The sequence below is a fragment of the Bartonella sp. AP88XZML genome (genome assembly GCF_042195565.1).
In the GTDB taxonomy this organism is placed as follows: Bacteria; Pseudomonadota; Alphaproteobacteria; order Rhizobiales; family Rhizobiaceae; genus Bartonella.
The window spans coordinates 57,672-115,342 of record NZ_JBHIOQ010000104.1 but is presented as its reverse complement, the minus strand read 5'-3'; the positions used below and the strand labels follow the sequence as shown (position 1 = coordinate 115,342).

Genomic DNA, 57,671 nt, shown 5'->3' with positions numbered 1-57,671 from the left:
TGGCAGTAACTGGTGGAAAGAAACATGGAACATGTTCACAAATACTTACAATCCCCATACTTGCCTTGGAGATGCGAGCCAAGCATGTCGGTATGTTTATGGCTCATCCAATCGAGTACAAAATAAGAAAAAAATCTTGGTATTGGTTTTCAGGAAGATATTGTTGATTGTGATGACAACGATGCTGTTAAGCAGCGTATAGGATTGATCAATGGTTATTTGAAGTCAGTAGTGAAGGAAGGTTGGGTGGATATTACTGAAGGGAAGAGCCTTTTTGATGATTGTATAATAGAAAAATCTAATAGTGGTTTTGTAGATTATTGTTTACAAATTAAAGCAAATAACCTCTTTTTTTATTTACATGAGAGAAGTAAAGGGTTTAGTTGTTTTTTTTGTTTTAAAGTCCTTACAGAAGTTCGCAGGCATAGAAGCAAAAATGGAATAATTTTTTTATTGGATGAGCCAGCAAATAATTTACATATTCACCCACAGAGAAAAATATTAAGCTCTTTACAAACTTTATCGAGCATAAAGGGCAATAAAGTAATTTATTCGACGCATTCCCCTTATCTTATTAACGACGATAATTTGGATAATTTGTTTACCGTACGTAATGAAGCAAATGATTTTGAAGCGCCTCGAATTGTTTGTGAAAGATTTCTGGAATTAACTACATCTACTGAAGAAACTGTGAGGGCTGTTGAGCCTATTGTTCAAAAAACATGGATTACACACCTTGGAACAGGAGATGATTGGATTATAAAAAAATTTAATGGAGTTGCTGCTAATGCAAAGAAAGTAAATCACATTGCTGATTGCGTGAAACATATTATTGGTGGATAATTTTCTCAGTTTATGCCGTAAAGCTTATACTCTTACGAGTTTTATTTAAATGCTAACACCCTTTTGTAAAACTTTACGCAAACTTCGTATTGATCACTCCGAACGTCTCTTAGATATGGCTAAGAAATTAGACATATCTGTATCATTTTTATCTTCTGTAGAGATTAGCAAAAAATCTCTACCTATTGGCATGGAAGAAAAGATCATTGAACTCTATGATTTAGATCAAGAGGTAGCAGAAATTTTGAAAAGAGAATCGGATTCTTGTTGTAAAAGTTTCACTATAAAGTCTTCTGATACATTTAGATGTGAAGCTGTTGATATGTTTGCTAGACTGATAAACATTATTTCACAAGAAGATTTAGAACTATTAAAAAATTGTTAGAGAAAGCTGGCAAAAAGAATGCGCTTTGTAAAGGAAAGAGTAAAAACCATATTCCCCTAACTTTATTTAGGCATCCCTTAATCTTTAAAAAATATATGAAGAATCAATAACTGAATAGGAATATAAAGCTATATGGTGGGCGATGAGAGACTCGAACTCCCGACATCCTCGGTGTAAACGAGGCGCTCTACCAGCTGAGCTAATCGCCCAATGCAATGATCAGCAATTGAATGGAAACTCTTTAAGGAAAAATTTTTCTAAACGCAAGAATAAAGATAGGATTTGATAATTTTTTTTAAAAATGCATAATCCTTCTTGACATAAACGCATGAACCCCTTACACGACCGCTTGTACCCAATTAAATTGGTTCGAAAAAAAATGCGCGGGTGTAGCTCAGTTGGTTAGAGTGCTGGCCTGTCACGCCGGAGGTCGCGGGTTCGAGCCCCGTCACTCGCGCCATTTCGTGATTCCTTATAAAATTTCCTTTTTAAAATATCCATATGCTATGAGTAATGTGGTGGAGTGTTTGATTGGGGAATAAATATTTTCTTTCTTTTTATATGGTTTATAAGAATAGGGCTTGCGTCTTTCTTTGCTCTGCGTTACCTATGCCGATAAGAAAAGTATCGCTCTGTATGCCTTTGAAGCAGTATGAATAGAGTTAATAGAGCGATTGTTAAATTTGTCTGTTTGGTCACGCAATATTGAATCATTGTGTTAAACTCAGGCATTTCGTTACGATGGAAGAGGGTTATGGCTTATTTATTGAGCTCTTATTTGCCAGTCTTAATTTTCATTATTGTGTCAGCGGTTATTGCTGGAGTTTTGTTGATTACACCTTATATTGTAGCATATCGTTCCCCCGATCCTGAAAAATTATCGGCTTATGAATGTGGGTTTAATTCATTTAGTGATGCACGCATGAAGTTTGATATTCGTTTCTATTTGGTATCAATTTTATTTATTATTTTTGATCTTGAAGTTGCATTTCTTTTTCCTTGGGCTGTTTCATTCGAATCAATAGGTATGTTTGGCTTTTGGTCGATGATTGTGTTTTTAGCGATTTTGACTATTGGATTTATATATGAATGGAAAAAAGGAGCCCTTGAATGGAATTAAGATCTAATAATTCAACGATTGAGGCTCCAAAACCAAAAGGAATCATTGATCCAAATACTGGTGGGCTGATAGGATCTGACGATGAGTTTTTTCGTGATATCAATGCTGAATTGTCAGATAAGGGTTTTTTAGTTACCTCGGCAGATGCTTTGATTACTTGGGCACGTACCGGTTCTTTAATGTGGATGAGTTTTGGTTTGGCTTGTTGTGCTATCGAAATGATGCAATGTTCAATGCCTCATTATGATAATGAGCGTTTTGGATATGCACCACGAGCTTCACCCCGCCAGTCAGATGTGATGGTGGTGGCAGGTACTCTAACAAATAAGATGGCTCCTGCTTTAAGAAAAGTGTACGATCAGATGCCAGAGCCACGTTATGTGATTTCTATGGGATCATGTGCAAACGGTGGGGGATATTATCATTATTCCTATTCAGTAGTGCGGGGATGTGATCGTATCGTGCCTGTCGATATATATGTCCCAGGGTGTCCACCTACAGCAGAGGCATTATTATACGGCATATTGTTGCTACAGAAAAAAATCCGTCGTACCGGATCCATAGAGCGATAGAGAGTTTTCTTGTCATGGTGGATGAAACATTGGTTGAGCTTGCTGCTTATTTGGAAAACAAATTAAAAAATAAGCTTGAAGAGACTGTTCTTGCTTTTGGTGAATTGACCATTGTGGCACGTCTTGATGCAATTATCGATGTTTTAATGTTTGTTCGTGATGATTCTTGCTGTCAATTTATTAATCTTACAGACATTAGTGGTGTGGATTATCCTTCTCGCGATAAGCGCTTTGATGTTTCTTACCAATTGTTATCTCCTCGTGAGAATTTACGCTTACGTGTAAAAGTTCGTACAGATGAAAATACTCCTGTTGCTTCAGCTTGCACGGTTTATCCTGGCGCAGAGTGGTATGAACGTGAAACGTATGATATGTATGGGATTTTATTTTCAGGACATCCGGATTTGAGGCGGATTTTAACAGATTATGGGTTTGAAGGATATCCTTTACGCAAAGACTTTCCTGTGACAGGATTTGTTGAATGCCGTTATGATAATGAAGCAAAGAGGGTGATTTATGAGCCTGTTGTTTTTCGCCAAGAGATGCGTAATTTTGATTTTCTTTCTCCTTGGGAAGGAGGAGGACAGTATACTTTGCCATGTGATGGGAAAGCAGATGAAAAAAAATAATATTGGTTTTGATAAGGCATTATATTAGAGTACTGTATTTCTTAAATAATTAAATATTTTTTAGCGTGATAGATTTTTTGATATTTGATATGAAGTTTTTTAAAAAGCAAGGGGTTGATTGTGGCTGAGGTCAATGTTCGAAACTTTAATATCAATTTTGGTCCGCAGCACCCTGCCGCGCATGGGGTTTTGCGCATGGTTCTGGAGCTGGACGGTGAAGTTGTTGAGCGTGTAGATCCACATATTGGGTTGTTGCATCGCGGTACTGAAAAATTAATGGAAACAAAGACTTATATCCAAGCTGGTCCTTATTTAGATCGTTTGGATTATGTTGCTCCTATGAATCAGGAACATGCTTTTGTTCTTGCTATTGAAAAGTTATTAGATATAAAAGTTCCTAAAAGAGGGCAATTAATACGTGTTTTGTTTTCTGAAATTGGGCGTATTCTTAATCATTTGCTTAATGTAACGACACAGGCAATGGATGTTGGTGCTTTAACACCACCGCTTTGGGGATTTGAGCAACGTGAAAGATTGATGATTTTTTATGAGCGTGCCTGTGGTGCTCGTCTTCATGCAAATTATTTTCGTCCTGGTGGCGTGCATCAAGATTTACCAGAATCTTTAGTTGAGGATATTGGTGATTTTATTGATCCATTTCTTGTTTCTCTCGGAAAACTTGATGCGCTTGTGACCCCAAATCGGATTTTTAAGCAGCGTAATGTGGATATTGGCGTTGTAAGTATTGATGAAGCTTGGGCACGCGGTTTTTCTGGGGTTATGATTCGTGGAGCTGGTGTTCCATGGGATTTGCGTAAAAGTCAGCCTTATGAATGTTACGATGAAATGGAATTCGATATTCCTATAGGTAAAAATAGCGATTGTTATGATCGCTATCTTATTCGTATGGAAGAAATGCGTCAATCAGCGAAAATTATGCACCAATGTGTGGAGCGTTTACTGAGTACTGAAAAAAATGGACCGGTTTCGAGCTTGGATCGCAAAATTGTACCACCGACGCGGAGTGAAATGAAAAGCTCGATGGAAGCACTGATTCATCACTTTAAACTCTATACGGAAGGTTTTCATACACCTCCTGGAGAAGTATATGTTGCTGTGGAAGCTCCGAAGGGTGAGTTTGGTGTTTATCTTGTTTCTGATGGAACCAATAAGCCTTATCGTGTCAAGTTGCGTGCTCCTGGGTTTGCTCATCTCCAAGCTATGGATTTTTTAACCAGAGGTCATATGTTAGCAGATGCTACAGCTATTTTGGGTTCGATTGATATTGTTTTTGGGGAGGTTGATCGCTAATGTCCGTACGCCGTCTTGCAGATGATGTTTATCAGCCTGCGGAGTTTTCTTTTACAAAAGAAAATCAGATATGGGTAAAAAATACCATAAAAAAATATCCTGCAGGGCGTCAGCAGTCTGCTGTAATTCCATTATTAATGCGTGCTCAAGAGCAAGATGGTTGGGTGACACGTGCTGCAATTGAGCATATTGCTCAGATTCTTTCCATGGCTTATATCCGTGTCTTAGAAGTTGCGACTTTTTATACTCAGTTTCAGCTTAAGCCTGTTGGAACAAAAGCGCATATTCAAGTTTGTGGTACAACGCCTTGTATGTTACGTGGTTCTGATGAATTGATTAAAGTTTGTCAGAAAAAAATTCATCATGAACCTTTTGCGACCAATCAGGATGGAACCTTATCATGGGAAGAGGTAGAGTGTCTTGGTGCTTGTGTGAATGCTCCGATGGTTATGATTTTTAAAGATACTTATGAAGATCTTACAGCTGAACGCCTTGAAGAAATTATTGATGCATTTGAAGCAGGGAAGGGTTCTGAGATAGCGGTTGGTCCGCAAAATAGTCGTAAATCGTCGGAACCGATTAGTGGTTTAACTTCTCTTATTGATGATGAGAAAGAAAAAAAGATCTCTCAAGTCTTCACCAAAAAAGGATAAGGAAAGAATGGGGAACATAATTAAGTATTTTTCTTGAGAAAATATTTTATTATTCTACCCATGATGGCAACATTTAACGAAAAGTAAGAAGTCTTGAAAAGATATTTAAAAATTGCATTTGAGGAAAAGCGGAAAATGCTATGGGTAATAGAAAAAAAGGTGGGGTATGCTAGCTGATAAAGATCGTATCTTCACCAATATTTATGGTTTAAAAGACAAATCATTAAAGGCTGCGATGTTGCGTGGGCATTGGAATGGTCTGAAAGAAATGATTGACAAAGGTCGTGATTGGATCATTGATGAAGTGAAGGCATCGGGTTTACGCGGTCGTGGTGGTGCTGGTTTTCCTACTGGAATGAAGTGGTCCTTTATGCCAAAGCAGAGTGATGGGCGTCCTCATTATTTGGTTGTCAATGCCGATGAATCTGAACCTGGAACTTGTAAAGACCGTGATATTTTACGTCATGACCCCCATACTTTGATTGAAGGATGTGCAATCGCTACTTTTGCTATGGGAGCCAATGTTGCTTTTATTTATATTCGTGGTGAATATATTCGTGAACGTGAAGCGCTTCAAGCTGCCGTTGATGAATGCTATGATGCGGGTTTACTTGGTAAAAAAACGAAATATGGGCATGCTTGTGATATTGTTATTCATCATGGAGCTGGTGCTTATATTTGTGGTGAAGAAACGGCTCTTCTTGAAAGTCTTGAGGGGAAAAAGGGACAACCTCGGCTTAAACCGCCATTTCCTGCCAATATGGGGATTTATGGCTGTCCAACAACAGTAAATAATGTAGAGTCTATTGCCGTTGTTCCAACGATTTTGCGGCGGGGGGCTTCGTGGTTTTCATCAATCGGACGAGCAAATAATGTTGGAACGAAATTATTTATGGTTTCAGGGCATGTTAATGCACCTTGTACATTTGAAGACGCTCTTGGTGTTTCATTCCGTGAATTAATTGAAAAACATACGAGTGGTGTTCGTGGTGGATGGAATAATCTTTTAGCAGTTATTCCAGGGGGGGCTTCTTGTCCAGTCGTTCGTGGTGAGGATATGATCGATGCGATCATGGATTTTGATGGGATGCGAGATGTCGGGTCTTCTTTTGGCACAGGGGGAATGATTGTTATGGATAAATCAACCGATATTATCAAGGCAATTTGGCGTATAGCTGCTTTTTTCAAGCACGAGAGTTGTGGTCAGTGTACACCGTGTCGTGAGGGGACGGGATGGATGATGCGTCTTTTAGGGCGTATGGTTGAGGGAAGAGCGCAAAAACGCGAGATTGATCTTTTGTTTGAAGTGTCTAAACAGGTTGAAGGACACACTATTTGTGCGCTTGGTGATGCTGCCGCATGGCCTGTACAGGGGTTGATACGTAATTTTCGTCCGGAAATCGAGCGTAGAATTGATGAATACACGCGAAATGTAGTCCAAAGCAAAAATATTGCTTTAGAAGCGGTTTAATAAAGGATTTTGTTTTAAGAGCAACCGAATGCAAATTTTAAGTGGGTTATCTGCAGGTTGGATGGGTGATGATAAATATCAAAGTTGATGGCAAAGAGATTGAAGTTCCTGATTACTACACGTTGCTTCAGGCTGCTGAGGCGGCTGGGGTAGAAATTCCACGTTTTTGTTTTCATGAATCTTTGTCAATTGCTGGAAATTGTCGTATGTGTTTAGTTGAGGTTAAAGGTGGTCCTCCAAAACCTCAGGCTTCTTGTGCTATGGGGGTTCGTGATTTACGATTAGGGACTAACGGTGAGGTACCTGAGATTTTTACCAATACGGAGATGGTAAAAAAAGCACGTGAAGGTGTTATGGAATTTCTTCTCATTAATCATCCTTTGGATTGTCCAGTGTGTGATCAAGGGGGAGAGTGTGATCTTCAAGATCAAGCAATGCTTTATGGACGAGATTGTTCTCGTTATACAGAAAATAAACGTGCTGTAGAAGATAAATATATTGGACCTCTTGTCAAAACTGTTATGACACGATGTATTCATTGTACACGGTGTGTTCGTTTTACAACGGAAGTTGCAGGTATTTCTGAGCTTGGTTTGATCGGTCGTGGTGAAGATGCTGAAATTACGACGTATCTTGAAAAAGCTATGACATCTGAATTACAGGGAAATGTTATTGATCTTTGTCCAGTGGGAGCTTTAACTTCAAAACCTTATGCGTTTCATGCCCGTCCATGGGAATTGGTAAAAACGGAATCGATTGATGTGATGGATGCGCTTGGTAGTGCTATCCGTATTGATAGCCGCGGCCGTGAAGTTATGCGGATTATGCCGCGTACAAATGAAGATGTAAATGAGGAATGGATCTCTGATAAAACGCGTTTTATTTGGGATGGATTACGGAATCAGCGGCTTGATAAGCCATATGTACGCAAAGATGGAAAGCTTCAACCTGTCAGTTGGACAGAAGCTTTTGCAAAAATCAAAATGGTAATCTCTAAAATTTTTCCAGAAAAAATTGGAGCCATTGCGGGGGATCTTGCTTCTGTTGAAGAAATGTATGCCCTTAAAGCATTATTGAGCTCTTTGGGCTCAACGCTTTTTGATTGTCGTCAAAGAGGGGGGGCTTTATCGCCAGAGTTTGGGCGCTCGAGTTATATTTTTAATCCTACAATTGTAGGTATTGAACAGGCTGATGCACTGCTTATTGTGGGATCTAATCCACGTCATGAAGCAGCTGTTTTAAATGCGCGTATTTTAAAGCGCCAACGGATGGGCAATTTTCCTATTGCATTAATTGGAGAGAAAGTCGATTTACGTTATCCTTATTCTTACCTTGGATCTGGGAGTGATACATTAACGACACTTATTCGTGGAGAGGATGTTTTTTTTAATGTCTTAAAAGAAGCGAAGAGGCCCCTTATTCTTATCGGAGAGGGAGCGGTTTCAGGAAATGAAGGTTTATCTGTTTTAAAAAGTCTTGCTAAATTAGCTGATAATATTGGTGCTCTTAGTGAGACATGGAATGGGTTTGGGGTTCTTCATAATGCAGCATCAATTGTTGGAGGGTTGGACATAGGCTTTACTTCTAAGCTTGGGGTTGCAAATATACTTAAAACCTGTGAAGTTCTATTTTTGCTTGGTGCTGATGAACTAGAATTAGCCAATACAAAAGCTTTTACAGTTTATATTGGGAGCCATGGTGATAATGGTGCACATGCTGCTGACGTTATTTTGCCTGCATCTGCTTACACTGAAAAATCAGGGCTTTATGTGAATACAGAAGGACGTGTTCAAATGACAAATCGGGCTGGTTTTGCTCCAGGTGAAGCAAAAGAAGATTGGGCTATTTTGCGTGCTTTATCGGATATTTTAGGACAAAAGCTCCCTTTTGATTCTCTCTCTCAATTAAGGCAATGCTTGTTTAACGATTATCCACACCTTTGTGCTGTTGATGATATAGTGCCTTCTGATATAAGTGGTCTTAAGGCGCTTGGTTCAAAAATGGTTTCTCTCGAGAGTCAAGCATTTACTTCTATGGTTAAAGATTTTTATTTAACAAATCCGATAGCACGTGCTTCTGCTGTTATGGCTGAATGTTCATCTCTTGCAAAAAACCATGCTACACAAACAGTAAAGTAAGGGCAAAGGAAAAGGAATAATGATGTATGATTTCTTTATGACTTGGCTGTTGCCATTACTCATTATAATCGGAAAAACACTTCTTCTTTTGGTCGTTCTTTTGGTCTTAGTTGCTTATCTTCTTTATGCAGATAGAAAAATTTGGGCAGCGGTACAATTGCGTCGTGGACCAAACGTTGTTGGACCATGGGGTTTGTTACAGTCTTTTGCAGATTTAATTAAATTTGTTGTTAAGGAGCCTATTATCCCTGCAGGTGCAAATAAGGGTGTTTTTCTTTTAGCTCCTTTTGTTTCAGCGACACTTGCTTTATCAACTTGGGCTGTTATTCCTGTCAATGAGGGTTGGGAGGTTGCAAAGATTAATGTTGGCTTGCTTTATATTTTAGCCATTTCATCTCTTGAAGTTTATGGTGTTATTATGGGGGGATGGGCATCAAATTCAAAATATCCTTTCTTAGGAGCTCTTCGTTCGGCGGCACAAATGGTTTCTTATGAAGTTTCCATTGGTTTTGTGCTTGTGACTGTCATTTTAATAAGTGGTTCGTTGGATCTCACAACAATTGTTCATAAACAAAGTTCTGGAATTGGTACAACTCTTGGTCTTCCTTTTAACAGCTTTCTCGATTGGAATTGGTTGGTCCTTTTTCCAATGTTTATTATATTTTTTATTTCTGCGCTCGCAGAGACAAACCGTCCTCCATTCGATTTGGTGGAAGCAGAATCTGAACTTGTTGCTGGTCATATGGTTGAATATTCTTCAACGCCTTACATGCTCTTTTTTCTTGGTGAATATGTTGCGATTGTTTTAATGTGCGCATTAACAACTATTCTATTTTTAGGCGGTTGGCTGCCTCCTTTAGATGTTTGGTGGCTTAATTGGGTTCCTGGTATCATTTGGTTTGTTTTAAAAGTCTGTTTTGTATTTTTTTGGTTTGCTATGGTCAAAGCATTTGTTCCACGTTATCGCTATGATCAGCTTATGCGGCTTGGTTGGAAGGTTTTTCTTCCTCTCTCACTAGCAATGGTTGTGATAACTGCTGCTTTTTTAAAGTTTACGGATTTCGTTTAAGAGGAGATGTTACGATGTCAGGTTTTATTCAGGCGGCAAAGTCACTTCTTCTATTGGAATTTGTGAGTGCTTTTTTCTTAGCTATGCGTCAATTTTTTTCACCAAAACCCACGATTAATTATCCTTATGAAAAAGGTTTTGTATCTCAGCGTTTTCGCGGTGAGCATGCATTGCGTCGCTATCCAAATGGTGAAGAACGGTGTATTGCTTGTAAATTATGTGAAGCGATTTGTCCTGCTCAAGCGATTACAATTGAAGCTGGGCCACGGCGCAATGATGGTACACGTAGAACTATCCGTTATGATATAGACATGGTTAAATGTATTTACTGTGGTTTTTGTCAAGAAGCCTGTCCGGTTGAGGCTATTGTCGAAGGTCCAAATTTTGAGTTTGCGACGGAAACACGTGAAGAACTTTATTATGATAAAGAAAAACTTTTATTGAATGGAGATCGATGGGAGCGAGAAATTGCTCGAAATATATTGATGGATGCGCCTTATCGTTAAGTGTATCGTTAAATGAGGTGTCGGATATTTTTCCGATAAATTGTAATCTGGTATGAAGTTTATACCAATTGTTTGAATAATTAAGGAGAAGCCTATGCTAACAGATCTAGCGGCGGCATTTTTCTATTTGTTTGCTTTTATTATGCTAACAAGTGCAGTTATTGTTATTACAGCACGCAATCCAGTGCATTCTGTTTTGTTTTTAATCCTCGCATTTTTTAATGCAGCAGCTTTGTTTTTACTTGCAGGAGCAGAGTTTTTAGGGCTTATTCTGCTTGTTGTGTATGTTGGAGCTGTCGCTGTTTTATTTTTATTTGTCGTTATGATGCTTGACGTTGATTTTGCTGAGTTAAAGAGTGGAACTCTTCGGTATGCTCCTATTGGAGCTCTTATTGGTGTTATTATCGCTGTAGAATTGATTGTTGTTTTTATGAGTAGCTATTTTTCTCCAGTCTTGAGAACGCATGTTACGCAACCAATGCCAGATTTAGCGCAGCGAACAAATACACAAGCATTAGGTGATATTCTCTATACGGATTATGTTTTCTATTTTCAAATTGCTGGAATGATTTTATTGGTTGCAATGATTGGAGCTATTGTTTTAACACTTCGTCATAAATTAGGAGTAAAGCGGCAATCTATTGCGGAGCAAGTTTCTAGAACGGTAGAAAGTGCCATTGAAATCAAACAAGTTGAATCAGGCAAAGGTATGTAAGGGGGGCTATGCAGATGTATATTGATATTACACATTATCTCACTGTTTCTGCTTTAATGTTTACAATTGGTATTGCTGGAATTTTTCTCAACAGAAAAAATGTGATTATTATCTTGATGTCCATTGAGCTTATATTGCTTTCAGTTAATCTCAATTTTGTTGCATTTTCAGCATTTCTTCATGATCTCGTTGGTCAGGTATTCGCTTTATTTGTCTTAACCGTAGCAGCTGCTGAAGCTGCCATTGGTTTAGCAATTCTGGTCGTTTTTTTCCGTAATCGTGGTTCCATTGCGGTTGAAGATGTTAATGTAATGAAAGGCTAACCAGTGATGTATTATACGATTGTCTTTCTTCCGCTTTTGGGTTTTTTAATTGCTGCACTAGGTGGAAAAACGATAGGAGATCGTGCGAGTGAATTGATAACATGTAGCTTTATGGTTGTTGTTGCCATATTATCGTGGATAGTATTTTTCAGTACTGCACTTGGTCATATTCCAGCGATTGATGTATTGGTATTACATTGGATGACTGTTGGTGACTTAAGCTTTAATTGGGCTTTACATGTTGATGCATTAACAGCTGTCATGCTTATTGTTGTGAATAGTGTTTCGGCATTAGTGCATATTTATTCAATTGGTTATATGCACCATGACCCTTCAAGGTCTCGTTTTTTTTCTTATCTTTCTTTGTTTACATTTATGATGCTTATGTTGGTCACATCCAATAATTTGATTCAGATGTTTTTTGGATGGGAAGGTGTCGGACTTGCTTCTTATTTACTCATTGGTTTTTGGTTTCAGCGCGATTCTGCTAATAAGGCCGCAATGAAAGCTTTTGTAGTTAACCGTGTTGGAGACTTTGGTTTTCTCTTAGGAATCTTTAGTATTTTTGTTTTGTTCCAATCGGTTGATTTTGCCTCTATTTTTGCAAAAGCTGCCGACAAGAGCTTTATACAAAATATGACATTTTTAGATTGGCAATTTGATGGGCAGACGGCAATTACCATTACATGTCTTTTATTATTTATTGGTGCGATGGGAAAATCCGCACAATTTCTTTTACATACTTGGCTGCCTGATGCAATGGAAGGGCCAACTCCTGTATCAGCGCTTATTCATGCCGCTACAATGGTAACGGCTGGTGTTTTTATGATTGCGCGTATGTCGCCAATTTTTGAACTTTCTTCAACTGCTTTGACCGTGATTATTATTGTTGGTGCAACAACAGCGTTTTTTGCAGCAACTGTGGGGTTGGTGCAGAATGATATTAAGCGTGTTATTGCTTATTCTACATGCTCTCAACTTGGTTATATGTTTGTGGCATTAGGTGTTGGAGCTTATGGCGCTGCTGTCTTTCATCTTTTTACGCATGCTTTTTTTAAAGCCTTATTGTTTCTTGGTGCAGGTTCTGTGATTCATGCTGTGTCTGATGAACAAGATATGCGAAAAATGGGTGGGTTACGCAAACATATAAAGATCACCTATTGGATGATGATGGTCGGGACCATTGCCTTGACCGGAGTTGGAATTCCAGGAACACTTTTCGGGACTGCAGGTTTTTTCTCAAAAGATGCGATTATAGAGTCTGCTTTTGCATCTCATAATATTGCTTCAGGATATGCTTTTTATCTTCTTGTTTTTGCTGCCTTTTTAACAAGTTTCTATTCATGGCGACTTATCTTTATGACATTCCATGGTAAACCACGGGCAACAGTTGATGTGATGCATCATGTTCATGAATCGCCTCCAGTTATGTTGATTCCACTCTTTCTTTTATCTATTGGAGCAATATTTTCTGGTGTCGTTTTCCAACCTTACTTTTTTGGTGACTTGTATAATGCTTTTTGGAAGGGAGCATTGTTTACAAGCAGCCATAATCATATTCTTCATGATGCTCACCATGTTTTTAATTGGGTAAAATGGTCGCCTTTTATAGCAATGATTCTTGGGTTTATGTTGGCTTATTTATTTTATATTGTGGCTCCCTCTCTTCCCAAGAAAATGGCGCGTATTATGCCAGGAGTGTATCACTTTCTTTACCAAAAGTGGTATTTCGATCAATTATATAACTTTTTATTTGTTCGTCCTACCTTTAGAATTGGTTCTTTTTTTTGGAAAGTGGGAGACGGTAAGATTATTGATGGTCTAGGTCCCAATGGTATTGCAGCGCGTGTTGTTGATATTACAAATAGAGTTGTTCGAATGCAAACAGGCTATCTTTACCACTATGCATTTGCAATGCTTATCGGCGTTGCATTGCTCATTACATGGATGATGATCGGGGGCGTAAACTAATGACCGATTGGCCTATTCTTTCTACGGTTACATTTTTGCCGCTTGTTGGTGTTCTTCTGATTTTGTTTATCAAAGATGATAGTGAAGTAGCACGCCATAATATACGTAATGTCGCATTTTTTACGACTCTATTTGTTTTTATTATTTCTTTAATTATTTGGATAGGATTTGATTCTAGCAACCAAAATTTTCAAATGGTTGAAAAATCCAGTTGGTTAGGGGGTGGTATTAGCTATCATATGGGGGTCGATGGTATTTCTATTCTTTTTGTTGTTCTCTCGGCTTTTCTTTTGCCTTTCTGTATTTTAGCAAGTTGGGAGAATGTTAAAGAGAGATTAAAAGCCTATATGATTGCGTTTCTTCTTCTAGAAGTTGCGATTATTGGTGTTTTTTGTGCTCTTGATGCAATGCTATTCTATGTTTTTTTTGAAGGCAGCCTCATTCCAATGTTTATCATTATAGGTGTATGGGGAGGAGCACGTCGTGTTTATGCAAGTATAAAGTTTTTCTTATATACTTTACTTGGTTCAGTGCTTATGCTGGTTGCTCTTATGGTTATGTATTGGGAGGCTGGGACACTTGATATACCAACTTTACTCAATTATCAGTTTCCTGCTCATATGCAAATATGGTTATGGCTTGCATTTTTTGCTTCTTTCGCAGTTAAAATGCCAATGTGGCCAGTTCATACATGGCTCCCTGATGCTCACGTAGAAGCACCGACAGCGGGTTCTGTTATTTTAGCTGGTGTCTTACTTAAATTAGGTGGGTATGGTTTTCTTCGTTTTTCTTTGCCTATGTTTCCTATCGCTTCAGCAGATTTTGCGCCTTTTGTTTTCACATTATCGCTTATCGCTATTATTTATACATCACTGGTTGCACTTGTTCAAAGTGACATCAAAAAACTTATTGCTTATTCTTCAATAGCGCATATGGGGTATGTGACAATGGGTATTTTTGCTGCGAATGAACAGGGGATACAAGGGGCTATTTATCAGATGTTATCCCATGGAATTGTTTCAGCAGCATTGTTTCTTTGTGTTGGGGTTATCTATGATCGCTTGCATACACGTGAAATTTCAGCGTTTGGTGGTTTAGTGAATAATATGCCTAAATATGCTGTTGTTTTCTTAATTTTCACTATGGCAAATGTTGGTTTGCCTGGAAGCTCAGGATTTTTGGGTGAATTTTTAACCTTAATAGGTGTTTTTCAAGTAAATAAATTGGTTGTTGTTTTAGCAACAACAGGTGTTATCTTATCGGCAGCCTATGCCCTTTATCTTTATCGGCGTGTGGTTTTTGGTTCCTTGGATAAAGAGAATTTAAAAGTATTAATAGATCTTTCTTTAAGAGAAAAATTCCTTCTTTATCCAATGGTTATTCTTACAATATTCTTTGGTATCTATCCAACGCCTATTCTTAAGGCAACGGCGTTTTCCGTAGAAACCCTCATCAATAAACTGCACTAGATAAGGGAAGAATGCACATGCAAACTGAAATAATAGCGCAATTAGTCTTAATTCTTCCAGAGCTTTTAATTGCATTAGGAGCTGTCGTGCTGCTTATGATTGGTGTTTATTCCAATACACGTGCTTCTTTAACAGTGACAGGTTTAGCCATAGCACTTCTTGTGGCAACCATTATTATTCTTATAATTTTTCCTAAAAATGGTTCATTTCAAACCAATGCGCTCGTTATCGATTCCTTTAGTCGTTATATGAAAATTTTAATGCTTATTGGTGCACTCTTTTCTCTTATCATGTCTGTTGGTTTTGCCAATGCACAAAAGTTTAATATATTTGAGTTTCCAGTACTTGTTCTTTTAGCAACCCTTGGAATGATGTTTATGATTTCAGCGGGTAATATGCTGTCGCTTTATATGGGGTTAGAGCTGCAATCTTTAGCTTTATATGTTTTAGCAGCGATTAATCGTAATAATGTAAAATCTTCTGAAGCCGGTATAAAATACTTTGTTTTAGGAGCATTATCTTCAGGGTTGCTTCTTTATGGTATTTCTTTGCTTTATGGTTTTACCGGTCAAATTGGTTTTCACGAAATTGCTCTTGCTTTAAAAGATAAAAATGTACAATTGGGGGTTATTTTTGGAATTGTCTTTATTTTAGCTGGTTTGGCTTTCAAAATTTCTGCTGTTCCGTTTCATATGTGGACACCTGATGTTTATGAAGGAGCGCCCACACCGATTACAGCATTTTTTGCTGGTGCCCCTAAAGTTGCTGCAATGGCTTTAATCATCCGTATTATTGTGGTGACCTTTATTCCCCTAGGGCGTGTTGATAACGTGATGCCTGCATGGCAACAAATTTTGGTGTTCATGGCGATTGCATCAATGATACTGGGTGCTTTTGCTGCAATCGGTCAGAATAATATTAAGCGCTTAATGGCTTATTCGTCGATCAGTCATATGGGTTATGCACTTGTTGGTTTATCTGCTGGAGATATGCTTGGGATAAAAAGCGTTATCCTTTATATGACTATTTATCTTGGAATGACGATTGGTTCATTTGCCTTTATTCTTGGAATGCGCTCTCAGAATGGAAATGTTGAAAATATTTATGATCTTTCAGGGTTAGCAAAGACGAATCCGTTTATGGCTGTTGTGATGACAATACAGCTTTTTTCTTTAGCAAGCATACCTCCTATGGCTGGTTTTTTTGGAAAGTGGTATACATTTTCTGCTGCTGTCCACGCTGGACTTACGCCACTTGCTGTCGTTGGGATGATAGCGTCTGTCGTTGGGGCTTTTTACTATTTGAGAGTCATTAAAATTATGTGGTTTGATGATGCAAAAGCGCATTTTGTTGCTTTATCGAAAGAGCTTCAATTTTGTCTTGGTCTTTCTGTATTCTTTATTTTATTTTACGCGCTTTTTGGAGTTTGGTTCGCTGAACTAGCAGAAAAAGCAGCAACAGTATTGTTTTAATGAATATGGTTTATACTTTATCAGATTTTGCACAAAAACAGGGATACACTATTGAAGCGTACGATAGTGTTGATTCAACAAATCTCATTGCGCAACGAAAAGCGCAAACTGGTCATCAAGGTAATCTTTGGATTGTTGCACAAGAACAAACACAGGGAAGAGCAAGAAGAGGGAGGACTTGGTCTAGTCCAAAAGGGAACCTTTATTCTAGTCTTTTATTAATTGATGATATTGTTCATCAAACTGCGGCTCAACTTGGTTTTGTTGCTGGAGTAAGTGTGGCAGAGGCAATAAAACAATTAATAAAAGAGGAAAAACAGACAAACAATATTGTGAGCTTAAAATGGCCAAACGATATTTTGCTCAGAGGAGAAAAAAGCTCTGGAGTTTTGCTTGAGATTTTAAAATTGTCATCACAACAATATGCCTTGGTTATTGGTATTGGAATAAATGTGAAATATAATTATGAAGATGCACCCTATTCCACTTCAAGCTTAAAGAATATCGGTTTGCGTATTGATGCAGAACAATTATTTACGGTTTTGACGGAGTGTTTTTCTAAAAATTACCTTCTTTGGAAACAACCAAAAGGATGTGAAATAATCCGAAAAAAATGGCTTTTATATTCCGCTCATCTTGGGAAACATGTCAAAGTGGTGAATGATGAAAAAGTCATTGAGGGTGTTTTTGATGGTCTTGATAGTGATTTTAACTGCATCATAAAGCAAAAAAATGGTCAGACAGCCATTATAACAGCTGGAGATGTTCATTTTGGTTCGGCTGCTTCTATTAATGCAGGTCGTTATTAAAAAATTATTTTATCATCAGATACCTTAATGATTTGGGAGATGTTTATGGTTGCAGCCAATAGATGTGAATTTGTTTTTTTACCTCTGGGAGGTGTAGGTGAAATAGGGATGAATTTAGCTGCTTACGGATTTGGTCCCCAAAATCTTCGTGAATGGCTGCTGGTTGATATGGGGATTAGTTTTGCTGGTTCTGAATTACCAGGTGTCGATCTTGTTTTGCCTGATATTCGTTTTCTAGAAAGTGAAAAACATAATATACGGGGTCTTGTTTTAACACATGCACATGAAGATCATTATGGGGCCGTTCTTGATTTATGTCCAAAGTTACAAGTGCCGATTTACTGTACGCCTTTTACGGCAGGATTATTGGAAACTAAAAAACAATTAGATTTTGAATCTCAAAAAATTTTACTCAATATTTTTCAAGCTGGTGATTGTTTTCAGGTAGGTTCCTTTGCTATAGAGGCTATAGCCGTTAACCATTCAATACCAGAATCTGTATCTTTAGCAATTACAACCTCTTTGGGGACTGTGATTCATACTGGTGATTGGAAAATTGATCATACCCCTTCACTCGGGGCTGTAACCGATGAAAAAAGATTTCGTGCTTTAGGCAAAAAAGGTGTTTTAGCATTACTTTGTGATTCCACAAATGCATGTCGGGATGGTATTTCTCCTTCAGAACAGCAAGTTCAAGCCAGTCTTTCAGAGATTATTTCTAAAGCTGAAGGGCGTGTTGCGATAGCGACTTTTTCTTCTAATATTGGTCGGATACGTTCTATTGCTCTTGCAGCTGAAGCTGCTGGACGTAAGGTGCTTGTCATTGGGCGTTCCCTTAAGCGAAGTATTATGGTTGCACAAGAGCTTGGTTATATGAATGGTTTAGCACCATTTGTAACGGAAGATGATTATGGCTACATCTCGCGAAAAGATCTTGTTTTAATTGTCACAGGGAGCCAAGGTGAGCCATGTGCTGCTTTAGCTAAACTGTCACGTGATGGAATGAAAAGTATTGCACTTTCCGCTGGTGATACCGTTATTTATTCATCACGAAGTATTCCAGGAAACGAAAAAGCGATTATTGAGGTACAAAATTGTTTCATTGATTTGGGTATTAAAATTATTACGAATGAAGATGCACTTGTTCATGTTTCAGGTCATCCCCGTCGTTCAGAACTTTTACAGATGTATGATTGGATAAAGCCACAAATACTTGTCCCTGTACATGGGGAAGCAATGCATCTTAAGGCTCAGGCAACTTTAGCACGTCAAGCGGGTATTAAAACTGTTATGGATATCAGAAATGGCCATATGTTACGTCTTGCACCAGAGTCTGTGAAGGTTGTTGATCAAGTTCCTGTTGGCCGCATCTATAAGGATGGTTGCCTAATTGGAGATGAAGATGAATTAGGGATTCGTGAACGCCGCAAACTAAGTTATGCTGGTCATGTTACTATTTCTCTCCATATAAATAGTAAGCATGAATTATTAGGGGATATAGGTCTAACAACATTCGGGTTACCTGAAAGTAATGGAAAGGGGGAAAGTTTAAAAGATATTCTTTTAGATATCGTAGAAAATACAGTTTATAATATCCCACGCATGAAACAGAAAAATAATGAACTTATTCGAGAGGCAACACGACGTGCAGTAAGAGCGGCTGTTCATGAAATTTGGCAAAAAAAACCTATCTGTACAGTTTTTTTACATCGGTCAAAATAAAAAACTTTCCTATTACGTTATTTAAAAAGAGAAGAGCATTTTTATTTTATTGCTAAATAAGAAAAATAGAGAATAAAGCACAATAAATTTTTAAATGATAAGATCGTTATATTTGCAAGTATTCAGAATGCGGCTATAGATGAATAGAGGGTGTGATAAATTGTTCCGATATGATAGGTCTGATTAGGAGTTAATTATTTCAATGCGTCTTTCTCAATATTTCCTTCCACTTTTAAAAGAGAATCCTAAAGAAGCAGAAATTGTTTCTCATCGCTTCATGTTGCGCGCTGGAATGATTCGACAACAAACATCAGGGATTTATTCTTGGCTTCCTTTGGGAAAAAAAGTGCTTGATAAAGTTTGTAAAATTATTCGTGAAGAGCAAGAACGTGCGGGTGCAATAGAAATATTGATGCCTACAATTCAGTCTGCTGATCTTTGGCGTGAAAGCGGTCGTTATGATGATTATGGTTTGGAAATGCTCCGCATTAAAGATCGTCAAAAGCGTGATTTACTTTATGGTCCAACCAATGAAGAGATGGTAACAGATATTTTTCGCTCTTATGTTCGTTCTTATAAAGATCTTCCGCTTAATTTATATCATATTCAATGGAAATTTCGTGATGAAATTCGTCCACGTTTTGGTGTGATGCGAGCACGAGAATTTTTAATGAAAGATGCTTATTCTTTTGATCTTGATTATGAAGGCTCTGAAACATCTTATAATCGTATGTTTGTTGCTTATTTACGCACTTTTTCTCGCCTTGGCTTAAAAGCAATTCCTATGCGTGCAGATACAGGTCCAATAGGGGGGGAACTCAGTCATGAATTTATCATTTTGGCTGAAACAGGAGAGAGTGCTATCTTTTGTGATAAACAATTTCTTGAACTTACCGTTCCTGATAGTTCAATCGATTTTAGTGATAAAGCTGTTTTAGATGATATTGTTAAGCAATGGACATCTTTTTATGCAGCAACGGAAGAAATGCATAATGAAGAGGAGTGGGCTAAAGTTTCTGATCATAATCGTCTTTCAGCGCGTGGTATTGAAGTAGGGCATATTTTCCACTTTGGTACTAAATATTCCGCTCCAATGGGAGCAAAAGTTATGGGAAAAGATGGAAAAGAGCATGTGGTCTCTATGGGATCTTATGGTATTGGTCCTTCGCGTTTTGTTGCGGCCGCTATTGAGGCTTCTCATGATGAAAATGGTATTATTTGGCCAAAGTCGATGGCACCGTTTGATTTTGGGATTATCAATATGAAGCCCGATGATGAAAAATGCACACAGGCATGTGAGTTTCTCTATCAGGGATTAAAGAAGGTTGGTTTTGATCCGTTATTAGATGATAGAAATGAACGTCCTGGATCAAAATTTGCAACAATGGATTTGATTGGTTTGCCAACGCAAATCATTGTTGGTCCTAACAGCATTGCACAAAATGAAGTTGAAATTAAAGATCGAAAAACAGGAATAAAAAAATCTCTAAAGGTTGAAGATGTGCTCAGCCAACTTTCTATAATTTAATAGGAAATATTATGAAGAGGCTGAAAAACAAATGCTTTTCATCTTATGAGTGGATGATCGCTTTTCGTTATATGATTCCCAATAAAAAACATGTCGTTGCATCTGTTATTTCAATTATTTCTCTTATTGGGATTATGTTGGGCGTATTTGCTCTGGTTGTTGTTATGGCGGTGATGAATGGCTTTCGTACAGAACTTCTCAATCGTATTCTTGGTATGAATGGGCATCTTATTATTCAAACAGTTGATTCTGGTTTTTCTGATTATAAGACTCTTATTTCTTCTTTAGAAACTACAAATGGTGTGAAGTTTGCTTTACCTGTTATTGAAGGTCAAGCGCTTGTTCAAGGTGAAGTTCAAGGTGGCTCTGGCGCGTTAGTTCGTGGTATGCGCAAACAAGATCTAGAAAAGCTTAAAACAGTCTCTCAAAACATTAAATTAGGATCGATTTCTCGGTTTGATCAAGAAGAAGGTGTTGCAATTGGAAGTGGCTTAGCAGAAAAATTAGGACTGACAGTTGGAAGAGATATTCGTATTATTACTCCAGATGGTGATGAGACTCCTTTTGGCGTTACCCCACGTGTGAAAGCTTATAAAGTCGTTGCTATTTTTGAAGTTGGTATGTCTGAATATGATTCAATATTTATCTTTATGCCTCTCCATGAAGCACAAATGTTTTTTAATTTGGGAGATAAGGTTCAGTCTTTAGAATTATTTCTAAATGATCCTGATGCTGTTGATCAAATAAAACCTGTTGTAGAAAAAGCAGTTGATCAACAGGTCTATTTAATTGATTGGCGTACACGCAATCAGGCTTTTTTTTCAGCCTTACAGATTGAACGAAATGTTATGTTTTTCATTCTTTCTCTGATCGTTCTTGTTGCTGCTTTAAATATTATTTCAGGGCTGATTATGCTTGTAAAAGATAAAAGTCATGATATTGCAATTTTACGCACGATGGGGGCTCAACAGAGTGCGATTTTGCGTATATTTATCATTACAGGAATGATGATTGGTTTTATTGGAACTATATTGGGTTTAGTTTTAGGTGTTATCGCGACTGCGAATATTAATCATATCCAAGATTTTATATCTTGGTTATTTAATGTCGACGTTTTTAATCCTCAACTTTATTTTTTAACAAAATTGCCTGCACAAATTGAGTGGAAACAGACCGTCTTGGTTGCTATGATGGCTTTATTCTTGTCGTTTCTTGCTGCTCTCATTCCGGCATGGCGTGCTGCTAAGCTAGATCCCGTACAAGCTTTGAGGTATGAATAATGACAGCTATTTTAGAGCTTGTAGAGATTGAAAGACACTTTTTCGAGAGTCATAAGCCTCTCATTGTTTTAGATAAAGCCAATTTTATTCTTAATCGTGGAGAGCTTGTCGCACTTGTTGCACCATCTGGTGCTGGAAAATCAACACTTCTTCATATTGCTGGATTATTAGAAAAACCAACAGCTGGTGATGTGATGTTACGGGGTGTTTCTTGTGCAAAGCGCTCTGATAGTGAGCGAACAGCTATAAGACGAAATGATATTGGTTTTGTTTATCAATTTCATCATTTACTTCCAGAGTTTACGGCGTTAGAAAATGTCATGATACCGCAAATGATAGCAGGATTAAAAAAATCCATAGCAGAAGATCGTGCGCGCAAATTATTAACGTATCTGCGTATTTCTCATCGTGCGAACCATCGTCCCTCAGAGTTATCGGGAGGAGAACAACAACGTGTTGCTATTGCACGTGCAGTAGCAAATGGTCCTTCGGTTCTTTTGGCTGATGAACCTACAGGAAATCTTGATCCAGTAACTTCAGCTTATGTCTTTCAAGCTTTATCTATCCTTGTTCGTCAGTCTGGTCTTTCTGCTCTTATTGCAACACATAATTACGCTTTGGCTAAGCAAATGCATCGTCGAATTACACTTAAAGAACAAAAGATTATAGAACTTCCTTAAAGCAAGGTACAAATTTTTACGACTAATTGAATAGTTTATATTACTTTATTCAAGGAGATTTTTTATGACAGTTTTTGTCGTTGACAAAAATCAATTAGATGCTCGTCGTCGTCGATTGATTTTTCGTGCATGGCATCGCGGTATTCGTGAAATGGATCTCATTTTTGGACATTATGTCGATGCTCATATCACTGAGATGAATGATAGAACGCTCTCTGAGCTTGAGTATATTATGTCTTTTGATGATCGTGATTTACTCACATGGATTACTGGAGAAATTTTGCCCCCCTCTGAAGTTGATAGTCCACTTTTCCGTGATATTGCCAATTATCGTACTTGCTTAAGTTATTAATCCCGATGCCTATATTTAAAAAAATTGTTATTCCCAAAAATAATTCTGTTCGTATGATTTTAGATGGCGTTACTGATGGATTTGAAGCCTTTGCGCTTGCTAAATTAAGTTCAGAAATTGCACAAGGTAAACCGCTCATCTATGTTGTCCGTGACGGAACAAAAATTGCGTATTTACAACAAGTTTTAAATTTTATTGAACCCAATTTACCCGTACTTCAATTTCCTGCATGGGATTGTTTGCCTTATGATCGCGTATCACCAGGAATTGCTGTTATGGCACGTCGACTATCAACATTGGCACACATAGCAAATTTACGGAAAGATCCACATCCTGCAATTATATTAACTACAGCAAATGCAATTATGCAAAAGTTGCCTCCTCGTGAAATGATAGAAGCTCAGCTTATTCACGCACGTGTTGGCCAGCGTAATAACATGGGAAATCTTATTCAATTTCTAGAAACCAATGGTTTTGAACGTGTTACGGTTGTCCGTGATGTTGGTGAGTTTGCTGTAAGAGGAGGAATACTTGATATCTTTTCTCCGATGGATGTTGAACCTTTACGTCTTGATTTTTTTGGAGATACCCTAGAAAGTATCCGCGTATTTGATCCAGAAAGTCAAAGGACAACAGGCCAAAAAACTGAACTTTTATTACAGGCAATGAGTGAGGTTGTTCTTACACCAGAACGCATCAGCCGTTTTAAAAGCAATTATACCCGTACATTTGGTGTATCACAAAAAAATAACATGCTTTATGAAGCAATTTCTCAAGGTCGGCGTTTTGTTGGTATGGAACATTGGCTTCCATTTTTTTATGAAAACCTTGATAGCTTGTTTGACCATTGTGGCAACTTAGCGATAGTTTTTGAACATCTCATAGAAGAAGTCTTCATTGAGCGCTATCATCTTATTGAAGACTATTATAATGCGCGCAAAGAGCGCGAAAATGATAAAGAAAATTCTACTTCTTATCATCCAATAGACCCTAGTCTTCTCTATTTAACGCCAGAGCGTGTTTTAGAATGTGTGCAACAATCTTCACAGCGTATTGATTTTTCGCCTTTTAATATTCCACAAAGTTTGGAACAAACTGTTATTCACGCACATGTTAAACAGGGATATGATTTTGTAAAAGAGCGTAATGCGCAGGAAAAAAACGTTTTTTCAAGTGTTATTGATCACATCGCATCTTTACGCGCTGCGGGCAAAAAAGTACTTTTAGCGTGTTGGAGTGAAGGATCTCTGAATCGTTTAGTACAAGTTCTCGACGAGCATGGATTGAAAAAAATAGATGTTGCAAAATCTTTGCAAACTGTCAAAGCAACACCTCGAGATCGCATATTAGCAGCTGTTATCATGATAGAACATGGTTTTGTGGCTGAAGATTTGGCTATTATAGCAGAGCAAGATATCCTTGGCGATCGTTTTATAAGATCGCCAAAGCGGCGTAAGAATAATACAAATTTTATTTCTGAAGTTTCTGCTTTAAATTCTGGTGATATTGTTGTGCATATCGACCACGGTATTGGCCAATTTGTTGGTCTTAAAACCATCACAACCACTGGAATTTTACGAGATTGCCTTGAAATTAAATATGCTGGAGGTGATCTCCTCTTTTTACCTGTTGAAAATATTGAGCTTCTCTCACGTTATGGCTCAGAAGGAACAGAGGTAACGTTAGATAAATTAGGAGGTGTTGCTTGGCAAGCACGTAAAGCTCGGCTTAAAAAACATTTATTGGAAATGGCAGGGCAATTAATCCGTATAGCTGCAGAGCGTATGACTCGTGCTGCGCCTGCTTTACTTCCACCAATTGGATCTTTTGATGAGTTCGTTGCTTGCTTTCCCTATGAAGAAACGGAAGATCAAATGAATGCAATTGATGCTGTTTTGGATGATCTAGCCTCAGGCAAGCCGATGGATCGCTTGATATGCGGTGATGTTGGTTTTGGAAAAACTGAAGTAGCCATTCGAAGTGCTTTTGTTGCAGCATTAAATGGATATCAGGTTGCGGTTGTTGTACCAACAACTTTGCTTTCACGTCAACATTACAAAACATTTATTTCGCGTTTTCAAGGATTACCGGTTAAAATTGGACATGCTTCAAGGCTTGTAAAAGCGAAAGAACTTGCACGAGTAAAAAAAGGTGTTTCAGATGGTACAATCGATATTGTCATTGGAACCCATGCATTATTAAGTGGTGCAGTTAATTTTTTACGATTAGGCCTTCTTATCATTGATGAGGAACAACATTTTGGTGTTAAACATAAAGAGCGTTTAAAAGAGCTTAAAAGTGATATTCATGTTCTCACACTTTCAGCAACTCCCATACCACGCACTTTAGGGTTAGCTTTATCGGGTGTACGTGAACTTTCATTGATAACAACACCCCCCATTGATAGAATGGCGGTTCGTACTTTTATTTCACCCTTTGATGCACTTGTTATACGAGAGACCCTGCTTCGAGAATATTATCGTGGTGGACAAAGTTTCTATGTTTGTCCTCGTATTTCTGATCTGGCTTTTGTAGAAGAATATCTCAAAACACATGTGCCAGAACTGAAATTCGTTGTGGCTCATGGACAAATGCCGGCTGGACAACTTGATGATATCATGAATGCATTTTATGATGGACAATATGATGTGCTGCTCTCAACAACCATTATTGAATCGGGGCTTGATATTCCAACAGCCAATACCCTAATTGTGCATCGTGCTGAGATGTTTGGCCTTTCTGCCCTTTATCAGTTACGTGGTAGGGTAGGGCGTTCAAAACAACGTGCTTATGCTCTCTTTACATTTCCTGCTGGTAAAGTCTTAACAGCTGCTGCCGATCGCCGTCTTAAAGTTTTACAATCTCTTGATACCTTAGGGGCCGGGTTTCAATTGGCAAGCCATGACATGGATATCCGCGGTTCAGGCAATTTTTTAGGTGAACAGCAATCGGGGCATATCAAAGAAGTTGGATTTGAACTCTATCAAAAAATGCTTGAAGAAGCTGTTGCTGAATTAAAAGATGGAGAGCTAAATGAAGATAATCAATGGTCTCCTCAAATTTCACTTGGTACAACAGTGATGATACCAGAAAGTTTCGTGCCTGACTTATCATTACGTATGGGACTTTATCGTCGTTTAACAGAACTTGATGATTTAGAACAAATTGATGAATTTGCAGCGGAGTTAATTGATCGCTTTGGTCCTTTACCCCTTGAGGTTCAACACCTTCTTAAAGTCTTTTATATCAAAACATTATGTCGAAAAGCGCATGTAGAGAAATTAGATACAGGACCAAAGGGGATTGTTATACAGTTTCGTAATAACTATTTCGCAAATAGTGTTGCTCTTGTTCAGTGGGTTGGAAAACAAGGTTCGATGGCAAAAATTCGTCCAGATCAAAGTATCGCTCTTATTCGTAATTGGTCCACAGCGGATGAAAGGCTTGTTGGAGCAGCGAATATTATGACACAGCTTGTCGAAATGGCAGAACAACATTCTGTTTAAAAAATATCTTTATTATTTCAGAACTATTACTTATTTTTATAAAATTATTCTATAAAAACAAAAAGTTATTGATTTTGTATAAGAATAAAATTTAAGTTTATAATAAAGAGCCATTATATATTTATTTGGTTTTTATTATATACGTATTGATATAATGAAGGAAATAGATTAGACGGTTTAACCGCATTAAATAGCACTTTCAATATAATAAGCTAATAAGCTCCTGTAAATTTTTTAGAAAGAATTTAGGTAAAGATAGCATGCTTTCTTCATTACAAAAGTGTCTAACTATCGTTTTTTTGTTACTCACTTTAATATATGGCGTAAAAAACGCTTATGCTGAGTTATCTTCTGATGAACAATACCAACATTTAAAAAACAAAAGAAAGAATATTAAAGAGAGCATACAATTTATTGAAGAAAGTATATCTCATTTGGATATTTGGGAAAAAAATATTTCTAAAGCAGAATACTATGAGCGTTTACAGGAACGGAATAAGTTATATAAAAAACTGAAAACTCTGAAGGATGAATATTATAATCTTGGTTCGAAATTACAGGATCTAGCTGAAAAAAAACAAAAAATTATCTCTAGAATACATATAGCGAGAGAGTATGAAGTAGGGGAGTATGAAGAAAAGTTGATTAAAGCAAAAGATTATTTAAAAAAAACTCAAACGTTTAATGAATGGGGAATGAATGAGAAAAGTGGAGGTGATGATGAGATAATGAAAAATTATCTCATATTTATTATTGCTTGCAATACGTTAGCGGATATATTGCAAAGTGATATAGGTGCTATTTTGCGCAAAGATTTTGATTGGAAAGATAAAGATTTTAGTTGGGCTAAAGGCGCAAATAATTCAATAAGTCCTAGTTTAGTCAGGGATATTAAAGAATTACTAACAGATGGCTCTTATAGTTATGAAAAACAAATATTTGACGATATAAAAAATAGTCTTACAGAAGATAATTGGTTTGTAAAAAGTGCACCTAAGCTTTGTAATACCATTAAAGAAGTACATAATATAATGCTTCCAAACAAGAAAAAGAATATTATAGATCGTATGCGTTCTCATGTTGAAGAATTATTCAATTAAAAAATTAATTATACAAATACAGAGAAATTAAGATAATATACTAAATAATAGTTTAAATATGTTAGTAAAATATATTTTAATTTTTTGTTTTTATCATTATTTATAATAAAGTAATTTATACACATAAGATATTATCTATTATTCTTATCATATAAGCTTTAATATATATATTAAATAATAAACTCATATATCTTTTTTATGTTTTCTTTTTATGCATGATTTTTTGTGCTTGTAGTTTTTTATTTTTATCTGTTTAATTATTTTAATGACGATACATTTCATATCTTAAATCTTGTTTTATTAATACGATAAGAGAGATGTTTTATAGCTCTAAGTTGTGTTATATAGGAAAACAAAATGATATTTTGAATTCATTTTTTCTTAAAACTTAAATCATTAACGATTTATATCTTTGATGTTGTAAAAGATGAAAAGAATTTATCATTTTAGTAAATTATTTTATTTGAGAAATAACTTAAAATAAATTGATAAAAGCTATATTTTTTATTCATGTTATAAAGCTGAGAGATGATATTTGTACAGAAGTGCAATAATAGATGTATAATATATGAGCATAAATTTATTATGGCTTTAGGCACGTGAGATGATTCATAGGGGGAATCCCTTTGTTCAGTAGTTTTATCTATAAAACTAACTCTGCTTGTGATGTACAAGTGGATAAATTTTATTGATTCAATATAAGAGAGGTTTGCGCTATTAGGATCTTTCATACAATATAGAAATAGAAAAAAGATAAATTATTATTATAAATTAATATGTTATTATATTTTAAGAAAGTTTATTATAAATAAAATATTTTCAGCAGTTATAGATTTTCTCTCTAAGAAAATGTGTTGTTTAATTAAGAAAAAAGCACTTCTTTAGTAGCGTATTTTTAAACTAAACTGTTTAGTTAAACGCTATAGAATATAAAATTTTTATTACAAAAGCGTATCACCATTGTTTTGTAAACAAGGGCAGAAATTTTAGACAATCAATGGTTTTAATTCATCAAATGTTTCAATAATACCGTAGATGATTTTGTTTTTGTGTATCACACGAGGCACATAAGGAAAACTGTAAAACTTATCTGATATTTTGGAGCTTAATGCATTGCAACACCTGTTGCTAATGTTCTATAAGCTTAACATGAAGAGTAATAAATGTAAAAATTTTAATTAGTAAGTTTTTTAGAGTAGTATCAGAGTTTATTTTAATTAACATTGCAATATTGATTCGTTTGTGTAATCTTAGTTTAAATGCACAGAGGTGTTTTATGGATAGATTGCATCAAATACCAATGTGATGAAGAGGGGAAATGATATGAGTGTATAAAAATTAGAATGGCTCGTCGTATTTTTTCTCTAAATTTAACTTTTTTTTTATATTGAAGTAAAAATAGTAAAATTAATTGTTATTTCATTATAATTTAATAAATTAAGTTGGAATTATATTTAATATTTTTTTGAAGTTACTTAAGAGCGCGTTGAAAGGATTAACTTAATCATGTCGCATAAAAATGTTTATTCTGCTGTTTCAGTATTAGTTGGAGCTGCTGCCCTTTTTCTTATAGCTGGTATTTCTGCAAATGCGCAAACTTTATCACAAGGTTGGTACAAAGTTTGCAGTAAGCAGCATGATGTTGATATTTGTAATACAATGAATACTGTATTATCGAATACGGGACAACCTTTAACGGCTTTTAATCTTGTTGAAATAAAAGGGAAGCAAAATGAGAAACGTATAGGTATTCAAGTACCTACAGGTCGTTTTTTGCCAGAAGGTGTTCACATTAAAATTGGTGACGAGTTCTCTAAAAAAATTCCTTATATTATTTGTAATGGACCAAGTTGTATTGCTAATGATGTCTTAGATGATAAGCTTATAGCAGCTATGAAAAGTGGTACAAAAATGGTTGTAACCACAGTTAATTTCCGTGGTTCAGCTAATCCTATTGAGTTTTCTCTTAATGGGTTTACAGCAGCCTATACCGGTCCTGGTATGGAGGAAAAAGATTTTCAACAAGAACAAATAAAGCTGCAGCAAGCCATTCAATCAAAGCAAAAAGAAATTGAAGAGCGTATGCGGGATGAGCAAGAAAAAGCAAAACAAAAGTAATAAACCCACACCATAGAAGTTGGTCAAAACGTCTTCTATAATTGTTTATTTGAACCGCCACAATTTTCTGTGGCGGTTTTTTTAATCCTTAATTTTTCGAAAGAATTCTGCGTTTCCACCAACCAATACGTTCAGTTTTGGAAGAATCATTAGGCGTTGATGAAATAACAACGGGTTGATTAATTGTTTCTTCAATTTGGGAAGGAGAGGTTTCGATAACTTTCTCCATCTCGATTACAGTTTCTTGCTCTAATATTTTTTGTATTTGCGTTGTCTCTTTAGAAGATGATTTTTTACGTGTTCCACGTGTTGATTTTTTACTCTTTTCAAGAGCTTTATCTTCTACCTCATGAACAGCTTTGTCTGCTTTTTTTGTTTTAGTTTTATGCACCGAACTGGTTGTAGGTTTTTCTTCAAGAGATTTTTGTTCTGCAATATTTTGATCATTCTCTAAAAAAAGTTGATTTTCTACTACTTTTGAAGAACGTGTTTTACGTTTTTTAGGTTTAATACTTGTATCATTTTTTTCAGATTCACTCTGTTGTTGTATATCTAGAGCTTGTGTATTATTCTTTGTTTCTTCAAGTTCAAAAGATTTAGCAGGTGAAACACGACGTTTGCGATGCGCTGCTTTAATTTCTGCTAAAGCTTGCTTAGCAAAATCTCCCACTGGTTCTGCATAAGGAACGCGAATCTGATGAAAACTATTATCTTGATTGCGTCGACCACCACGACGTCCTCGACGACGTCCTCGACGATAAGAATCATCATTCAAGGTATCTTCTTTTTTATGAACGTTGGAGAGAGAATGATCAGTAATTTCACCGTGACGATTTTTGCGCCGACGCTTTTGGTTTGTTTCAATGGGAGAAGGATTTTCAATAGATTCACTTTTTATGAAAACAGAATCTTCAATTTCTTGCTTATTGTCATCTTCCAATGAAGATTGAAAAATTCTCTCTGCTATTGAGCCTTTAGAAATAACAAGATGTTGTGTTCCAATACTATCATCTGCTTCAATACTAATATTAAGTTTAAAGCGAGCTTCTAAATTAACAAGAATATTGCGTTTATGATTTAATACATAAAGCGCTGTTGCTACGGGGGTGCGCACGATAATATTATGTTGCGAATTATGAAGAAGATATTCTTCAATTGAGCGCATGACATGTAACGCAATTGATGATTCAGAACGTATATTTCCTGTTCCTGCGCAATGTGGGCAGGGCTGTGTCGTACTTTCTAAAACCGATATGCGAATACGTTGACGACTCATTTCTAAAAGGCCGAAGTGTGAAATATGACCTACTTGAATACGAGCACGATCATTTTTTAAACAATCTTTTAATTTTTTTTCGACCAGCTTCACATTGCGTTCTTCAAGCATATCAATAAAATCAATCACAATTAAACCAGCAAGGTCACGCAAGCGTAATTGACGCGCTACTTCTTCAGCAGCTTCAAGGTTAGTTTGTAAGGCTGTCTTTTCGACAGAGAATTCTTTCGTAGAGCGGCCAGAATTTACGTCAATAGCAACAAGTGCTTCTGTTTGATTAATAACAAGATAACCACCAGATTTTAAAGAAACCTGTGGTTGCAACATTTTATCAAGTTGAATTTCAATATTATTTCTTGCGAAAATGGGCGTAGGATCACGGTAAGGTTGCACAACTTTTGCATGACTTGGCATGAGCATACGCATAAAGTCTTTCGCTTCACGATATCCTTGGTCTCCAGAGACAAGAATTTCACTAATGTTCTTATTGTAAAGATCTCGTATAGAACGCTTGATGAGATTGCTTTCTTCATGGACAAGGCATGGCGCCGTTGACTCGAGTGTCAAAGTGCGAATAGTATCCCATAACCGCATAAGATATTCATAATCACGTTTAATTTCAGCTTTTGTTCTATTGGCACCAGCGGTTCGTAAGATAACGCCCATACCTTTTGGAACGGCTAATTCTTTTACGATTTCTTTAAGACGCTTACGGTCTTGTACGTTCGTAATTTTTCGTGAAATACCACCACCACGTGCTGTGTTGGGCATTAGAACAGAGTAACGACCAGCTAGAGATAGATATGTTGTAAGGGCAGCACCTTTATTACCACGCTCTTCTTTGATAACTTGTACCAACAAAATTTGACGTCGTTTAATGACTTCTTGAATTTTATACTGGCGCCCTTGTTTTCTTTGATAAATCGGGAGCTCTTCACGGATGTCCTCAGCACCGACCATTTCAATCTCATCATAAGAGATATTGGCATTTAATGATTCTTCTGTATTATCAATTATTATCGCTTCAGATGTGATATCATTTTCAATATCGGCTGCTATAACATTGTTTTTTTCACTTTTTTTTGTTCTTCTGGAGCGTTTTTTATTTTTAGTTGCTTCTTCCGTAAAGGTATCTACAGAATTTTCTCCTACAGCTTCTTTTTCTTCTTCTTCAAGAAGAGCAAGGCGATCAGCAATAGGAATTTGATAATAATCAGGATGAATTTCAGAAAATGTTAAAAAACCATGCCGGTTTCCACCATATTCAACAAAAGCCGCTTGGAGAGACGGTTCTACACGCGTAATACGTGCGAGATAAATATTCCCCTTGAGCTGTTTTCTATGTTCTGATTCAAAATCAAGTTCTTCAATTTTGTTGCCGTGAACAACAACAACACGTGTTTCCTCCGGATGGGAGGCATCTATAAGCATTTTGTTTGACATAAGTTAATATCCTGAAGGCGACATGCACAATTTTATTCAAACGAATGCTATAACTATTCGTAAATATAAAAGGCTGTCTGCCATAAAAGGGAGGTACCAGAAAAACAGGACGGAACACCACGTGCAAAGGCATGACTGCATTTACACCATTTCTCATCATTATTTCCATCTGTTTTTTATGACTCATATTTCTTAAAAGTCTCCGGTAAAATAATCTTTAAAACAGTTCGGATATCCGAACCAACGAATCTTAAGTAATGCAATCCTAATGTTACAACATAGAAATTTTTCATCCATAAAAAAGTCTCAACGCATAATAGACAAAAAACTTCTAAAGACAACTTAATATGAGTTACAGATAATTTAGATGACTATTATCAGCTAGGAAGCATAAATATTCTTTTATGTTGATATCATGCGTTTGGCAAGTAACAATGTAAATCATGTATAATTATAATATCTTTATGACCTTAATTTCGTTTTGAGGTGTTTATTTAGCTTTTATTGAAAAATAGATAATAAATTGGTGTATCGTTTTATGTAACCAAGATAAATTATTACAAAGGTAATGTAGAGTATTTTGCTTATGATAAGAGTTTTTTTTACCAAAAAGCTGAAAACAGCTTATGGGGATGTTATTGTGTTCGTCACATACTTTTTATTATCTTTTTTGCTACTCCAAACCAGTCTTCAAGCCGCAGATCCTCTGAGACTTATTAATTTTCGAACCATTGGTGATAGTGTTCATACGCGTATTATTGCGGTTTTTAATTCAAAACCAAATGTTCGTTTACAGATTTTGGACAGGCCAGCACGTTTGGTTATCAATTTACCTACAATTGACTTTTCGATGCAAAATACGCCTTTAAAGAAAAGGAATACATTATCCGTTATGCTTTCAGATGTGCGTTATGCTTTCTCTGACATACAGACTTCACGCATTGTTTTGACAAGTAAAACGGCTTTTGTAGTTGAAAAAAATGTCGTAAAAAATTTAAATAATGGTTTATGGCAGTTGCTGATTGATATTCGTAAAAGTACACAAGAAAAATTTGATGAGATATTAAAAAAACAGCAAAGGATCAATTTTGATACAAAAACACAGTTAATGCCAGCATATAATTTCCGTGTTGTTCTTGATCCTGGTCATGGTGGTATTGATGGTGGTGCGCGGGGGGGTACTGGAATTTTAGAAAAAGATGTGACTTTAGACTTTGCGCGTGCATTGCGAGACGAATTACAAAAGGATTCTCATATTACCGTTGCTTTAACACGAGATTCCAATATTTTTTTAAGACTAAGTGAAAGAGTTAAAAAAGCGCAAGAGTTTGATGCTGATCTTTTTATATCTATTCACGCGGATACGATTGATCTACATTCTCTTCGCGGTGCCACAGTGTATACCATATCAGACAAAGCCTCTGATGCCATTGCAAAATCTTTAGCTGAAAATGAAAATAAAGTTGATTTGCTTGATGGTTTGCCTGCAGATGAAACGCTCGAAGTTACAGATATTTTGATGGATCTTACACGACGTGAGACACATACATTTTCGGTTAATTTTGCAAATAGTGTTATTTCAAGTTTATCAAAGAATCATATTAACTTGATTAATAACCCACATCGTTATGCTAATTTTCAAGTTTTAAGAGCTTCAGATATACCCTCAGTCTTGATAGAGATAGGTTATTTATCCAATAAAGAGGATGAAAAGTTATTAAATGATCCTCATTGGAGAAAACAAATGGCAGCCTCTATTGCTCATTCTATTCGTCAATTTGCTGATTATAGGCAGAAAATGATACAGCCTCTTTAAATTTGTGAGAAAATAGAGTATCTATATGGGCTTCTAGTGTACCCTAGTATAAATAAAAGATAGAAAACGATTTCTCTTGATCTCAATCTTGTGGTGATATCCACTTGGTGTGTTTGAAGTAACGTATTTTTTCTTTAATTAATTCTTAAGAAAGCGATAGCCGTTTTTATGATGATTTTTTTAAGATATCTTCTTCGTTTTTTTATTGCTATTGGACTTTGTGGTGCAATAACGTGGGGTGTTATGACCAGTGGTCAAGCAAATGCACTCCCTGATTATGAAGTTCTTTCACTTTATGAGCCGCCGGTAATGACCCGCGTCCATGCTTCTGATGGCCGTCTTATGGCAGAGTTTGCAACAAAACATCGCCTCTATTTACCGATTCAATCAATACCAAAGCTTGTTATAAATGCTTTTATTTCGGCTGAAGACAAAAACTTTTATCATCATTTTGGTTTAGATCCTGAAGGACTTTCTCGAGCTTTGATCAATAATATTCGTAATATTGCTTCTGGAAGACGTCCAGAGGGTGCATCAACTATAACGCAACAAGTCGCTAAAAACTTCCTTTTAAGTTCAGAAACAACGTTAGAACGTAAATTTAAGGAAGCTATTTTAGCAATGCGTATTGAGAAAACTTATTCAAAAGATCATATTCTCGAACTTTATCTCAATGAAATTTATCTGGGGCGTGGCACTTATGGTATAGCAGCTGCTTCTTTGACCTATTTCAATAAATCCGTCAATGATCTGACGCTAGAACAATGTGCTTATTTGGCTGCTCTTCCAAAAGGACCAGCAAATTATGATCCATTTAAGAATACACAACGTGCTATTGATCGGCGTAATTGGGTTATAGACCGGATGATTGCAAATGGATATGTAACGCGTGAACAAGGTGAAAAAGCGAAAGCTAAACCTTTAGGAGCGACAATCCGTGGGAGTGATAGCTATGTTTTTGCGGCTGATTATTTTACTGAAGAAGTGCGGCGTCGTTTAATACATCGCTATGGGGCTAAAACACTTTATGAAGGTGGGCTTTCCATTCGTACAACGCTTGATCCGCATTTACAACTTATTGCGCGACGTGCTTTACACGATGGATTAATTAGATTTGATCATGCGCAAGGATGGCGTGGAGCTTATGCGCATATTGATGAGAAAGGGGATTGGGGGACAGAACTTGCAGATATCACAGGGCTAAGTGATGTTCCTGAATGGCGTTTAGCTGTTGTTCTTTCTACTAATCCCAACAAAGTAGAGATTGGTTTACAGCCACAGCGCGAAGCTTCAGGTATATTATCAAAAAAACGGGAAATTGCTGTTTTATCTGAAGCTGATTCAAAATGGGCACTCCATGTTGTAAAAGAAAATGGTTATCGAAAAACTGTTCAGAGCTTATCTCATGTTCTGCAAGTTGGGGATGTCATTTTTGTTGAAAAACTATCCAATACAAATAACACTTATCGTTTACAACAAATTCCAAAGGTTGAAGGTGCAATTGTTGCTATGGAACCTCATACAGGGCGCGTTCTTGCTATGGTGGGAGGATTTTCTTTTGCCGCATCTGAATTCAATCGTGCAACCCAAGCTTATCGCCAACCGGGATCTGCTTTTAAGCCTTTTGTTTATGCAGCAGCTCTTGATAACGGATATACACCAGCATCCGTTGTTTTAGATGGTCCCATTGAAGTTCGTCAATATAATGGTGAAGTTTGGCAACCCAAAAATTATGGAGGTACCTTTGCAGGACCTTCAACGTTGCGTTATGGTATTGAGCGTTCTCGTAATCTTATGACAATACGGCTTGCCAATGATATGGGAATGCCTCTTGTCGCTGAATATGCAGAACGCTTTGGGATCGTAGATAAATTGCAGCCTTATCTTCCCATGGCTTTAGGGGCTGGTGAAACAACAGTATTACGAATGGTTACAGCTTATTCAGTTATTGCCAATGGGGGACGCTCTATTAAGCCTTCTCTGATAGACAGAATTCAAGATCGTTATGGAAAGACAATTTATCGTCATGATGATCGTATTTGTGAAAATTGTAATACGAATTCATGGAATAATCAACGTGAACCCACATTGATTGATGAGCGAGATCAAGTTCTTGACCCTATGACAGCTTATCAGATTACCTCCATGATGGAAGGGGTTGTTCAGCGTGGTACTGCAGCACGTTTACGTTATCTTAATCGACATATTGCCGCTAAGACAGGAACAACCAATGACTCTAAGGATGTCTGGTTTATGGGATTTACTCCTGACATTGTCGTTGGTATTTTTGTCGGTTATGATCAACCAGCTCCGTTAGGATATAATGGAACAGGAAGTTCATTAGCTGCACCTATTTTTGGTGAGTTTATGGCAGATGCTCTTAAAGGAAAGCCAGATGTTCCCTTTAAGATGCCAAAGGGTATGATTTTAATGCCAATTAATCGGAAAACAGGAATGCTTGCGGAAAGAGGAGATCAAGATGTCATTATAGAAGCATTTAAACCAGGGACTGGTCCTGCTGATATATATCAAGTTATTGGGAGTACAAATTCTTTTCAAGAAGGTGTTCCTGCAGTAACGACTTCTCCACAAGTCAATAAAGCCCTTGAAAGTGGGACAGGTGGGCTGTATTAATCAACAAAATCTCCTTTCACCATGAGTCATGGTTTTTATCTCTTTTTTACAATGTCAGTTCTGTAAATAGAGTGATAGAATTGTACCATTTTCTGATAGCAGCTATTAAATTTGTATAAAATGCTAAGAGACACAACCAAAAAGAGTTTTTTAAAATACGGTGTTAAATTATGCGAGCAGAAATAGAAACATTAGTTGATGAAATCCAGAAAGCAATACAATTGCTAAGGGGGCATCTTTGACTGGGATCAATCACTAAAGCGTCTTGAATATCTTAATCAAAAAGCGGAAGATCCATCATTATGGGATGATGCACAACGAGCACAGGATATGATGCGTGAGCGTCAACGTCTCGATGATTCAATCAATGGTCTTTTATCATTTACAAAAACACTTGAAGAATGCATTGAGCTTATTGCGATGGGCGAAGAAGAAAGTGATATTGAAATTATCGCTGATGCAGAAAGATCAATACGTAATCTTAAAAATGAGATAGATAAAAGGCAAATTGACGTACTTCTTTCAGGAGAGGCAGATCCGAATGATACCTATTTAGAAGTTCATGCTGGAGCAGGGGGAACAGAAAGCCAAGATTGGGCTTCTATGCTCTTACGTATGTATATGCGATGGGCTGAACAGCATGAAATGAAGGTTGAAATTTTAGAAATTCATGATGGAGAAGAAGCAGGAATAAAGTCAGCGACTATTCTTGTAAAAGGGCATAATGCTTATGGAATGTTAAAAACAGAATCAGGCGTTCATCGCTTAGTGCGGATTTCTCCATTTGATTCGAATGCAAAGCGCCATACTTCTTTTGCGAGCATTTGGGTTTATCCAGTTATTGATAACAATATTGAAGTTGATGTTTCAGAGGCAGATGTGCGTATTGATACATATCGTGCATCTGGAGCAGGAGGACAACATGTTAACACGACAGATTCTGCTGTTCGCATCACACATATAAAAACGGGTATTGTTGTTCAATGTCAAACAGAACGTTCTCAACATAAAAATCGTGCTACGGCTTGGTCGATGTTGCGTGCACGGCTTTATGAAGAAGAGCTTAAAAAAAGAGAAGAAGAAACCAATGCTGCTGAATCTTCTAAAACAGAAATCGGATGGGGACATCAAATTAGATCTTATGTTCTTCAACCCTATCAGCTTGTCAAAGATTTGCGTACAGGAATTGAAAATACGGATCCACAATCCGTACTTAATGGTAATTTAGATGCATTTATAGAGGCAGCACTCGCACGGCGCATTTATGGACAAGACAAAAAAATTGAGGATATTCGTTAATTATATATCCTTCCTTCAAGCCATATAGATTTTTTCTTAAGCTGTTCGTTTTATTGATGCTGTGATGTTATATAGCCTTTGATACTTTAAAGGTTTAAAGGAGGATTTTCTTGTTTCTTTCTTCAATTTTTTCTCACACGCTAATTCTGCTTATGATATTGCAAGTGATAGGAAGAAGCTGAAATAAGAAAATTTTGCGATATTCAGGGGACTAATATAAATGTAAAACAATTCATTATCCTTATAAATCAATATATTGTAAAAATTGAATCCATTGAAAAACTAAAATCAATTAGGGGGAATAACTTTTGCTTTTGAAGGTAAATCAAACACTCAATTTACAAGTTACCATTATGATATAAAAGTGTTGCAGTAGCTAAAACATTTTCAGCATGCCCAGATACGCTTACTTTGCGCCATTCTTCTACTATTATTCCATTTACATCAATTAAAAAAGTGCTCCGTTCAACTCCCATATATTTGCGTCCATACATGCTTTTCTCAACCCAAACACCATAAGCTTCGAGGGTCGTTTTTTCTTCATCAGAAACCAAGATGACATCAAGTTCATGTTTTATTTTAAATTTATCATGTTTTTTTACATTATCTGGAGAGATTCCAATAACAGCAACACCGATTTCATCAAATTTCATCTTTAATTTTGTGAAATCAAGTGCTTCACTTGTGCAACCACTGGTGTCATCTTTTGGATAAAAATATAAAACAACAGGCTTTCCTTTAAAGTCAGAAAGACACACTGTCTCTCCTCCATCGCGCAGCAAAGTAAAATCAGGAGCAAGAGCACCTTTCATTGGTCTTGTCATTGTTTTCATCTTTCTTTTTTGTGTAACAGGTATAAGATATCAGAGTACACAGAAGAAAAGAACTATTCAACTCTCTAGAAATATTATTGTTTTGAAGAGACCTTTATTTTCCTAACAAAACTCGCCCTATCACAACGATTGAATTGAAAGAACAAGCTCGACGTGAACAACATAAACAAAACAGCAAAAGATTATACTGGTTTCATCACAACATGTTTTTTCTTACCAAAAGAAAGTTTAATGGTTCCTTCTGCACTGACATCCCCTTCAATAATAAGATGTGTTTCATCCTCAATAATTTGATCATTTACACGGACACCTCCACCTTGAACGTATCGGCGTGCCTCACTATTAGATCTAGCGAGTTCTGCTTGTACTAAAAGAGTGAGCAATCCAACACCTTTTTTTAATTCTGAGGCATTAATTTCAACAGTTGGAAGATTTTCTCCCAGAGTTTTTTCTTCAAACGTCTTGCGAGCCGTTTCTGCTGCTGCATCAGCAAGAACACGTCCATGCAACATTGCTGTAATTTCTGTTGCAAGAATTTTTTTTGCTTCGTTAATTTCAGTTCCTTGTAATAGAGAAAGTTTAAGAATCTCATCCATCGGCAATGGAGTATAGAGCTTTAGAAATCGTGTTACATCAGCATCTTCTGTATTGCGCCAGTATTGCCAAAATTGATAAGGTGAAAGCTTATCCGCATTCAGCCATACAGCCCCATTCAATGATTTACCCATTTTGGCACCGGAAGAGGTTGTCAGCAATGGTGATGTTAACGCATATAATTGCGGTGTTCCTAAACGATGTCCTAATTCGATTCCGTTAATAATGTTGCCCCACTGATCAGAGCCCCCCATTTGCATACGCAACCCATAACGTTTATAAAGTTCAACAAAGTCATAAGCTTGCAGAATCATATAATTAAACTCTAAGAATGACAAAGAGTGCTCACGCTCAAGTCTGAGTCTGACAGAATCAAATGACAACATACGGTTGACAGAAAAATGCTTTCCTACATCACGCAAAAATTCTAAGTAGTTTAAATTGCATAACCATTCAGCATTATTCACAATACAAGCATCGGTTTCTCGGTCACCGAATGTCAAATAGTTAGCAAATACCTTTTTAATACCATCAATATTTGCAGCAATATCATCTTGTGTCAGAAGGCGTCGCGCTTCGTCTTTGAAGGAAGGATCACCAATCAATCCGGTCCCTCCGCCCATTAAAGCAATGGGGCGATGACCCGTTTTTTGTAACCAATAAAGCATCATAATCTGAAGAAGACTTCCAGCATGTAAACTCGATGCTGTTGGGTCAAATCCAGTATAAGCGCTTACAGTTTCTTTTGAAAAAAGATCATCTAAGCCTTTTTCATCTGAAATTTGGTGGATAAAACCACGTTCGCTCATAATGTGTAAAAAATCAGATTTAAAGGCAAACACAGATTTAATTTCCTAATTATAAGAGTGCATTATTTTATATAATAGGCGATTATATAATGAATTATTAATGCGTTATCTATCATAACTGACACACACCTCACAAGAGAAAGAGACATATTGGTAATATAAGATAATAATACAGGTATTATTTCCTTTTTACGCTAAAAAAGAGACTTTTCAGTGATAGAAAACAGGTATGCTGTTATTCTCATTTCTATCCTGAAATAAAATTTAGAAAAATTTTAAATGCAAACTGAAAAAATTACTTTGTTATGATCAGAAACGGCTTTTGCTAATTTTTTATAAATCTATCGTATTTTCCTAAGTTAGTGAAAGTATTTCAGGAGGAGGAGCGAGAAGTTCATTGGAGATATGGTTATCCAAATAGTGGGCACATCGTTCAATAAGTTTTTCATGACATCCACTGAAAAAGTGATTAGCCTCTTCCAATATTTCTTGTGTAATGATGATACCTTTTTGTGTTTTTAATTTATCGACAAGTATTTGAACATCTTTTGGAGGGGCAACTTTATCGATACCGCCATGAATGATAAGTCCAGAAGAGGGACAAGGTGCAAGAAATGAAAAGTCATAAACATTAGGCTGAGGGGCAACTGAGATAAATCCCTCAATTTCCGGTCGGCGCATTAAAAGCTGCATACCAATCCATGCTCCAAATGAGTATCCTGCTACCCAACAATTTTTAGAGTCTGGATGTTGTGTTTGCACCCAATCGAGAGCAGCAGCAGCATCTGAAAGTTCTCCTATTCCATAATCAAATTCACCCTGACTACGACCAATACCACGAAAGTTAAAACGTAAAGTTGTAAAGCCACGTTGTTGGAACATATAAAAGAGGTCATAGACAATTTTATGATTCATAGTTCCACCAAATTGGGGATGAGGATGCAAAATGATCGCAATGGGTGCATTTTTTTGTTGTGAAGGTTGATAACGCCCTTCGAGCCGACCCGCGGGACCGTTAAAAATAATTTCTGGCATAAAATGCTCCTTAATGCAATAAAAGGCTCTCTTTGACCCTGGTCGACTTTTACCATAGAATCTCTTAAATAATTATTAGATATTCTTTTTTTAGTGCACTTTTCAAGAAAAATGCGCTATTTTTTCAATCAATTCATAAGATTAATGATTGCGATGTAAAATGGTTATAAAACGCCGATATTTTGATCATAACGCAACAACACCGCTCAAAAAAGTGGCACGGATAGCGTTACTGGAATCTTTAGAGATATTTGGTAATCCATCATCGGTTCATAAGGAAGGGCGTGCCGCTAAAACTTTGTTGCAAAAGTCCCGTCGGCAAATCGCTGAAAATCTTAAAACAGATCCAGATCACGTGGTATTTACCTCTGGTGCGAGTGAAGCCGCAATGACTTTGTTAACACCTTTTTACAATATGGGGAAAGCAAAAGTTAAATTTTCTCATCTTTACCTTGGAGCGACTGAACATCCCTCTGTTGCAGAGGGAGGACGTTTTTCTAAAGAATTGATAAGCGTCATTGATGTTGATCAAGATGGGCTCATACAACAAGATAAATTAACATCACTCTTAACGGTTCACGATAAAACAAAAGGTTTACCTCTTGTTGCTATTCAAGCTGCAAATAGTGAAACGGGTGTTATTCAACCGTTAACAGAAATCGCCGCTATTGTTCGGGATTTAGGAGGCACTCTTATAGTTGATTTGACACAATATGTAGATAAAAATTTTGTGGATATTCATCAGTTAGGAGGAGACTTTTTTATACTGTCTGCCCATAAAATTGGCGGTCCTAAAGGAATTGGTGCTTTTGTTTCATGTGGTAATCTTCTCATGCCACACCCTCTTATTATTGGAGGAGGACAAGAAAAAGGTCTCCGTGGAGGAACAGAAGCATTGCCCCTTATTGCTGCTTTTGGGGCAGCAATGGCTGATTGCTTCACACAGGAGGAAATAAAACAGTTAATATATTTACGCAATAAATTAGAAGATGGACTACAAAAAATAAGTAAAAATGTTGAGATTTTTGGCAAAAGAGTTCAACGTTTGCCAAATACAACTTACTTTACCGTGAAAAATCTAAAAGCTGAAACGATGCAAATTGCTTTTGATTTAGAAGGGTTTTCTTTATCATCCGGCTCTGCCTGTTCTTCGGGAAAAGTAAAACAAAGCAAAGTGTTGGAGGCAATGGGGTATCATGTTCCAAATGGTGCCATTCGCATTTCGCTAGGGCGTGGCACAACTTCTGAAGATATTGATGATTTTCTGTCGTTTTTTTCTCAAATTATAAGCAGGAAAAAAGGGGAAGATTTATCATCAGAAAGTTATAAAAATTAGAATTATTTTAAAAATAAAATAAGTTTGATTGAAATTTTTGCACTTTACCTATAGCCTAGGAGATAACTTGCTTACTTTAATCTTGTAAAAAACAAGACTTTAGTTACCGGTTTTTGACGCCAAAAAATGGAGAAAATTTATGCCGGCAGTACAAGAAACGATACGCCAAGTACGTGAAATAGATGTTGACCAATATAAATATGGTTTTGAAACCAATATTGAAACCGATAAAGCTCCAAAAGGCTTAAATGAGGATATTATCAAATTTATTTCCGCTAAAAAAAATGAGCCTGAATGGATGCTAACATGGCGCTTAAAAGCTTACCGCCGTTGGCTGACAATGCAAGAGCCTCATTGGGCGCGTCTTGAATATCCTAAAATTGATTTTCAGGAGCTTTATTATTATGCTGCTCCAAAAAATCATACAGGACCAAAATCTTTGGATGAAGTGGATCCTGAGTTATTAGCAACGTACGAAAAACTTGGCATTCCCCTTAAAGAACAAGAGATTTTGGCAGGAGTAAGAAAACAGTCTGATCCCTCCACTTTTGATGACAGTATGTCTGTATCGGGGCAGGTGGCTGTTGATGCAGTCTTTGATTCTGTTTCTGTTGTAACAACATTCAAAAAAGAGCTGGCACGTGCTGGTGTGATTTTTTGTTCTATTTCAGAGGCGATTATTGAACATTCTGAGCTTATTAAAGAATATTTAGGAACAGTTGTACCTATAAGTGATAATTATTATGCGGCCTTAAATGCAGCTGTCTTTACAGATGGTTCATTTGTTTATATTCCCAAAGGGGTTCGTTGTCCTATGGAGCTTTCAACTTATTTTAGGATTAATGAACGCAACACTGGCCAATTTGAACGAACATTGATTATCGCCGCTGAAGATTCCTATGTTTCTTATCTTGAAGGGTGTACAGCACCCCAACGTGATGAAAACCAACTTCATGCTGCTGTTGTTGAGCTTATTGCCCTTGAAAATGCAGAGATTAAATATTCTACAGTACAAAACTGGTATCCTGGCGATAAAGATGGAAAGGGTGGTATTTATAATTTTGTGACGAAGCGTGGAGATTGTCGAGGTGATAGCTCTAAAATTTCATGGACACAAGTTGAGACTGGTTCTGCGATTACTTGGAAATATCCATCCTGCTTACTCCGTGGTGATAATGCGCGTGGAGAATTTTATTCTATTGCTGTTGCAAACGGTTATCAACAAATTGATTCTGGTACAAAAATGATTCATTTGGGAAAGAATACATCCAGTCGCATTATTTCCAAAGGTATTTCTGCAGGTTTTTCAAATAACACTTATCGGGGACAAGTCACAGCTCATCGAAAAGCACAAAATGCGCGTAACTTTACGCAATGTGATAGTTTGTTAATCGGAAATGATTGTGGTGCGCATACAGTTCCTTATATTGAAGCAAAAAATGCAACAGCTCAGTTTGAACATGAAGCCACAACATCAAAAATTTCTGATGACCAACTTTTTTATGTTATGCAAAGAGGAATTCCCGAAGAAGAAGCTATCGCATTAATTGTAAATGGTTTTGTAAAAGAGGTCATTCAAAAACTTCCCATGGAATTTGCTGTCGAAGCACAAAAGCTTATTAGTATTAGCCTTGAAGGTAGTGTTGGATAATTTTATTTAATTAGATAAATAGAAGACTTTATGTAAAAAGGCTGTAACGGTAGCACATAATGCTAAAAATGACCTCTATGGTAATTACAAAAGTAGATGGATGCTAAGGTAAAATAATACGCATTGATATCTGAAAAACAGCCAAAACAGGATTAAATTATGTTAGAGATCAAAAATTTGCACGCCCGTATTGCTGAAACCGATACAGAAATTATTCGTGGTTTAAACTTGACAGTTCAAGATGGAGAAGTTGCTGCTATCATGGGACAAAATGGAGCCGGAAAATCAACTTTATCTTATTTGCTTGCTGGTCGTGATGATTATGAAATAACAGAAGGAGATATTCTCTATAATGGACAATCACTTTTAGAAATGGATCCAGCAGAACGTGCTGCATATGGTGTTTTTCTTGCATTTCAATACCCAATGGAAATACCAGGGGTAGCAACAATGGAATTTTTAAAAGTTGCGATGAATTCTCAACGCAAAGCGCGAGGTGACGAAGAACTTAAAATTCCTGAATTTATAAAATGTGTTAAAGAAGTTTCAGCCAAACTTGAAATAGATATGGATATGCTAAAGCGTCCATTAAATGTAGGTTTTTCAGGTGGAGAAAAAAAACGCGCTGAAATTTTACAAATGGCACTTCTTGAACCTACACTTTGCATTTTAGATGAAACGGATTCTGGTTTAGATATTGATGCACTAAAAATTGTTGCAGATGGTGTTAATAAGCTTCGGGATTCAAAACGTTCATTTTTGGTGATTACCCATTATCAACGGCTGCTTAATTATATTATTCCTGATACGGTACATGTTCTTTATAAAGGACAAATTATCAAAAGCGGTGATAAATCCTTAGCGCTTTATTTAGAGCAAAATGGGTATGCTGATCTTATTAGAGAAGCGGTTTGAGGTTATTAAATATGAATGCACAGCAAAACTTGTTAACGGTTGAAGAAAATATACTCAGTAATTTTAATCAGTATGTAAACCATTTACCTGGTGATAAAGCTGTACAGGAAATCCGCAAGAAAACTATTGAGCAGTTTCAAACGACACGGCTTCCTTCCCGTAAAATAGAAAGTTGGCATTATACCAATCTGCGTACCTTACTGAAGTCTATTAGCAATTTTTCAAAAGTTCAAGACAATCAATTGGTTGATGCATTGCTTTCAGAAAGTGCTGTTTTCTCCATAAACAATGGAAAAACATCGATAGAGTCAAAGGTAGACAACATTGCAGTAAAACGCCTTTCAGACGCATTAGAAGATAATTCTGTACAGATAAATCAAAACATTTCTGATGAAGATTTTATTGGACAGTTAAATACAGCTTTTGTTACAGATGGTTGGCTTTTTCACATCCCTGAAAATACAAAGTTAAATATCCCCATTGAATTACAAAATATACAAATGGGGGGACAATCTCATATTTTTTCGGATATAAAAGTTGATAAAAATAGTCAAGTTATGTTTATTGAACATCAGGTTGGCAATGATAAAGATACCTTTGTCAGTTCAATATTTTCATTAAATGTTGCTGCTGATAGTGATGTTACGTGGATTCTCATTCGCAATCGTGATTTTAATTCTACACAAATTGGTCGATTTTGTGCTGTTCTTGATCAAAGAGCGAAGTTATCACTTTATGTCATTAATATAGGGAGCCAATTAAATCGCCAAGAAATCAATATTGAATTACAGGGAGAAGAATCTGATTTTCAATTACGCGTCATAAATTTATTATCAGGACAAACACATAGTGATCTTACAATGACTGTTCGTCACGTGGAAGAAAAATCAACATCAACCGAAATTATACGCAATGTGGTTACAGATAAGGCTGTTGGTGTTTTCCAAGGAATAATACGTGTTTCTCAAAAAGCGCAAAAAACAGATGCACGCATGGCTTGTAATAGCCTTATTCTTTCAGATGATGCAGAATTTAATGCAAAGCCTGAACTGGAGATTTTTGCTGATGATGTTGCATGTGGTCATGGTGCAACAGTTGCTAATATTAATCATGATTATCTTTTTTATCTTATGACACGTGGTATCCCTTTTAAAACGGCTCGTGCGCTTTTGATTAAAGGATTTATCTCTGAGCTCATTGATGACATCAAGCAAGATAATATTCAAATCGTTTTAGAGAATATCATTAGTAAATGGCTTGAAAAAAATGTTTAAGGTAGAAAAAATGGAAAATAACGTACAAACATTTACTTATAATGTCGAAGAAATTCGGCGTGATTTTCCTATTTTGCACCATCAAGTTTATGGAAAGCGATTAGCATATCTTGATAGTAGTGCTTCTGCCCAAAAACCAATGTCAGTACTCAATGCAATGAATAATTATTATCACTATAGTTATGCTAATGTGCATAGGGGAATGTATTTTTTAGCCAATATAGCAACACAATCCTATGAAAATTCTCGTGAAACCGTTCGTGTTTTTCTAAATGCTCAAAAAGCTGAAGAAATTGTTTTTACGAAAAATGCAACAGAAGCTATTAATACTGTTGCTTATGGTTGGGCGATGCCAAAACTCAAAGAAGGTGATGAGATTGTTCTAACGATCATGGAACATCATTCAAATATTATTCCTTGGCATTTTCTCCGTGAACAAAAAGGTGTTAAACTTATTTTTGTTCCTGTCGATGAAAATGGTGTTCTGCACATTGAAGATTTCCAAAAGGCTTTAAGCGAAAAAACGCGGCTTGTTGCTATAACGCATATGTCCAATATATTAGGAACTGTGCCTCCTGTTAAAGAGATTATTAAGCTAGCACATCAAAATTCTATTCCTGTTCTTGTTGATGGTTCTCAAGGAGCAGTACATTTAACCGTTGATGTACAAGATCTCGATTGTGATTGGTATGTCTTTACAGGTCATAAGCTTTATGGTCCCACTGGTATTGGTGTTTTGTATGGTAAAGAAGATAGATTAGAAGAAATGCGTCCTTTTCAAGGGGGAGGGGAAATGATCGAGGAGGTAACAACCGATAAGGTTTTTTATAATGCTCCTCCTTACCGTTTTGAAGCAGGCACTCCTCCTATCGTTGAAGCTATTGGATTAACTGCGGCTATTGATTATATACAAGAGAAAGGTCGTAGCACAATTCATGCCCATGAGAGGTCCCTTTTAGCTTATGCACAGGAAAAACTTAAAATGGTTGAGTCATTGCGTATTTATGGTCATTCTCCCAATAAAGGAGCTATTATATCATTTACAATTGAAGGGATTCACGCCCATGATATCGCTATGTTTATTGATAGAAAAGGGGTTGCGATACGTGCGGGAACTCATTGTGCACAGCCTTTATTACAACGCTTTGGTCTAACATCTATTTGCCGCGCATCGTTAGCCATGTATAACACTCAAGAGGATATAGATCAATTAGTAGAAGCATTGCAAGAAACAAGGACATTTTTTAATGGCTGAATCAATTGAAGAGCGTCATTCTACAGAATCCGTTGAAACTGTAAGCGAAAATAAAAAATCTTACATATCAGCAATTCCAGCAGACGAAATTGATCGTATGACAAATGATATTATTTCTGCTCTCAAAACAGTTTATGACCCAGAGATTCCTGCTGATATTTATGAGCTAGGACTGATTTATCGTATTGATATTGAAGATGATCGTTCAGTAAAAATTGAAATGACTCTTACAGCACCGGGATGTCCTGTTGCGGGTGAAATGCCAGGGTGGGTAGAAAATGCAGTCAGTGCAGTTGAAGGGGTTTCGTATGTTGAAGTCACTATGACTTTTGATCCACCATGGACACCTGATTGTATGTCAGAAGAAGCTCAAATTGCTGTCGGATGGTACTAAAAGTATTGTTAAGAGACTCTAATTTAGCCATTCATGAATAAGCTGTTTACTTTTCACAAGCATTTAAATTTAAGGACGATCGCATGAGTTATAATAAACAAAAACTAGAACTCACTTGGATTGGAAAAGAAAAACGCCCAAAACTAGAACCTCGTATCTTATTAGAAGATCTTGAAAAATCTTATCACGCTTCGCATCGAATATCATCCCAAGATATTTTTGATAATAAACTTATTTTTGGTGACAATTTGCTCGCACTCAAAGCGCTTGAACAAGAATATATGGGGAAGGTAAAATGTATCTATATCGATCCGCCTTATAATACAGGCAATGCCTTTGAACATTATGAAGATGGTTTAGAGCATTCCATATGGCTCAGCCTTATGAGAGACAGGCTAGAATTGTTACATCATTTACTGGCGGATGATGGAAGTATCTGGATATCAATTGATGATGATGAACAAGCCTATCTTAAAGTGATGATGGATGAAATTTTTGGTCGCCAAAATTTCATCAACAATATTATTTGGCAAAAGAAATATGCTCCACAAAATGATACAAAATGGCTTTCTGATAATCATGATTTTATAATGGTTTATGCTAAAGATAAAACGATTTGGCGCCCTCAATTGCTTCCTCGTTCAAGCGATATGGATGCGCGCTATAAAAATCCTGATAATGATCCTCGCGGTCCTTGGAAATCAGATAATCTTTCAGTTAAGACTATGAATTTAAAAGATGTTTATGAAATTATTACGCCTTCTGGGCGCAGTGTGATGCCTCCTGCTGGAACGAGTTGGCGCGTTAGTAAACAAAAATTTGCTAAGCTATTAGAAGATAATCGTGTTTGGTTTGGTCCAACAGGAAGTAATGTTCCTTCTATGAAACGTTTTTTATCAGAGGTAAAAAATGGTATGGTTTCAATGACCATTTGGCCTTATCAGGAAGTTGGCCATAATCAAGATGCAAAAAAAGAAGCCAAAGTCTTCAATTCTGATAGTGTCTTTACAACTCCTAAACCGGAACGTTTAATGGAACGCATTATTCAACTTGCCACTAATCCCGGTGATCTTGTACTGGATTCTTTTGCTGGTTCTGGCACAACCGGTGCTGTTGCCCATAAAATGGGAAGGAAGTGGATTATGATTGAACTTGGTGAGCATTGTCACACCCACATTATCCCTCGTTTAAAACAAGTCATTGATGGAACTGATCAAGGGGGAATTTCCAAAAGTGTCAATTGGCAAGGTGGCGGTGGATTCCGTTATTATCGCCTTGCACCTTCTCTGTTGCAAAAAGATCCATGGGGACAATGGATTATTCGTCGCGAATATAATGCTGCCATGCTATCAGAAGCCATGTGCAAACATATGGGATTTACCTATGCACCGGATGAAAATCATTATTGGATGCAAGGGTATTCAACCGAAACAGATTATATTTATGTCACAACGAGCGCCATGACCCATGAACAACTCTGTATAATGAGTGAAGAGGTAGGCTCTCATCGCACGTTGCTGATTTGTGGTACAGCCTTTGATACAAAATCAGCATCCTTTGAAAATCTGACACTCACTAAAATCCCCCGTGCAATATTAGAAAAATGCGAATGGGGAAGGGACGATTACAGTTTAAATGTAGCCAATCTTGAACCAGTGATTGTGGTAAAAGAAAACAGCAAAAATAAAGATATTGCGCAAGCAGAATTAGATCTATTTGAATAATATATAAAAAGCGGAGTTTTTCATGAACACTGTTGAAAAAAGGATTTCTGCTCGCTTATCGTTGCGTGATCCTCAACGTGAATCTTTAAATATTTTGGTAAAAATCTTAGAAAATATAGAGCTTTCTAAAAATGCTGATTTGATTGCAGAGTTAGAAGTGATAAAAAATCTTTATCCTTCTGTACAAGATTTTGAACGAAACTTTCCCTCTTTTTGTTTTACCTTAGCAACGGGTGTTGGGAAAACGCGACTTATGGGGGCTTTTATCAGCTATCTTTATTTAACAGGTCGTAGTCGCCATTTTTTTGTTTTAGCGCCAAATTTGACTATTTATGAAAAGTTAAAACAGGATTTTAGTCCCAAAAGTCCGAAGTATGTTTTCAGTGGAATGAGTGAATTTATTGCCAATAGACCCGTTATTATTACAGGTGAAGATTATGAAAGTGGTAAAGGTATTCGCGTTGATGAACACCATATTCAAGGACAAAAGCGTTTGTTTGAGAATAGAGATACGGCCTTTATCAATATTTTTAATATTTCTAAAATTAATACAACGGATAATAAAAAAGGCGCACTAAAATCTAGTATTCCGCGAATTAAACGCTTACAAGAAACGATTGGTGAAAGTTATTTTGATTATCTCGCAAATCTTCCTGATTTAGTTTTGTTAATGGATGAAGCACATCGTTATCGAGCTTCTGCTGGTGCGGCAGCAATTAATGAGTTAAAACCTGTTTTAGGAATAGAGCTTACAGCGACACCAAAAACAATAGGTGCAAAACCCGTAGATTTTAAAAATGTTGTCTATAGTTATTCACTTGCAGAGGCTATGAGAGATGGTTTTGTAAAAGAGCCTGCTGTTGCTACACGTAAAGATTTTCAACCTCAAAATTATACATCTGAACAATTAGAACATATCAAATTACAAGATGCAATTCATGCTCATGAAAACGTGAAAGCAGATTTAATTGTCTATGCAAAAGATTATAACAAAAAGTTCGTTAAGCCTTTTATTTTAGTTGTCGCTCAAGATACAAATCATGCACAGAAATTGCGTGATTTATTGGAATCAGATGATTTTTTTGCAGGAGCTTATAAGGGAAAAGTTATAGAGATTCATACAAAACAGTCGAATATAGAAGAAGATCAAAATATTCAAAAGCTGATTGCAATTGAAGATTCTCATGACCCAACAGAAATTGTTATTCACGTTAATAAATTAAAGGAGGGGTGGGATGTTACGAATCTCTATACTATTGTACCGTTGCGTGCATCGGCTTCAGAAATTTTAACAGAGCAAACAATTGGGCGTGGATTGCGTTTGCCTTATGGGTATAGAACAGGCGTGGAAGCTATTGATCGTTTAACAATTATTGCGCATGATCGTTTTCAAGATATTATTGATCGTGCAAACGATCCAAACTCAATTATAAAAAAGCATATTGAGATTGGAACAGGAGGGAATATCCCCTTTGAAAAGACCGATATAGTGACAGTTCCAAGTCAAGTAGAAGCTTTATTGATGCAAACGATGGTAATACGTAATTCCGATATAAATGGAGCATCTTCTGATTTACAAGGTATCATATTACGTCATACAGATTCCCCTACATTAACACCTGAAGAGCAAGATATTGCAGCGATCGCGTGGGATCTTATCAAAGAGAATGATAAATTGCCAAGTTCTCAAATGCTTTGTTCTGCACAGATACAAGAAAAAATTGCTAATAAAGTTATGAATATTAAGCCTTCATCACAAAAGTCTCTTGTATCAAAAGTGGTGACAATTCTGACAAAACAATTAACAGAACTGATAATAGATATTCCAAATATTATACTCATACCTTTGCGTGATGTTACTTATGGTTTTTATGACTTTGATTTAAAAAATCTAGAAAGCTTAAATTTTCAACCTGTTAGTAAAGAACTTTTAATTCGAGAATTGCGTACCCATAAAAGCATTTTTCTCACATCTAAGAATGAATATGTCAAAGAGCCTTATCTTGAAAACTACATCATTCGTGGTTTGATTGATAATGACTTTGTCGATTATGATAACCATACGCTCTTATTACGAAAATTAGCTAGTCAGATGGTAGAACATTTCCGATCTTATTTACCCAATGATACAGCTGTTGAGAACGTATTAATTCACTATCAGCACAAGCTTACTAGTTTTATTGTTGCGCAATTAAGAGAACATCAATGGGAAACGCAAAAAGATTATGCGGTTAAAGTTACACGGGGTTTTACAGCTTTATCACCTATCCATTATGTGTTACCGCAAGGGATGTCTCCTCTTGATTTTCGTAATATTCCTGCCATTAAAAGTGATATTAAAAAACTTGTATTCAGCGGCTTTAGAAAATGCTGTTATCCTTTACAAAAGTTTGATTCAGTAGAAGGGGAATTACGATTTGCTCAAATATTAGAGGATGATGCACAAGTCTTGAAATGGATGAAACCCGCTCGAGGTTTTTTCAAGATAGAATATGATAAAGGATCAATCTATGAACCAGACTTTGTTGTAGAAACGAAGGATGCCAAATATCTTTGTGAGCCTAAAAAAGCCTCTGAAATGCAAAATCCTATTGTTTTAAAAAAGAGAGAAGCTGCAGTTCAATGGTGTTGTCATGCAACGCGCTATGCGGCGACTTATGGCGATAAAAAATGGTATTATGTTCTTATTCCCCATGATGTTATTAAAGCAAATAGTAGTTTTGAAGGTTTGTGTGCGGAGTTTACCATTTCAGAATCTATACTTGAGAGCTCTTAACTTTTTTCTAACGACGTTAAAATAAAAGGAAAAATGTATAGAAAAGTTACACAAGATTATGCTTTTTTATGGTGATTTGTAGTACATTTACAATTTTTTATAAAAGTACAATCTTATTTTCGTTATGTGAAAAGATCTTTGAGTTATAGTTATAAATTAAAAAAATATTTTAATTTTATTGAGTAATTTAATAAATGTTCTTTTTTTAAAAAACTTAAACAGTTTATTGTTCTTTCATTTAAAACGCCTGAATATAATGAAATACCCAGAGGATAAAAGGGGGAGTTTTTCATATGACTTTAAATTTAACAAACACTGTTTTTAATTTTTTAAAGAAAAACCCGACAAAAAAGTTTACAGCTCGAGAAATTGCTCAATGGATATTTGAAAATTACCCAGAAAAATGCCGTCAAAAACAAAAGCATTCAACGGCGATAATCAATCCCCTTAATAGTGATGCAGCTCTTATTCAGCAAATTGTTGCTGAAATAGGATCGCAGCGCCCTCAATTACAAAAGCGTTATCCAGAAATTAAAACCACTGAAGGACGACCGCGACAATATTATTTTACTAAACAAACAGATAGTGCTGAAATTGATGCAATAGAGGACAATGCAAAGAGTAGAACAGAAGATGGCTCTGTTAAAGAGCATGATCTTTATCCGTTATTATCTAAATTTTTATGGTCAGAACTTGCAGTTTATAGCAAACGCATTAATGAGAAATGTTCTCGTAATAAACATGGTGCAGGCGGAAATAAATGGCTTTATCCAGATCTCGTAGGGATGCAAGATTTAAGCAAGGAATGGAATCGTGAAATCAAAGACTGTGTTTTGCAATATTTTGATAAAAAGACAAAGCTTTGGTCTTTTGAAGTAAAAATTCTCATCAATCGTTCAAATTTACGAAAAGCATTTTTTCAAACAGTTAGTAATTCTTCATGGGCTAATTTGAGTTATTTAGTTGCTAGTGAAATTGAAGGAGTTGATACATTAAAAGAGCTTCGGATGCTTTCAAGTTTGCATGGAATTGGATTTATAAGACTTAATAAGGAAAACTCTTCCGAGAGTGAGATCTTAATTCCTGCCAAAGAACGTAGTGATATTGATTGGGATACTGCTAATAGATTAGTGGAGGAAAACAAAGATTTTCTTGATTATATTAAGCTCATTCGTCAATTTTATCAAACTGGTGAGATACGTCCACTAGATTGGGATCATATGTATCTATAAGGGGTATTTTTAAAAAGACTCTATTGTTTAAAAGCCTTTTTTCAGAGTGATGAAAAATTACTCTAACTATTTTGTTTGACTTATTATATTGATATTGTATCAATTAAAATTTTTCTCACGTACCTCATGAGTAGGGTTGAGTAGGGGAAGAGTAAAAATTCTGTTTTAGTCCTGTTCTATTTTGTGCATTGAGCGTGATTCCATTAGATACTAGACTTAATGATTATAATTTATTATAAATTTGCTATTATAGAGGGTGAAATTCGACTTTTTTGCTTTGTTTACATCAAGCATGGAAAATATTACTTCCTCATATTGAAGTCTTCTTACGGAGAATTTACACTACTATTTCTTTAATTTCCATTACTGTTCATTTTGATGATTATTAAGCTTTTTGTTATCCGAAGTAAACATTCAAAAAAACATTAATTTTATAAAATATTCACATAGTTTACTCAATTTCTTGAAATAGATTAAAAAAATAAATTTCTCTCACACCTTATGGTAAAGGGAGTGTGTACTGTCGCAGTCTGCCACAATACTCTCTTTATTTTTCAATAATACCGCACGCTAAACGTGCTCCACCTCCGCCAAGCGGTAATGGTTTATCTGATTGATTATCAGCCCCTAAATGAATGACTAAAGAGCGCCCTTTAATTTCAGAGATTTTTTTTAATCGTGGAGCAAGAACGCTCATTATGGCATATCCCTGCTTATCAACATAAAGTGCTGGTAAATCACCAAGATGACCATTGACATTATAAGGTCCTAAATGTTTTCCGGTATGTTCCGGATCATAATGTCCACCTGCGCTTCCACCAATTATACCATCTTTTGTATCACATAAAGGATTTACATGTACATGAAAACCATGCATTCCTTCTGATAAAGTAGATAAATTAGGGATGAAAATCAAACCGTATGTGGTTTCTTCAATTTTAATGCTACCAATAGCCTTTTTGGAATTGTTATCTTCTAATTTATAAATATTTACTTGTTTTGATAGTGCTAATGCAGAATTTTTATGAATTAAAAATGCCATAAAAAACAATAATGATAATAATATTTTTTTCATGAAGTACCTTTATACTTATCTTTAAATAGATTATTATCTATAAATAATAATCTATACTAATTATATGTTATATAAGTGTCTTAAATTGAACTTTAAGAAAAATAATTTACATAGAAATATTAGTTTTTATAAAGAGCAAATAAATTAAAGTATGTTTATATATATTTCTGAACATAAATTTTATTTTTTGATCTATAAAAAATACAGCTTTTATGGATGGATAATTATATCTCACTTACATTTCTTCAAGAGATGTTTTTAAAAAATCTACTTTTTGAGGTATAATAAGAAATTAAATAAGGAATTTTAGTAAGTTAGATGTTATTTCATTTATAATATGATAATCGTTTCATCAAAAAAAGAACATATAATTTGTTGATGATTTAATTGTTTTTCATAGAAAAAATGACGAGAAATTTCTATGCATTATGTAATTTATAAGAGAAAAAATTATTATGATTCATATAAATTTCCCAATAAAATACAGCATATACCGACACTCCCTCCCATTCCTGATCCTATCAGTGCTCCTATTATTATTCCGGAAGAAAGTGCTACTCCTATACCCATTGCGATAACTGGACCAAATCCAGGAAGAGCAATATAACCATAAGCTGCAAGAATTGCCGCGATAGCTCCTGATATGCTACCATTTAAACCGCCAATGAAAGCAAATTCTTTAATAGAATGGCAGTACTTTTTTAATTTTTTTTTCTTACAGCTGTGAAAAGAAACGTTGCTGTAAGTTTTTAAATCAATCATATTCTTTTCTTTCATTTTGAATGCTAACTGTTCCTGAATAGTCAACGGATACGAAAAAATGGGACTTTTTAAATTTTACTAAAGCACGCCAGATACCATTGTCATCTAAGCGCAATCGTTTAATATTCTCAAAACCATTTTGCATAAGACAATTTTTAACTTGTGAGGCAGTAAATGAGTTCTGACCTATTTTAGTGACCTTTTGAGTAGAGCTATAGGTAAAGGTTTGACAATAAGGAAGGTGAAAAACTTCACTTATTGAAGTCGTGACTATCAACGAGACACATGCAATCATTATAAAAAAAGTACTTAATTTCAAAAAATTATTTAGTGTCATCTTGTTACCATTTGTTGAAACAACACTTCATTAACCTCTGTGTTACTAACAGGTTCCAAAGATGATTTTATTTTTAATATTATACTTAACAATAAAAATTTTTGAAAATATATTGATTAAATAAAACCGTTTTTTTTATTTATTTTCTTATTAAAATTAATTTTATAAAATAACTTTTTCAAAACGGTATTATTTTTCATTTTCTTTATAGTGCTAAATTTAACAGCTATGATTTAGCAAGATATCTTTATAATTTAATTTGTAGTATATAATTCAGTTTTCTCTTATTTCATATCAACATACTAAATATATATAATAATTTTTAATAAAAAATAATTTACAGTTATATTAATTATAACATGTTATTATTATAAATAAATCAAATAAATATAATTAATTATTTTAATATAATTTGTTACTTCTTATAAAGAACAAAAATATTTTTTATATCAGTAATAGATATGATTGCAAAATGCAATTTATTATTTATTATTTTACGTTATTATCCATTATTGCTTAGTAGAGCTGTTTTGATGTTTTTGTTGGAAATATTTGCATAATTTCCTTAAATCCATAACCGGGATACATTCCTTCGCGCATAAATAAATTACGTAATGGTGGGAAACTATGCAACAAACCAAGCCCAATGCTTCGTATGATATGAACAGGCAACATATGAGAAAGTAGGGCAGAGTTCAGTGTATGAACAGCTCCACTTCGGATTAATATATCTGGTTTGCGGCATTTGTTATAATGTGCAACAATCATTTCAGAGTTAGAATTGGATATTTTATTGGGTAAAATATCAATTAAAGTTTGGACATCACGGAATCCTAAATTCAATCCCTGTGCTCCAATAGGGGGAAAAACATGAGCGGCTTCACCCACTAAAATTGTTCGATTAGCAGCAAAATGATGAGAAAGAAGTCCGAAAATCGGCCATGCTTGAATTAATGTTTCTAAGCTTAGCTTTCCAAGCATTGATTGCATTTGGTTTTCGATCATTTTTGCAATTGTTTTTGGTTCTATATTTAATAATTCCTCAGCGCGGGAAGGATGAACAACCCATACAAGACTAGATCTTCGTCCTGGTAGTGGAACCTGTGTAAATGGACCGTGTTCTGTATGAAATTCAGTTGATGTATTTTGATGAGAAAACTCATGAGAAAAGTTGAGAACAAGTGCTTTTTGTGGATAATTCCACTGTTTCACACTTATCCCTGCTGCGGCACGTGTAAGAGAGTGACGTCCATCAGCTGCAACAACAAGTGGTGCTTGAATAATTCTATGATCAGCAAGAGTAATGCATACATGGTTTTTTGTGTGATGAACAGATTTGGCAGCAGAAACAAATCTTATAATATTGGGCGTATGTGTAACAGCGTCGACTAAAGCACTGTTCAATTTTACATTAGGTATATTATAGCCAAAAGCTTTTTCGCCAATTTCAGTAGAAGAA

At 36.0% G+C, this 57,671-nt stretch carries 44 protein-coding genes, 2 tRNA genes and 2 pseudogenes (2 of these 48 cut by a window edge); 39 read left to right on the top strand and 9 right to left on the bottom strand.

Translation table 11 applies throughout. The features are described from left to right. The 3 genes and pseudogenes from ACFIK2_RS09625 to ACFIK2_RS09615 all read left to right on the top strand — a co-directional run. Nucleotides 1-202 carry the final stretch of a hypothetical protein gene (locus ACFIK2_RS09625; protein WP_375634036.1) on the top strand. Its footprint begins 215 nt before the window's first position, so only the last 202 of its 417 coding nucleotides appear in the window; its start codon lies off the left edge, out of view; its stop codon occupies nt 200-202. Nucleotides 203-246: 44 nt separating this feature from the next. Continuing rightward, nucleotides 247-843, top strand: coding sequence for an AAA family ATPase (locus ACFIK2_RS09620; protein WP_375634038.1), 597 nt, complete (start codon nt 247-249; stop codon nt 841-843). A 49-nt stretch (nt 844-892) separates the two neighbouring features. After that, nucleotides 893-1,338, top strand: a pseudogene (locus ACFIK2_RS09615) (XRE family transcriptional regulator). Between the two features lie 23 nt (nt 1,339-1,361). Here ACFIK2_RS09615 and ACFIK2_RS09610 read toward each other — a convergent pair. Next, nucleotides 1,362-1,437 (bottom strand) — tRNA-Val (locus ACFIK2_RS09610). 174 nt (nt 1,438-1,611) lie between these two features. Here ACFIK2_RS09610 and ACFIK2_RS09605 point away from each other — a divergent pair. The 24 genes and pseudogenes from ACFIK2_RS09605 (at nt 1,612) to ACFIK2_RS09490 (ending at nt 29,742) form a co-directional block, all read left to right on the top strand. Further along, nucleotides 1,612-1,688, top strand: a tRNA-Asp gene (locus ACFIK2_RS09605). Between the two features lie 294 nt (nt 1,689-1,982). Continuing rightward, nucleotides 1,983-2,348 carry an NADH-quinone oxidoreductase subunit A gene (locus ACFIK2_RS09600; RefSeq protein WP_005773599.1) on the top strand — a complete coding sequence of 122 codons (366 nt, stop codon included), beginning with the start codon at nt 1,983-1,985 and terminating at the stop codon, nt 2,346-2,348. After that, nucleotides 2,339-2,920 carry a NuoB/complex I 20 kDa subunit family protein gene (locus ACFIK2_RS09595; RefSeq protein WP_375634040.1) on the top strand — a complete coding sequence of 194 codons (582 nt, stop codon included), beginning with the start codon at nt 2,339-2,341 and terminating at the stop codon, nt 2,918-2,920. Before ACFIK2_RS09600 ends, ACFIK2_RS09595 begins: the two co-directional genes overlap by 10 nt. A 14-nt stretch (nt 2,921-2,934) precedes the next feature. After that, nucleotides 2,935-3,549, top strand: a complete 615-nt coding sequence (locus tag ACFIK2_RS09590; protein ID WP_375634042.1) for an NADH-quinone oxidoreductase subunit C — start codon at nt 2,935-2,937, stop codon at nt 3,547-3,549. Nucleotides 3,550-3,669: 120 nt separating this feature from the next. Beyond that, entirely contained in the window at nt 3,670-4,860 is a 1,191-nt protein-coding gene (locus tag ACFIK2_RS09585) for an NADH-quinone oxidoreductase subunit D (RefSeq protein WP_375634680.1), read from the top strand. Further along, nucleotides 4,860-5,550, top strand: a pseudogene (gene nuoE, locus ACFIK2_RS09580) (NADH-quinone oxidoreductase subunit NuoE). The gene ACFIK2_RS09585 and the pseudogene nuoE overlap by 1 nt, the downstream one beginning before the upstream one ends. 129 nt (nt 5,551-5,679) lie before the next feature. Next, nucleotides 5,680-6,984 (top strand): NADH-quinone oxidoreductase subunit NuoF, encoded by a 1,305-nt coding sequence (nuoF, locus tag ACFIK2_RS09575; RefSeq protein WP_375634679.1) that lies wholly within the window; start codon nt 5,680-5,682, stop codon nt 6,982-6,984. 68 nt (nt 6,985-7,052) lie between these two features. After that, nucleotides 7,053-9,122: an NADH-quinone oxidoreductase subunit NuoG gene (nuoG, locus tag ACFIK2_RS09570; RefSeq protein WP_375634678.1), complete on the top strand. Its 2,070-nt coding sequence runs from the start codon at nt 7,053-7,055 to the stop codon at nt 9,120-9,122. Between the two features lie 22 nt (nt 9,123-9,144). Further along, nucleotides 9,145-10,191, top strand: coding sequence for an NADH-quinone oxidoreductase subunit NuoH (nuoH, locus tag ACFIK2_RS09565; RefSeq protein WP_375618184.1), 1,047 nt, complete (start codon nt 9,145-9,147; stop codon nt 10,189-10,191). Nucleotides 10,192-10,205: 14 nt separating this feature from the next. Beyond that, on the top strand, nt 10,206-10,697 hold the full coding sequence (nuoI, locus tag ACFIK2_RS09560; RefSeq protein WP_375634047.1) for an NADH-quinone oxidoreductase subunit NuoI: 492 nt from the start codon (nt 10,206-10,208) through the stop codon (nt 10,695-10,697). Between the two features lie 94 nt (nt 10,698-10,791). Continuing rightward, the gene (locus tag ACFIK2_RS09555) at nt 10,792-11,412 is read left to right on the top strand and encodes an NADH-quinone oxidoreductase subunit J (RefSeq protein ID WP_375611880.1); all 621 of its coding nucleotides are present in this window, start codon (nt 10,792-10,794) and stop codon (nt 11,410-11,412) included. 14 nt (nt 11,413-11,426) lie between these two features. Continuing rightward, on the top strand, nt 11,427-11,735 hold the full coding sequence (nuoK, locus tag ACFIK2_RS09550; RefSeq protein ID WP_273791275.1) for an NADH-quinone oxidoreductase subunit NuoK: 309 nt from the start codon (nt 11,427-11,429) through the stop codon (nt 11,733-11,735). A gap of 6 nt (nt 11,736-11,741) precedes the next feature. Further along, complete coding sequence (gene nuoL, locus ACFIK2_RS09545) at nt 11,742-13,706, top strand: NADH-quinone oxidoreductase subunit L (protein ID WP_375643159.1); 1,965 nt, start codon at nt 11,742-11,744, stop codon at nt 13,704-13,706. Beyond that, nucleotides 13,706-15,175 (top strand): NADH-quinone oxidoreductase subunit M, encoded by a 1,470-nt coding sequence (locus ACFIK2_RS09540; protein WP_273791287.1) that lies wholly within the window; start codon nt 13,706-13,708, stop codon nt 15,173-15,175. The genes nuoL and ACFIK2_RS09540 overlap by 1 nt, the downstream gene beginning before the upstream one ends. A 17-nt stretch (nt 15,176-15,192) precedes the next feature. Next, the gene (nuoN, locus tag ACFIK2_RS09535; protein WP_375643139.1) at nt 15,193-16,647 is read left to right on the top strand and encodes an NADH-quinone oxidoreductase subunit NuoN; all 1,455 of its coding nucleotides are present in this window, start codon (nt 15,193-15,195) and stop codon (nt 16,645-16,647) included. Further along, nucleotides 16,647-17,456 carry a biotin--[acetyl-CoA-carboxylase] ligase gene (locus ACFIK2_RS09530; RefSeq protein ID WP_375643135.1) on the top strand — a complete coding sequence of 270 codons (810 nt, stop codon included), beginning with the start codon at nt 16,647-16,649 and terminating at the stop codon, nt 17,454-17,456. The genes nuoN and ACFIK2_RS09530 overlap by 1 nt, the downstream gene beginning before the upstream one ends. Nucleotides 17,457-17,501: 45 nt before the next feature. After that, nucleotides 17,502-19,178, top strand: coding sequence for a ribonuclease J (locus ACFIK2_RS09525; protein WP_375634675.1), 1,677 nt, complete (start codon nt 17,502-17,504; stop codon nt 19,176-19,178). A 202-nt stretch (nt 19,179-19,380) separates the two neighbouring features. Continuing rightward, nucleotides 19,381-20,706 carry a proline--tRNA ligase gene (proS, locus tag ACFIK2_RS09520; RefSeq protein WP_375643131.1) on the top strand — a complete coding sequence of 442 codons (1,326 nt, stop codon included), beginning with the start codon at nt 19,381-19,383 and terminating at the stop codon, nt 20,704-20,706. Nucleotides 20,707-20,717: 11 nt separating this feature from the next. Beyond that, entirely contained in the window at nt 20,718-21,986 is a 1,269-nt protein-coding gene (locus ACFIK2_RS09515; RefSeq protein WP_375634060.1) for a lipoprotein-releasing ABC transporter permease subunit, read from the top strand. Next, nucleotides 21,986-22,666 (top strand): ABC transporter ATP-binding protein, encoded by a 681-nt coding sequence (locus ACFIK2_RS09510; protein ID WP_375621231.1) that lies wholly within the window; start codon nt 21,986-21,988, stop codon nt 22,664-22,666. The genes ACFIK2_RS09515 and ACFIK2_RS09510 overlap by 1 nt, the downstream gene beginning before the upstream one ends. 64 nt (nt 22,667-22,730) lie before the next feature. Further along, complete coding sequence (locus ACFIK2_RS09505; protein WP_375634061.1) at nt 22,731-23,018, top strand: succinate dehydrogenase assembly factor 2; 288 nt, start codon at nt 22,731-22,733, stop codon at nt 23,016-23,018. A gap of 5 nt (nt 23,019-23,023) precedes the next feature. Continuing rightward, nucleotides 23,024-26,524, top strand: coding sequence for a transcription-repair coupling factor (gene mfd / locus ACFIK2_RS09500; RefSeq protein ID WP_375634062.1), 3,501 nt, complete (start codon nt 23,024-23,026; stop codon nt 26,522-26,524). 260 nt (nt 26,525-26,784) lie between these two features. Continuing rightward, complete coding sequence (locus ACFIK2_RS09495; RefSeq protein WP_375634063.1) at nt 26,785-27,624, top strand: hypothetical protein; 840 nt, start codon at nt 26,785-26,787, stop codon at nt 27,622-27,624. 1,506 nt (nt 27,625-29,130) lie between these two features. After that, entirely contained in the window at nt 29,131-29,742 is a 612-nt protein-coding gene (locus tag ACFIK2_RS09490; RefSeq protein WP_375634064.1) for an invasion associated locus B family protein, read from the top strand. An 88-nt stretch (nt 29,743-29,830) separates the two neighbouring features. On the opposite strand, the gene ACFIK2_RS09485 is transcribed toward ACFIK2_RS09490, so the two are convergent. Further along, on the bottom strand, nt 29,831-32,461 hold the full coding sequence (locus ACFIK2_RS09485) for a ribonuclease E/G (RefSeq protein ID WP_375636720.1): 2,631 nt from the start codon (nt 32,459-32,461) through the stop codon (nt 29,831-29,833). Nucleotides 32,462-33,047: 586 nt separating this feature from the next. Between ACFIK2_RS09485 and ACFIK2_RS09480 the strand changes: the two genes are divergently transcribed. From ACFIK2_RS09480 to prfB, 3 genes are all read left to right on the top strand, one after another. Then, nucleotides 33,048-34,277, top strand: a complete 1,230-nt coding sequence (locus ACFIK2_RS09480) for an N-acetylmuramoyl-L-alanine amidase (protein WP_375677224.1) — start codon at nt 33,048-33,050, stop codon at nt 34,275-34,277. Nucleotides 34,278-34,445: 168 nt separating this feature from the next. After that, complete coding sequence (locus tag ACFIK2_RS09475; protein ID WP_375634069.1) at nt 34,446-36,911, top strand: penicillin-binding protein 1A; 2,466 nt, start codon at nt 34,446-34,448, stop codon at nt 36,909-36,911. A gap of 170 nt (nt 36,912-37,081) precedes the next feature. Continuing rightward, nucleotides 37,082-38,210, top strand: a protein-coding gene (gene prfB, locus ACFIK2_RS09470; RefSeq protein WP_375634668.1) for a peptide chain release factor 2 whose coding sequence is annotated in 2 segments (ribosomal slippage) — nt 37,082-37,150 and nt 37,152-38,210 — 1,128 coding nt in all. Because the reading frame shifts where the segments join, the coding sequence is not laid out codon by codon here. 338 nt (nt 38,211-38,548) lie between these two features. Here the strand turns inward: prfB and ACFIK2_RS09465 are convergent. The 3 genes from ACFIK2_RS09465 to ACFIK2_RS09455 form a co-directional block, all read right to left on the bottom strand. Continuing rightward, a complete protein-coding gene (locus ACFIK2_RS09465) occupies nt 38,549-39,034 on the bottom strand; it encodes a peroxiredoxin (protein WP_375634072.1) in 486 nt (161 codons plus the stop codon). Nucleotides 39,035-39,225: 191 nt separating this feature from the next. Beyond that, nucleotides 39,226-40,479, bottom strand: a complete 1,254-nt coding sequence (gene tyrS / locus ACFIK2_RS09460; RefSeq protein WP_375634667.1) for a tyrosine--tRNA ligase — start codon at nt 40,477-40,479, stop codon at nt 39,226-39,228. 321 nt (nt 40,480-40,800) lie between these two features. Next, a complete protein-coding gene (locus ACFIK2_RS09455; RefSeq protein ID WP_375613441.1) occupies nt 40,801-41,481 on the bottom strand; it encodes an alpha/beta hydrolase in 681 nt (226 codons plus the stop codon). Between the two features lie 160 nt (nt 41,482-41,641). On the opposite strand from ACFIK2_RS09455, the gene ACFIK2_RS09450 reads away from it, so the two are divergent. The 9 genes from ACFIK2_RS09450 to ACFIK2_RS09410 all read left to right on the top strand — a co-directional run bounded on the left by ACFIK2_RS09450 (nt 41,642) and on the right by ACFIK2_RS09410 (nt 54,038). Then, on the top strand, nt 41,642-42,817 hold the full coding sequence (locus tag ACFIK2_RS09450) for a cysteine desulfurase family protein (protein ID WP_375634076.1): 1,176 nt from the start codon (nt 41,642-41,644) through the stop codon (nt 42,815-42,817). Between the two features lie 139 nt (nt 42,818-42,956). Further along, the gene (sufB, locus tag ACFIK2_RS09445) at nt 42,957-44,468 is read left to right on the top strand and encodes a Fe-S cluster assembly protein SufB (RefSeq protein WP_375634078.1); all 1,512 of its coding nucleotides are present in this window, start codon (nt 42,957-42,959) and stop codon (nt 44,466-44,468) included. A 159-nt stretch (nt 44,469-44,627) separates the two neighbouring features. Continuing rightward, entirely contained in the window at nt 44,628-45,383 is a 756-nt protein-coding gene (sufC, locus tag ACFIK2_RS09440; protein WP_375618156.1) for a Fe-S cluster assembly ATPase SufC, read from the top strand. Between the two features lie 11 nt (nt 45,384-45,394). Further along, nucleotides 45,395-46,657 (top strand): Fe-S cluster assembly protein SufD, encoded by a 1,263-nt coding sequence (gene sufD / locus ACFIK2_RS09435; protein WP_375677223.1) that lies wholly within the window; start codon nt 45,395-45,397, stop codon nt 46,655-46,657. A gap of 10 nt (nt 46,658-46,667) precedes the next feature. Then, nucleotides 46,668-47,912: a cysteine desulfurase gene (locus ACFIK2_RS09430; protein ID WP_375618154.1), complete on the top strand. Its 1,245-nt coding sequence runs from the start codon at nt 46,668-46,670 to the stop codon at nt 47,910-47,912. Further along, nucleotides 47,905-48,306 (top strand): SUF system Fe-S cluster assembly protein, encoded by a 402-nt coding sequence (locus ACFIK2_RS09425; protein WP_375636727.1) that lies wholly within the window; start codon nt 47,905-47,907, stop codon nt 48,304-48,306. Before ACFIK2_RS09430 ends, ACFIK2_RS09425 begins: the two co-directional genes overlap by 8 nt. An 83-nt stretch (nt 48,307-48,389) precedes the next feature. Beyond that, nucleotides 48,390-50,030 carry a site-specific DNA-methyltransferase gene (locus ACFIK2_RS09420; RefSeq protein ID WP_375618153.1) on the top strand — a complete coding sequence of 547 codons (1,641 nt, stop codon included), beginning with the start codon at nt 48,390-48,392 and terminating at the stop codon, nt 50,028-50,030. 22 nt (nt 50,031-50,052) lie between these two features. Next, the gene (locus ACFIK2_RS09415) at nt 50,053-52,806 is read left to right on the top strand and encodes a DEAD/DEAH box helicase (protein WP_375677222.1); all 2,754 of its coding nucleotides are present in this window, start codon (nt 50,053-50,055) and stop codon (nt 52,804-52,806) included. Between the two features lie 293 nt (nt 52,807-53,099). Then, nucleotides 53,100-54,038, top strand: coding sequence for a COG2958 family protein (locus tag ACFIK2_RS09410; RefSeq protein WP_375643112.1), 939 nt, complete (start codon nt 53,100-53,102; stop codon nt 54,036-54,038). Between the two features lie 547 nt (nt 54,039-54,585). Here the strand turns inward: ACFIK2_RS09410 and sodC are convergent. From sodC to ACFIK2_RS09390, 4 genes are all read right to left on the bottom strand, one after another. Next, nucleotides 54,586-55,113: a superoxide dismutase [Cu-Zn] SodC gene (sodC, locus tag ACFIK2_RS09405; protein ID WP_375634661.1), complete on the bottom strand. Its 528-nt coding sequence runs from the start codon at nt 55,111-55,113 to the stop codon at nt 54,586-54,588. Between the two features lie 453 nt (nt 55,114-55,566). Next, nucleotides 55,567-55,890, bottom strand: coding sequence for a hypothetical protein (locus ACFIK2_RS09400; protein ID WP_375634660.1), 324 nt, complete (start codon nt 55,888-55,890; stop codon nt 55,567-55,569). Then, nucleotides 55,868-56,212 (bottom strand): hypothetical protein, encoded by a 345-nt coding sequence (locus ACFIK2_RS09395; RefSeq protein WP_375611907.1) that lies wholly within the window; start codon nt 56,210-56,212, stop codon nt 55,868-55,870. The genes ACFIK2_RS09400 and ACFIK2_RS09395 overlap by 23 nt, the downstream gene beginning before the upstream one ends. 516 nt (nt 56,213-56,728) lie before the next feature. Next, on the bottom strand, nt 56,729-57,671 hold the 3' portion of the coding sequence (locus ACFIK2_RS09390) for a UbiH/UbiF family hydroxylase (RefSeq protein WP_375677221.1). It continues 284 nt past the right edge of the window; the window shows 943 of its 1,227 coding nt (coding positions 285-1,227); the start codon falls outside the window, past its right edge — the gene reads right to left on this strand; its stop codon occupies nt 56,729-56,731.

Bases quoted from the DNA above. Each gene is read 5' to 3' on its own strand.
- ACFIK2_RS09600 (WP_005773599.1), top strand. From the start codon at position 1,983: ATGGCTTATTTATTGAGCTCTTATTTGCCAGTCTTAATTTTCATTATT.
- ACFIK2_RS09595 (WP_375634040.1), top strand. From the start codon at position 2,339: ATGGAATTAAGATCTAATAATTCAACGATTGAGGCTCCAAAACCAAAA.
- ACFIK2_RS09590 (WP_375634042.1), top strand. From the start codon at position 2,935: ATGGTGGATGAAACATTGGTTGAGCTTGCTGCTTATTTGGAAAACAAA.
- nuoF (WP_375634679.1), top strand. From the start codon at position 5,680: ATGCTAGCTGATAAAGATCGTATCTTCACCAATATTTATGGTTTAAAA.
- nuoG (WP_375634678.1), top strand. From the start codon at position 7,053: ATGATAAATATCAAAGTTGATGGCAAAGAGATTGAAGTTCCTGATTAC.
- nuoH (WP_375618184.1), top strand. From the start codon at position 9,145: ATGTATGATTTCTTTATGACTTGGCTGTTGCCATTACTCATTATAATC.
- nuoI (WP_375634047.1), top strand. From the start codon at position 10,206: ATGTCAGGTTTTATTCAGGCGGCAAAGTCACTTCTTCTATTGGAATTT.
- ACFIK2_RS09555 (WP_375611880.1), top strand. From the start codon at position 10,792: ATGCTAACAGATCTAGCGGCGGCATTTTTCTATTTGTTTGCTTTTATT.
- nuoK (WP_273791275.1), top strand. From the start codon at position 11,427: ATGTATATTGATATTACACATTATCTCACTGTTTCTGCTTTAATGTTT.
- nuoL (WP_375643159.1), top strand. From the start codon at position 11,742: ATGTATTATACGATTGTCTTTCTTCCGCTTTTGGGTTTTTTAATTGCT.
- ACFIK2_RS09540 (WP_273791287.1), top strand. From the start codon at position 13,706: ATGACCGATTGGCCTATTCTTTCTACGGTTACATTTTTGCCGCTTGTT.
- nuoN (WP_375643139.1), top strand. From the start codon at position 15,193: ATGCAAACTGAAATAATAGCGCAATTAGTCTTAATTCTTCCAGAGCTT.
- ACFIK2_RS09530 (WP_375643135.1), top strand. From the start codon at position 16,647: ATGAATATGGTTTATACTTTATCAGATTTTGCACAAAAACAGGGATAC.
- ACFIK2_RS09525 (WP_375634675.1), top strand. From the start codon at position 17,502: ATGGTTGCAGCCAATAGATGTGAATTTGTTTTTTTACCTCTGGGAGGT.
- proS (WP_375643131.1), top strand. From the start codon at position 19,381: ATGCGTCTTTCTCAATATTTCCTTCCACTTTTAAAAGAGAATCCTAAA.
- ACFIK2_RS09515 (WP_375634060.1), top strand. From the start codon at position 20,718: ATGAAGAGGCTGAAAAACAAATGCTTTTCATCTTATGAGTGGATGATC.
- ACFIK2_RS09510 (WP_375621231.1), top strand. From the start codon at position 21,986: ATGACAGCTATTTTAGAGCTTGTAGAGATTGAAAGACACTTTTTCGAG.
- ACFIK2_RS09505 (WP_375634061.1), top strand. From the start codon at position 22,731: ATGACAGTTTTTGTCGTTGACAAAAATCAATTAGATGCTCGTCGTCGT.
- mfd (WP_375634062.1), top strand. From the start codon at position 23,024: ATGCCTATATTTAAAAAAATTGTTATTCCCAAAAATAATTCTGTTCGT.
- ACFIK2_RS09495 (WP_375634063.1), top strand. From the start codon at position 26,785: ATGCTTTCTTCATTACAAAAGTGTCTAACTATCGTTTTTTTGTTACTC.
- ACFIK2_RS09490 (WP_375634064.1), top strand. From the start codon at position 29,131: ATGTCGCATAAAAATGTTTATTCTGCTGTTTCAGTATTAGTTGGAGCT.
- ACFIK2_RS09485 (WP_375636720.1), bottom strand. From the start codon at position 32,461: ATGTCAAACAAAATGCTTATAGATGCCTCCCATCCGGAGGAAACACGT.
- ACFIK2_RS09480 (WP_375677224.1), top strand. From the start codon at position 33,048: ATGATAAGAGTTTTTTTTACCAAAAAGCTGAAAACAGCTTATGGGGAT.
- ACFIK2_RS09475 (WP_375634069.1), top strand. From the start codon at position 34,446: ATGATGATTTTTTTAAGATATCTTCTTCGTTTTTTTATTGCTATTGGA.
- ACFIK2_RS09465 (WP_375634072.1), bottom strand. From the start codon at position 39,034: ATGACAAGACCAATGAAAGGTGCTCTTGCTCCTGATTTTACTTTGCTG.
- ACFIK2_RS09455 (WP_375613441.1), bottom strand. From the start codon at position 41,481: ATGCCAGAAATTATTTTTAACGGTCCCGCGGGTCGGCTCGAAGGGCGT.
- ACFIK2_RS09450 (WP_375634076.1), top strand. From the start codon at position 41,642: ATGGTTATAAAACGCCGATATTTTGATCATAACGCAACAACACCGCTC.
- sufB (WP_375634078.1), top strand. From the start codon at position 42,957: ATGCCGGCAGTACAAGAAACGATACGCCAAGTACGTGAAATAGATGTT.
- sufC (WP_375618156.1), top strand. From the start codon at position 44,628: ATGTTAGAGATCAAAAATTTGCACGCCCGTATTGCTGAAACCGATACA.
- sufD (WP_375677223.1), top strand. From the start codon at position 45,395: ATGAATGCACAGCAAAACTTGTTAACGGTTGAAGAAAATATACTCAGT.
- ACFIK2_RS09430 (WP_375618154.1), top strand. From the start codon at position 46,668: ATGGAAAATAACGTACAAACATTTACTTATAATGTCGAAGAAATTCGG.
- ACFIK2_RS09425 (WP_375636727.1), top strand. From the start codon at position 47,905: ATGGCTGAATCAATTGAAGAGCGTCATTCTACAGAATCCGTTGAAACT.
- ACFIK2_RS09420 (WP_375618153.1), top strand. From the start codon at position 48,390: ATGAGTTATAATAAACAAAAACTAGAACTCACTTGGATTGGAAAAGAA.
- ACFIK2_RS09415 (WP_375677222.1), top strand. From the start codon at position 50,053: ATGAACACTGTTGAAAAAAGGATTTCTGCTCGCTTATCGTTGCGTGAT.
- ACFIK2_RS09410 (WP_375643112.1), top strand. From the start codon at position 53,100: ATGACTTTAAATTTAACAAACACTGTTTTTAATTTTTTAAAGAAAAAC.
- sodC (WP_375634661.1), bottom strand. From the start codon at position 55,113: ATGAAAAAAATATTATTATCATTATTGTTTTTTATGGCATTTTTAATT.
- ACFIK2_RS09400 (WP_375634660.1), bottom strand. From the start codon at position 55,890: ATGAAAGAAAAGAATATGATTGATTTAAAAACTTACAGCAACGTTTCT.
- ACFIK2_RS09395 (WP_375611907.1), bottom strand. From the start codon at position 56,212: ATGACACTAAATAATTTTTTGAAATTAAGTACTTTTTTTATAATGATT.